Annotated in this window: 39 protein-coding genes (1 of these 39 cut by a window edge); 23 read left to right on the top strand and 16 right to left on the bottom strand. The window is 67.6% G+C overall.

The features are described 5' to 3' along the window. Positions 1 to 262 precede the first annotated feature (262 nt). The 10 genes from AB4Y68_RS08110 (at position 263) to AB4Y68_RS08065 (ending at position 14,461) form a co-directional block, all read left to right on the top strand. On the top strand, positions 263 to 901 hold the full coding sequence (locus tag AB4Y68_RS08110; RefSeq protein WP_441455004.1) for an RNA polymerase sigma factor: 639 nt from the start codon (positions 263 to 265) through the stop codon (positions 899 to 901). Beyond that, positions 873 to 1,829, top strand: coding sequence for a FecR family protein (locus tag AB4Y68_RS08105; RefSeq protein ID WP_441455003.1), 957 nt, complete (start codon positions 873 to 875; stop codon positions 1,827 to 1,829). The genes AB4Y68_RS08110 and AB4Y68_RS08105 overlap by 29 nt, the downstream gene beginning before the upstream one ends. A gap of 142 nt (positions 1,830 to 1,971) precedes the next feature. Then, positions 1,972 to 5,229 (top strand): TonB-dependent receptor, encoded by a 3,258-nt coding sequence (locus AB4Y68_RS08100; RefSeq protein WP_441455002.1) that lies wholly within the window; start codon positions 1,972 to 1,974, stop codon positions 5,227 to 5,229. 95 nt (positions 5,230 to 5,324) lie between these two features. Further along, positions 5,325 to 6,620 (top strand): dicarboxylate/amino acid:cation symporter, encoded by a 1,296-nt coding sequence (locus AB4Y68_RS08095; protein ID WP_441455001.1) that lies wholly within the window; start codon positions 5,325 to 5,327, stop codon positions 6,618 to 6,620. Positions 6,621 to 6,652: 32 nt separating this feature from the next. Further along, positions 6,653 to 8,392 (top strand): gamma-glutamyltransferase, encoded by a 1,740-nt coding sequence (ggt, locus tag AB4Y68_RS08090; protein ID WP_441455000.1) that lies wholly within the window; start codon positions 6,653 to 6,655, stop codon positions 8,390 to 8,392. Between the two features lie 17 nt (positions 8,393 to 8,409). Continuing rightward, on the top strand, positions 8,410 to 9,321 hold the full coding sequence (locus AB4Y68_RS08085; RefSeq protein WP_441454999.1) for a dienelactone hydrolase family protein: 912 nt from the start codon (positions 8,410 to 8,412) through the stop codon (positions 9,319 to 9,321). 19 nt (positions 9,322 to 9,340) lie between these two features. Beyond that, positions 9,341 to 10,963: an N-acyl-D-amino-acid deacylase family protein gene (locus AB4Y68_RS08080; RefSeq protein ID WP_441454998.1), complete on the top strand. Its 1,623-nt coding sequence runs from the start codon at positions 9,341 to 9,343 to the stop codon at positions 10,961 to 10,963. Positions 10,964 to 11,105: 142 nt separating this feature from the next. After that, positions 11,106 to 12,629, top strand: coding sequence for an FAD-dependent oxidoreductase (locus tag AB4Y68_RS08075; protein WP_441454997.1), 1,524 nt, complete (start codon positions 11,106 to 11,108; stop codon positions 12,627 to 12,629). A 93-nt stretch (positions 12,630 to 12,722) separates the two neighbouring features. After that, entirely contained in the window at positions 12,723 to 14,333 is a 1,611-nt protein-coding gene (locus AB4Y68_RS08070) for a SulP family inorganic anion transporter (protein ID WP_441454996.1), read from the top strand. Next, entirely contained in the window at positions 14,330 to 14,461 is a 132-nt protein-coding gene (locus AB4Y68_RS08065; RefSeq protein ID WP_441454995.1) for a hypothetical protein, read from the top strand. Before AB4Y68_RS08070 ends, AB4Y68_RS08065 begins: the two co-directional genes overlap by 4 nt. Before the next feature lie 108 nt (positions 14,462 to 14,569). Here the strand turns inward: AB4Y68_RS08065 and AB4Y68_RS08060 are convergent, their stop codons facing one another. Further along, positions 14,570 to 16,174, bottom strand: a complete 1,605-nt coding sequence (locus tag AB4Y68_RS08060) for a M20/M25/M40 family metallo-hydrolase (protein ID WP_441454994.1) — start codon at positions 16,172 to 16,174, stop codon at positions 14,570 to 14,572. Positions 16,175 to 16,315: 141 nt separating this feature from the next. Here AB4Y68_RS08060 and AB4Y68_RS08055 point away from each other — a divergent pair, with 141 nt between their 5' ends. Then, positions 16,316 to 16,534, top strand: coding sequence for a hypothetical protein (locus AB4Y68_RS08055; RefSeq protein ID WP_441454993.1), 219 nt, complete (start codon positions 16,316 to 16,318; stop codon positions 16,532 to 16,534). A gap of 14 nt (positions 16,535 to 16,548) precedes the next feature. Here AB4Y68_RS08055 and AB4Y68_RS08050 read toward each other — a convergent pair whose 3' ends face one another. From AB4Y68_RS08050 to AB4Y68_RS08020, 7 genes are all read right to left on the bottom strand, one after another. Beyond that, entirely contained in the window at positions 16,549 to 17,739 is a 1,191-nt protein-coding gene (locus AB4Y68_RS08050) for a DUF1501 domain-containing protein (RefSeq protein ID WP_441454992.1), read from the bottom strand. Beyond that, complete coding sequence (locus AB4Y68_RS08045) at positions 17,736 to 19,244, bottom strand: DUF1800 domain-containing protein (protein ID WP_441454991.1); 1,509 nt, start codon at positions 19,242 to 19,244, stop codon at positions 17,736 to 17,738. Before AB4Y68_RS08045 ends, AB4Y68_RS08050 begins: the two co-directional genes overlap by 4 nt. Before the next feature lie 108 nt (positions 19,245 to 19,352). Then, complete coding sequence (locus tag AB4Y68_RS08040) at positions 19,353 to 20,489, bottom strand: ABC transporter permease (RefSeq protein WP_441454990.1); 1,137 nt, start codon at positions 20,487 to 20,489, stop codon at positions 19,353 to 19,355. Then, positions 20,486 to 21,409, bottom strand: coding sequence for an ABC transporter ATP-binding protein (locus AB4Y68_RS08035; RefSeq protein ID WP_441454989.1), 924 nt, complete (start codon positions 21,407 to 21,409; stop codon positions 20,486 to 20,488). The genes AB4Y68_RS08040 and AB4Y68_RS08035 overlap by 4 nt, the downstream gene beginning before the upstream one ends. After that, positions 21,406 to 22,407, bottom strand: coding sequence for an HlyD family secretion protein (locus tag AB4Y68_RS08030; protein WP_441454988.1), 1,002 nt, complete (start codon positions 22,405 to 22,407; stop codon positions 21,406 to 21,408). The genes AB4Y68_RS08035 and AB4Y68_RS08030 overlap by 4 nt, the downstream gene beginning before the upstream one ends. After that, on the bottom strand, positions 22,408 to 23,826 hold the full coding sequence (locus AB4Y68_RS08025; protein ID WP_441454987.1) for an efflux transporter outer membrane subunit: 1,419 nt from the start codon (positions 23,824 to 23,826) through the stop codon (positions 22,408 to 22,410). Between the two features lie 252 nt (positions 23,827 to 24,078). After that, on the bottom strand, positions 24,079 to 26,937 hold the full coding sequence (locus AB4Y68_RS08020) for a TonB-dependent receptor (RefSeq protein WP_441454986.1): 2,859 nt from the start codon (positions 26,935 to 26,937) through the stop codon (positions 24,079 to 24,081). 343 nt (positions 26,938 to 27,280) lie between these two features. Between AB4Y68_RS08020 and uxaC the strand changes: the two genes are divergently transcribed. The 3 genes from uxaC to AB4Y68_RS08005 are packed head-to-tail and all read left to right on the top strand — an operon-like array spanning position 27,281 to position 31,680. Beyond that, positions 27,281 to 28,696, top strand: coding sequence for a glucuronate isomerase (gene uxaC, locus AB4Y68_RS08015; protein WP_441454985.1), 1,416 nt, complete (start codon positions 27,281 to 27,283; stop codon positions 28,694 to 28,696). Beyond that, entirely contained in the window at positions 28,693 to 30,177 is a 1,485-nt protein-coding gene (locus tag AB4Y68_RS08010) for a mannitol dehydrogenase family protein (RefSeq protein ID WP_441454984.1), read from the top strand. Before uxaC ends, AB4Y68_RS08010 begins: the two co-directional genes overlap by 4 nt. Before the next feature lie 3 nt (positions 30,178 to 30,180). Beyond that, complete coding sequence (locus AB4Y68_RS08005) at positions 30,181 to 31,680, top strand: UxaA family hydrolase (RefSeq protein WP_441454983.1); 1,500 nt, start codon at positions 30,181 to 30,183, stop codon at positions 31,678 to 31,680. Positions 31,681 to 32,267: 587 nt separating this feature from the next. Here the strand turns inward: AB4Y68_RS08005 and AB4Y68_RS08000 are convergent. The 3 genes from AB4Y68_RS08000 to kduD form a co-directional block, all read right to left on the bottom strand. After that, complete coding sequence (locus tag AB4Y68_RS08000; protein ID WP_441454982.1) at positions 32,268 to 33,923, bottom strand: pectate lyase; 1,656 nt, start codon at positions 33,921 to 33,923, stop codon at positions 32,268 to 32,270. A gap of 130 nt (positions 33,924 to 34,053) precedes the next feature. Further along, complete coding sequence (locus AB4Y68_RS07995; RefSeq protein WP_441454981.1) at positions 34,054 to 35,154, bottom strand: PfkB family carbohydrate kinase; 1,101 nt, start codon at positions 35,152 to 35,154, stop codon at positions 34,054 to 34,056. A gap of 21 nt (positions 35,155 to 35,175) precedes the next feature. After that, a complete protein-coding gene (gene kduD / locus AB4Y68_RS07990) occupies positions 35,176 to 35,934 on the bottom strand; it encodes a 2-dehydro-3-deoxy-D-gluconate 5-dehydrogenase KduD (RefSeq protein ID WP_441454980.1) in 759 nt (252 codons plus the stop codon). 205 nt (positions 35,935 to 36,139) lie between these two features. Between kduD and AB4Y68_RS07985 the strand changes: the two genes are divergently transcribed. Continuing rightward, entirely contained in the window at positions 36,140 to 36,781 is a 642-nt protein-coding gene (locus tag AB4Y68_RS07985; RefSeq protein WP_441454979.1) for an RpiB/LacA/LacB family sugar-phosphate isomerase, read from the top strand. 82 nt (positions 36,782 to 36,863) lie between these two features. Here AB4Y68_RS07985 and AB4Y68_RS07980 read toward each other — a convergent pair whose 3' ends face one another. After that, positions 36,864 to 37,955 carry a LacI family DNA-binding transcriptional regulator gene (locus AB4Y68_RS07980; RefSeq protein ID WP_441454978.1) on the bottom strand — a complete coding sequence of 364 codons (1,092 nt, stop codon included), beginning with the start codon at positions 37,953 to 37,955 and terminating at the stop codon, positions 36,864 to 36,866. Between the two features lie 134 nt (positions 37,956 to 38,089). Between AB4Y68_RS07980 and AB4Y68_RS07975 the strand changes: the two genes are divergently transcribed. The 3 genes from AB4Y68_RS07975 to AB4Y68_RS07965 all read left to right on the top strand — a co-directional run bounded on the left by AB4Y68_RS07975 (position 38,090) and on the right by AB4Y68_RS07965 (position 41,364). After that, on the top strand, positions 38,090 to 38,917 hold the full coding sequence (locus tag AB4Y68_RS07975) for a 2-keto-4-pentenoate hydratase (protein ID WP_441454977.1): 828 nt from the start codon (positions 38,090 to 38,092) through the stop codon (positions 38,915 to 38,917). A gap of 174 nt (positions 38,918 to 39,091) precedes the next feature. Then, positions 39,092 to 40,306: an MFS transporter gene (locus AB4Y68_RS07970; RefSeq protein ID WP_441455013.1), complete on the top strand. Its 1,215-nt coding sequence runs from the start codon at positions 39,092 to 39,094 to the stop codon at positions 40,304 to 40,306. Positions 40,307 to 40,377: 71 nt separating this feature from the next. Then, the gene (locus tag AB4Y68_RS07965; RefSeq protein WP_441454976.1) at positions 40,378 to 41,364 is read left to right on the top strand and encodes an alpha/beta hydrolase; all 987 of its coding nucleotides are present in this window, start codon (positions 40,378 to 40,380) and stop codon (positions 41,362 to 41,364) included. On the opposite strand, the gene AB4Y68_RS07960 is transcribed toward AB4Y68_RS07965, so the two are convergent. The 4 genes from AB4Y68_RS07960 to AB4Y68_RS07945 form a co-directional block, all read right to left on the bottom strand. Then, the gene (locus tag AB4Y68_RS07960) at positions 41,361 to 42,917 is read right to left on the bottom strand and encodes a carboxylesterase/lipase family protein (protein WP_441454975.1); all 1,557 of its coding nucleotides are present in this window, start codon (positions 42,915 to 42,917) and stop codon (positions 41,361 to 41,363) included. The two genes, AB4Y68_RS07965 and AB4Y68_RS07960, sit on opposite strands and share 4 nt — an antisense overlap. A 40-nt stretch (positions 42,918 to 42,957) precedes the next feature. Next, positions 42,958 to 43,689, bottom strand: coding sequence for a LamG-like jellyroll fold domain-containing protein (locus AB4Y68_RS07955; protein WP_441454974.1), 732 nt, complete (start codon positions 43,687 to 43,689; stop codon positions 42,958 to 42,960). 173 nt (positions 43,690 to 43,862) lie between these two features. Continuing rightward, positions 43,863 to 45,023 (bottom strand): glycosyltransferase family 4 protein, encoded by a 1,161-nt coding sequence (locus tag AB4Y68_RS07950; protein WP_441454973.1) that lies wholly within the window; start codon positions 45,021 to 45,023, stop codon positions 43,863 to 43,865. 2 nt (positions 45,024 to 45,025) lie between these two features. Further along, positions 45,026 to 45,964, bottom strand: coding sequence for a glucosamine inositolphosphorylceramide transferase family protein (locus tag AB4Y68_RS07945; RefSeq protein WP_441454972.1), 939 nt, complete (start codon positions 45,962 to 45,964; stop codon positions 45,026 to 45,028). Positions 45,965 to 46,078: 114 nt separating this feature from the next. Here AB4Y68_RS07945 and AB4Y68_RS07940 point away from each other — a divergent pair, with 114 nt between their 5' ends. The 5 genes from AB4Y68_RS07940 to AB4Y68_RS07920 all read left to right on the top strand — a co-directional run. Continuing rightward, a complete protein-coding gene (locus AB4Y68_RS07940; RefSeq protein ID WP_441454971.1) occupies positions 46,079 to 46,648 on the top strand; it encodes an RNA polymerase sigma factor in 570 nt (189 codons plus the stop codon). Between the two features lie 109 nt (positions 46,649 to 46,757). Continuing rightward, positions 46,758 to 47,729, top strand: coding sequence for a FecR family protein (locus AB4Y68_RS07935; RefSeq protein ID WP_441454970.1), 972 nt, complete (start codon positions 46,758 to 46,760; stop codon positions 47,727 to 47,729). Further along, the gene (locus AB4Y68_RS07930) at positions 47,716 to 50,178 is read left to right on the top strand and encodes a TonB-dependent receptor domain-containing protein (RefSeq protein ID WP_441454969.1); all 2,463 of its coding nucleotides are present in this window, start codon (positions 47,716 to 47,718) and stop codon (positions 50,176 to 50,178) included. The genes AB4Y68_RS07935 and AB4Y68_RS07930 overlap by 14 nt, the downstream gene beginning before the upstream one ends. A 174-nt stretch (positions 50,179 to 50,352) precedes the next feature. After that, positions 50,353 to 51,246 carry an ABC transporter ATP-binding protein gene (locus AB4Y68_RS07925; RefSeq protein ID WP_441454968.1) on the top strand — a complete coding sequence of 298 codons (894 nt, stop codon included), beginning with the start codon at positions 50,353 to 50,355 and terminating at the stop codon, positions 51,244 to 51,246. A gap of 10 nt (positions 51,247 to 51,256) precedes the next feature. Beyond that, positions 51,257 to 53,265 carry the 5' portion of an ABC transporter permease/M1 family aminopeptidase gene (locus tag AB4Y68_RS07920; protein ID WP_441454967.1) on the top strand. It continues 1,567 nt past the right edge of the window, so 2,009 of the gene's 3,576 nt are visible here — the first part of the coding sequence; the start codon lies at positions 51,257 to 51,259; its stop codon lies off the right edge, out of view.

The raw sequence follows: 53,265 nt of genomic DNA, 5'->3' as shown, positions 1-53,265 counted from the left end.
CCGCCAGCAAGGCTCGACCCGACGGCGTCAGCCGGGCATTCTTGTGCACGTTCATCCGGGGAGCTCTTCGGTTGAGGTTGGTGCTTTGCAACCCCAGCTTCTCAGCCCAACCCCGGGTGAACAACCTTCATAGCTTCGACACCTAGGCGACCGTGGGTGCCGCCGTGATCGTGATCGTGACCGTTAGCGCAGAAAAGGCGACGGCCGGTTGAAGGGGCTCCCCTAGCGCAGGTCTGAATATCGTTACTTTATTGCTGCAATCTTGTCACGTTTCGCCCTTTGCTGCATGGTTCCGCATATGGGGGTTTCTGATAAAACGGCGCTTTGGCTGGCGACGCATGTGATGCCGCATGAGCCTGTGGTGCGTGGCTGGCTGCGGCGTGGTCGTTACCTGCACGCCGACATCGACGACATCATTCAGGAATCCTACGCCAAGCTGGCCTGCGTGTCGGATGTTGGTCATATCCAGAACGTGCGAGCCTACTTTTTTCGCACCGCTTATTCGGTGGTGGCGGATCGGCTTCGACGTAAGAACGTCGTGCCTATGACGTCGCTCGCCGAGGTTGAGCATCTGCAGACCGGAATCGACGAGATAACGCCCGAGGACAGTCTTTCGGGACGCAACGAACTGCAGTTGCTCGCCGACATGCTTGCGCGCCTGCCGGACAAGACACGCAGGGTGTTTGTCCTGAGCCGCGTCTCGGGCCTGACACAGAAAGAGGTGTCGCGCCGCACCGGCATACCGGAAAGCACGGTCGAAAAGCATATTGCAAAAGCGTTGCGTTTATTGATAGCGGCCTATGCCGATGGCGGACATGATGCGGTGCTCGCGTCTAGGATAGAGAGAGCGGACAAAGGGTGGCGAAGGGCTGATGGCCGGGGAGACCAGTCGGGAGATTGACCAAGCGGCGGCCCAGTGGGCCGCGCGGCTTGATCGCGCTCCGCTGTCGCCTGGCGATCAGGCGGCGCTGGACGCGTGGCTACAGGGCGACATCCGTAGATTGGGCGCCTATGCCAAGGCGCGGGCGGTGGCGGTGCATAGTCTGCGCGCCGCGGCCCTGACGGGTGGCGATCTGGAGCGTGCCGCACTGCAGGACATTCCGCAACTGGATCGACGCGTCCTTCTCGCGGCGTCGATTGGGGCGGGCATGGTCGGTGGAGCGGGCTTGATGGCCGCCTGTTGGCGCAAGGCGCAATCTTTCGAGACCCGTAAGGGAGAGGTCCGCACCATCGCGCTGGACGACGGTTCGTCCATGATGCTGAACACCCTGTCGCGGGCCAGCGTCCGCTACGGTCGCGACACGCGTGAGATCGTACTGACCTTCGGGGAGGCCTTGTTCACAGTCGTACGCGACAGTCGGCCCTTCGTCGTTCAGGCGGCGGGAACGGCCATTATCGCGGGTTCGGGGCGGTTCGTGGTCAGGCGGCTCGAACAAGCGCCGCTGAGTGTTCTGGCGCTTGATTCAGCAGTGCAATTGCGGCCGCGCGGGGCGTCTCTGCTGCGCGTGGAGCCCAGCCGCGCCGTCGCGCTTGAGGAGGGTGTGATCCAGGAAGTCGCCGTGGACGCGGCGGCTGTGGATCGAGCGCTGGCCTGGCGCGACCGGCGTCTCGCCTTCCAGAACGGCACGCTTCGCGACGCCGTCGCCGAATTTGCCAGGTTCAGCGACACCCGGATCGAGATCGCTGATCCCGCGGTGGCGGACCTGCGCATCACCGGGCTGTTTCGGGCTGACGATCCGGTCGCCTTTGTGCGAGCGGTCACGATCAGTTTGAACCTTCACGCCACTGTCGGCCCGGATGTAATTCGCCTTCGGCGCGGAACGATCTGAAGCGACAATTGGAGGAATAGTCTCCGACCCCGCGTCTTAGAAATGTCCGTCTCAGACGGAGGTTTCAATTGTGGGTAAGGGTCGGGGGATTCCTATGGATTCGTGGAAACGATGTTTGACGGCGGGCGCTGCGAGCGCAGCCTTGCTATTTGCCGCGACGGGCGGGCAGGCGCAGGACCGTAGTTTCAATGTGCCGGCCCAGCCGTTCAGCCAGGCGATCCTGGAACTGGCGCGCCAGGGGGGAGTGCAGATCTCGGCGCCGACCGCGCATTTGGGGAATGCGCGGACGCCGTCGGTGACGGGGACGATGGATGTCGAACAGGCGATCGCCCAACTGGTCGCCGGCACCGATCTCGAGATTGCAGCCCGCCAGGGTTCGCTGATCACCCTGCGTCAGCGTTTCCGGACGCCGGACGCGGCGCAGGTCGCCGACGTCGTCGTCGTCGGCAGCCGGATCGGCGGGACGCGCATCAACGAAGCCCTGCCCATCACGGTCATTGACGCCGACGACATCGACGCTATCGGCGCCACGGACAGCGATGATCTGTTCCGCGCCATCGCCCAGAACGGCGACGTCAATTTCAATGACGCCGACACCGACAACGGCGGCATCAACAACGCCCGTGGCGATGTCGCCTCGATCGACCTGCGCGCGATCGGCACAGGCAACACCCTGGCGCTGCTGAACGGGCGGCGGCTGGTGCTGCACCCTGGCACCCAGGTCGAGAACTTCGTGCCGGTCACCACGGTCAACACCAACGCCATCCCGACCATGGGCATCCGTCGGGTCGAGGTTCTGGCCGATGGCGCGGCGGCCCTTTACGGGACCGACGCCGTCGCGGGCGTGGTCAACACTGTGTTGCGCAGCAATTTCAAAGGCTTCACCGTCGAAGCCGGCATGGGCCGCGACGAAGGCGGAATGGAGGAATATTCCTTCAACTTCCAGGCGGGCAAGGATTTCAATCGCGGCAAGACCAACGTCTCGGTCATGGGCGATTATCTGACCCGCGACCCGCTCTACATCTGGGAGCGGGACTACGCCACGGTGGTCGGGCGAGTCGCCCGCTTCAACGGTCGGGCCGAAGGACTGGATTACGGTACCTACAGCACCATCACCGCATGGGCCGAAGGCATTCGCCTGAATCCGACCACCTATCAGCCGGCCGGTGCGACGACCAAGGTCGACGGTCAGACCCTGACCGCGGCCTCGGGCACCTTCCACATCCAGCCGAGCACCAATCCGGGCTGTCTGGCCAACGGTTTCATCGCCGGCACCTGTTTCGACAACTCGACGCTGGCGACCACGAGCGAAGACAACAACCTCCGCTACGACCTGGACACGATGCGGACGATCACCTCGGCGGTGGATCGCGCCAACCTGTTCACCTTCATCAATCATGAGTTCGATAACGGCGTCGAGTTCTTCGGCGAGCTTGGATACTACTGGGCCAACACCTGGTCTCAGCGTCAGCAGGATACGCCGCTGGCGGTCCAGCGCGTGCTGATGTCGCCTACCGCTTACTGGAACCCGTTGGGCGCCGTGGGCGTCACGGCGCGGTTGCCTGGGCTGGTGACGGGAACCGGCACGACCGCCTTCCCGACCGGCGGAGCGGCGGTCGAAATCCAGGACTTCCGTTTCTCGGACCTGGGTTATCGCAGCGTGGACGTTGAAAACGAGACGACGCGCTACCTGGGCGGCTTGCGTGGCCGCCATCGCGGTTTCGACTGGGAAACCGGCCTGCTGTATTCGAAGGCGAGCGTCGCCGACGTCATGGACGGCATCAGCATGACGAACCTCCAGACCGCCATCAACATGACCACGCCGGCGGCCTACAATCCGTTCGTCGGCGGCAATCTGAACAGTCCCAAGGATGGCGCTTTCGACGTGAATGACGCCGAGACGCTCAAGAGCATCCTGGTGCGGGTGAAGCGGGTCTCCGAAACCGAGCTGATGCTGTGGGACTTCAAGATCTCGAATCCCGAGATCTATCAGTTGCCGGGCGGTCCTGTGGGCTTCGCGACCGGCGTCGAGGCCCGCCGTGAGACCTTCGCCGAGGATCGCGACGACCGCCTGGACGGCAAGATCACCTTCACCGACCTGGCCGGCGGGAAGTCGCAGAGCGACGTCATGGGCGTCAGCTTCACGCCGGACAGCAGCGGCGCGCGCAACGTCATATCCGCCTTCGCCGAACTGGCGATCCCGGTCGTTTCGCCCGAGATGAACATTCCTTGGGTCAAGTCGATCGACCTGCAACTCGCCGGACGCGTCGAGAACTATTCGCTGTTCGGCACGGTCGGAGCGCCCAAGGTCGCCATGGCCTACCGGCCCACCGATTGGCTGATGTTCCGGTCGTCCTGGTCCAAGGGTTTCCGGGCGCCGAACCTGCTGCAACTGCATCAGCCTGATTTTGAGCGTTCGAACAGCCGCCGCGACTATGCCGCCTGCGCGGTCCAGTTGGCCATTAAAGCGATCCCGACGCTGACCAGCACCAACGATTACTGCACGTCCGAGTCGCGTGTCGAGCAACGTGCGGGCAATCCGAACCTGAAGCCCGAGCATTCGGACAACTTCAGCGCAGGCGTGGTGTTCGAGCCGAAAATGTGGCCGCGCCGGTACGGCGACCTGACCTTCACGGTTGATTACTGGCAGATCGAACAGACGGATCTGGTCGGCATCCTGGGCGGCACGAACCAACTGATAATGGATTACTATCTGCGTCAGGTCGGCAGCTCGAGTTCGAACGTCATCCGCGCGGCGCCGAACGAGCAGCAAATCATCGATGGTCAGGCGGCGGGCCTGGCCCCGGTCGGCACCCTGTTGTCCATCAAGGACGACTACATGAACCTGCAGCCCCGCAGTTCGGCGGGCATCGACTACCGCCTGTATTACAACCTGCGGAACACGCCGATCGGCAACTTCCGCTGGTCGCTGAACGTCAGCCAGCGCACCAAGCTGTTCCAGGAAGCAAGCGAGGATCACCAGATCCTGCTGGACGCTGTGGCCAACGGCACGATCTCCGGCGTGACTGTGGGCGGCGTGGAGGATCTGTTGCGCCGAAACGGACGTCCGACTTGGAAAGCGTCGTCGACCGTCACCTGGAGCGACGGCCCCTGGTCGGTGGGGCTGTTCAGCAGCTATGTCAGCGACTTCTTCGACACCACGGCGACGATTACCGGCACCAACGACTATTGGGTGATCGACGAGTGGCTGACGCACAATCTGTACGTCCAATACACCTTCGACAAGGACGGCTGGGCAGGGGGCGCGCGGGTTCGTGTGGGCGCCCGGAACATCGAAGACAAGGATCCGCCGCTGGCGGACGACCGCTTCGGCTACAACGGCAGCGTTCACTCGAACCGCGGTCGCTGGTGGTACGCCACGATCCGCAAGAGCTTCTAAGCGCGTGAGGGGAACGTCGCCGAATTCGGCGACGTTCCCGCTGGCGGCCAGGGTCGCCGGATACTTGTAATTTTCGACGTCCAGGGAGTTTCCCGATGTCTATTCTTTCCCCGTCGACAGGCGCGGGACGTCGACCGCTCGCGCGTGTTGCGCGCCTTTGGTTCGGCGTCCCGCTGTGGCGGCGTATTCTGCTGGGACTGGTGCTGGGGGCGGTCGCCGGACTGCTGCTCGGCGAGGCGGCGGTCGATCTGAAATGGATCGGCGACGTCTTCGTGCGCCTGATCCGCATGCTCGTCGTTCCTCTGGTGTTCGTCACCGTTGTGGCGGGCGTGGCGGCCATGTCCGACCCCGGCCGCCTGGGGTCTGTCGGGGTCAAGACGATTTTCCTCTATTTCACCCTGATGCTGACCGCCTCGGCCGTGGGGCTGGCGGTCGGCGCCCTGATCCGGCCGGGAGACGGCGTCGACCTGAGCGGGGTGGCGCCTCAGCCGGTGGCCGAGGCCCAGAGTTTCAGCGACACCCTGATGAACATCATCCCGCTGAATCCCGTGGCGGCCCTGGCCAGCGGTGATGTGCTGGCGGTGATCTTCTTCGCGGTGCTGTTCGGTGTCGGCCTGTTGGTCGTCGGCGACGAGGGAAGGCCGGTGAAAGCCGCCTTCGATTCCGCGGCGGCGGTGATGCTGCGTATCGTCTATTTCGTCATGGAGTTGGCGCCCTTTGGCGTGTTCGCCCTGATCGCCTGGGTGATGGGCACCAGCGGGCCGGCCGCTTTCGTCAGCGTGTTCAAGCTGGGGGTTTGCGTCCTGCTTGGCTCTCTGATCCAGACCCTGCTGATCCATGGCGGGCTGTTGCGGTTCCTGGCCCGCGTCCCGGTCCTGCCCTTCTTCCGCGACATCGCCGATGCGGTGGTGGTGGCTTTCTCCACCTCGTCGAGCTCGGCGACCCTGCCGGTCGCCATGCGCGTGGCGCAGAGGAATCTGGGGGTCAGTCCGGCGATCGCTTCCGCGGTCCTGCCGATCGGCGTGACGCTGAGCATGGATGGAACGGCGCTCTACGTCGGCCTGCTGGCGACATTTTCGGCCCAGGTGTTCGGCATCGACCTAGCCCTGACCGACTATCTGGCGATCATGGCGGTGACGACCCTGGTGGCGATGGGGACGGCGCCCGTGCCTTCGGCCTCGCTGTTCCTGCTCGCAGCCGTCCTGTCGGTGATCGGTCTGGGCGCCGAACAGACTGCCCTGATCGTCGGCTTTATCCTGCCGTTCGACCGGCCGCTGGACATGATCCGCACGGTGCCGAACTGCACCAGCGACCTGTCCGTGGCGGTGACTGTCGCCCGTTGGGAAGACGAACTGGATATGGCGTCCTACCTCGCCAGGCCCGTCGAATGATGCGGTGTTCCACGGAGGGTGCGATCAAGCGCATGAAGGACGGGCCAGCCGCCGTTATGGCGCTTCTGGCGATGGGGCTGACGCTGCTCGCACCGGTGGAAGCCGGCGCGCAGACCGCCGCGGCCGAGCCGCGCGACCTGTTGAACTACGCCTCCATCCATCATCCGGTGATCGGTGAAAGGGGCATGGTGGTCAGCCAGAACGCCATCGCCAGCCGGGTGGGCGCTGACATCCTGTCTCAGGGCGGCAACGCCGTGGACGCAGCGGTGGCGGTGGGCTTCGCTCTCGCGGTCACCCTGCCGCGGGCCGGCAATCTGGGCGGCGACGGCTTCATGCTGGTGCATGTGGCGGGTGAAAACCGAACCTACGCCATCGACTATCGCTCGACGGCGCCCCAGGCCGCGCGGGCGGCGCTTTACCTCGCCGAGGAGGGAGGCGATCCGCAAGACGCGCGCTACGGCTACCGCGCGTCCGGCGTGCCCGGCACGGTCGCCGGCCTGGCTCACGCGCATGAGCGATGGGGGCGGCTGTCCTGGGCGCAGGTCGTCGAGCCGGCGCGGCGGCTGGCCGCCGACGGCGTAACGCTGAGCCGCGACGAGGCCTTCGCCGCCGCCTGGGCCGAGCGGATGGTGGGGCGCTGGGAGGCGGGACGGGACGTCTTCCGCAAGCCTGATGGTTCGCGCTACGTCGCCGGCGACCTATGGCGACAGCCGGATCTGGCCTGGACGCTGGAACAGATCGAACGAGGCGGTGCAGGGGCCTTTTACACCGGCGCCGTGGCGGATCGCATCGTGGCCTCGATGCGCAAGCACGGCGGCCTGATCACCCATGCCGATCTCGGGGCGTATCGTCCGCTGGAGCGCACGCCGCTGGAGACGGAGTATCGCGGCCACCGCGTCGTGACCATGCCGCCGCCCAGCGCCGGCGGGGTCATGCTGCTGGAGATGCTGAACATCGCCGAGAATTTCGACCTGAAGGCCTCGGGCTCGAATACGGCGGCGACCCTGCATCTGATGGCCGAAACCATGAAACTGGCCCAGCTGGACCGCACCCGCTACATCGGTGATCCTGATTTCAGCCGACTGCCCACCCTCCAGTTGACCGCTCAGGCCTACGCCGATGGGCGGGCCGCGCTGATTGATCCTGTGCGCCTGTTGCCGCGCACCCGATTGACGCCGGGGGACCCCTGGGAGGTCGAAGGCATAGACACCACCCATTTCTCGGTCGTCGATGCGGAAGGCAATGCCGTCGCCAACACCTATACGCTGGGGTCGTCCTACGGCTCGGGCGCGGTGATCGATGGGGCGGGCTTCCTGCTCAACGACCAGATGAAGACCTTCAATCGCAGGATGGACGCTCAGGGGCGGCCGCTGACCGCCAACGGCATGGAGCCGGGCAAGCGAATGATCTCGACCATGGCCCCGACCATCGTGTTTCGCGATGGTCAGCCCTGGTTGGTGACGGGGACGCCGGGGGGATCGACCATTCCGAACACCCTGTTCCAACTGATCGTCAACGCCATCGACCACGGGATGAACATCGCCGAGGCCACCCAGACCCCTCGTGTCCATCAGGATGGGGCCACGGGCGCGCTGCTGGTCGAGCCGGGGATCAGCGCCGACACCATTCGCCTACTGCAGGGGCTAGGTCACAGGGTCGTGGTCGATGAGACCATCGGCAGCAGTCAGTCTATCGCCATCCAGGACGGCCAGCGCCTGGGCGCCGCCGACACGCGCCGCCCGGACGCCGAGGCGGTCATCGCCGACGAATAGTGAAGAGAGGCAACAAGATGAAAACTCTGAGCATCGCGGCGGGACTGGGCGTCCTGCTGTTGGCCGCAGCCGCTCCGGTCCTGGCGCAGGAGGCGGAGGACGCAGCGCCGACGCTTGAGGCGTCGGCCAAGGCGCGCGGCGAGCGCGTCGTCTTCCGAAGCCTGGACGAGCAGCGCACTGAACTGGTCGGCTATCTGTTCCGCCCCAGCACCCCGGTCGAGGGCGGGGCGCCGGCGGTCGTCCTGATGCACGGACGGGCAGGGGCCTATTCGTCGCTGGCGAACGGGATCTATGACGCGAGCACCCTGACCCTGCGCCATCGCTTCTGGGCCGAGTATTGGGCCGCGCGCGGCTACTACGCCCTGATCGTCGACAGCTTCGGCGCGCGGGGCCACCCGGCGGGATTCGCGGCCGGGACCTATGCCAGCCGCCCGGCGGACATCAACGAGGTGACGATCCGTCCTCTTGATGCCTATGGTGCCCTGCGCTTCCTGCGAAACCTCGACGGCGTCGATGACGATCGCATCGGCTTGATGGGTTGGTCGAACGGAGCCAGCACCGTTCTCGCGGCCCTGGCCGACGACAAGCCTGGCGACATGCGCCGCATCGGCTTTCGCGCCGGCATCGCCATGTATCCCGGCTGCGGTCTTCAGGGGCGGTTCCGGCGTCAGGGCTACAAGACCTATGCGCCGATCGAGGTGCACATAGGGACGGCGGACGAAGAGGTGTCGCATGACAGTTGCCGCGATCTGACGGCGGCCTCACGTGCGGCGGGGTCGGAGATCACTTTCCGTTCCTACCCCGGCGCCAACCACAGCTTCGACGATCCGGGCCGTCGTCGGCAGTCCGTCCGGGCCAATGCCGAGGCGACGCGGGCGGTGCGTGAACGCGCCGGGGTCTTCTTCGCCGACGCCCTGGCGCCGCGCTGATCATGAGGGGGGCATCGGAATGAAACGCTTCACGCTCGGCGCCGCCGCGCTTGTCGCCGCCCTGGCGGTGAGCCCGGTTTCAAGAGCCCAGGCGCAGGAACCGTTCGATCTGTTGATCCGCGGTGGCCTGGTCTTTGACGGCGGGCGGAGCGAGCCTGTTCTGGCCGATGTCGGGGTGCTCGGGGATCGCATCGTGCTGGTTGGCGCAGCGCCTGCTGACAGCCGTGCGCGGGAGGTGATTGATGCGCGCGGCCTGTGGGTCACGCCGGGCTTCATTGATCCCCACACCCACTACCTGGCGGACCTGATGTCGGCTGACGCCGGACGACGCAGCCTGCCGGCCGCCCTGCTGCAAGGCGTGACGACGGTTTTTGTCGGTAATGACGGCACGTCGTCAAACAACGGCGTCGGCGCGATGTTTGAATGGGCTGGGACGAATGGCATCGGGCCGAACCTGGTCAGCTACGTCGGCTTCGGGACCGTACGGCGGCAGGTGATGGGAGAGACCGACAGGCCGCCCACCGCCGACGAACAGTCGCGTATGGCCGCCCTTGTGGCGACGGCGATGTGTGAAGGCGCGATGGGGCTGTCGACAGGGCTGTTCTACGCGCCCCAGAACTACGCAGCGACCGACGAGGTCACGGCTCTGGCCCGGGAGGCGGCGCGACGGGGCGGGATCTATGACACCCATCTGCGCGACGAGTCCTCTTACGGCGCCGGCCTCGAGGCGGCGGTGCAGGAGGCGATCGATATCGGGCGCGGCGCGAACATTCCTGTCCATATCGCCCATATCAAGGCTCTGGGCGTGGATGTTCATGGTCAGGCGCCGGCGATCATCGACCGGATCGAGGCGGCGCAGCGCGACGGGCTGACGGTCCATGCGGATCAGTATCCATGGGATGCGTCCGGCACCGCATTGGCGGCGGCGCTACTGCCGCGATGGGCGCAGGCCGACGGCGAGGCGGCGCTTATGCAGCGCCTTGACGATCTCGAGCAGTCCGTCCGGATTCGACAGGAAATGGCCGACAACCTGCGGCGTCGCGGCGGGGCGGAGTCCCTGCTTCTGACGGCGGGCGCGCCGCGCGAGGTGCGCGGCCTCACCCTCGGCCAGGCGGCTTTGCTGTGGACGACGGACCCCGTCGAAGCGGCGATCCGGGTGTTGCGCGCCGGCGGTTCTTCAGTCGCCTCCTTCAACCAGACGGAAGCCGACATCCGGGCCTTCATGCAGCGGCCCTGGGTCATGACGTCCTCGGACGCTTCCGCCGGTCACCCGCGTCGCTACGCCAGTTTCGCGCGTCTTTACGACCTCTATGTGCGTCGCGAAGGGGTTCTGTCTCCGCAGGCGTTTGTCCATCGCAGCACGGGGCTGACGGCAGAGACGTTCGGGCTGGCGGGGCGGGGCAGGCTGCAGCCCGGCGCCTATGCCGACATCGCTGTATTTGATGCGGAGCGGTTCTCGCCGCAGGCCACCTATCTGGAACCCGAGCGGCCGGCAGAGGGCATGGTGCATGTGGTCGTCAACGGTCGCCGCGCGGTGGCGGATGGGAGAATGACCGATATTCTGTCGGGACGTTCCTTGCCGCGCGACCCTGGCGAAACCTGCCGCGTTGCCAACCAGGTCATGGGTGCAGCGCCGCGCTGATCGGTCAGCACCAGCGGTCCTCATCTCTGTTCACCCCTGTCGGAGGGGCCACGAACGGCAAGGTTCTCGGGAACCTTCGGCCAGGTTGCGCATCGAACATCTGCGGCGCGCCGGATCGTGCGCGCCAAGGAGCAGGCAGACCATGGACGCGTCGCAGACCGCCGCCTCGGGCCCCGATTTCAGCCGCGGCTTTCCCCTGGCCCAGATCTCCCTGGAAGGCGTGCTGGCGGGCCATGTGGGCGACGAGCCGATTCTGCTGGCGCGTCGCGCGGACGGCCTCTGGGCGGTGAGCGCCGCCTGCACTCACTACGGCGGCCCGCTGGCCGAAGGCCTGGTGGTCGGCGACACGGTGCGCTGCCCCTGGCACCACGCCTGTTTCGACCTGCGCAGCGGCGAGGCGCTGGCGGCGCCGGCCATGACCAGGCTGGATTGCTGGACCGTCGAGGTCGAAGGCGAGCAGGTCTTCGTGCGGGCCAAGGCGCCGCCGCCGCAGCCGACGCCGCGCGGGGGCTCAGGTCATCCGAAGCGCATCGTCATCGTCGGCGGCGGGGCGGCCGGTTTCGCCGCCGTCGAGATGCTGCGGAGACGCGGCTATCAGGGGACGCTGACGCTGCTAAGCGTGGACTCAGACCCGCCTTGCGACCGGCCCAATCTGTCGAAGGACTATCTGGCCGGGACCGCGCCCGAGGACTGGATTCCATTGAAGCCAGCCGAATTCTACGCCGAACAGGCCATCGACCTGCGCCTGGGGTTCGAGGTCGTGCAACTGGATGTCGAGGCGGCCGAGGTGGTCGGGCGCGGTGGGGAAAGGATTGGCTATGACGCCCTGCTGCTGGCCACGGGGGCTGAGCCCGTCAGGCCGCCGACGCCCGGTTTCGACCGGGCGAACGTGCATCTCCTGCGCTCTCTGGCCGACGCGCGGGCGATCATCGCGGCGGCGGAGCAGGGGCGGAAGGTCGTCATCGTGGGCGCCAGTTTTATCGGACTCGAAGCCGCCGCCGCCCTGAGGACGCGCGGGCTGGAGGTCCACGTCGTCGCGCCCGGAGGCGCGCCGCTGGAGCGGGTCATGGGACGTCAGATCGGTCAGTTCGTGCGGGATCTGCATGAAAGCCGGGGCGTGCAATTCCATATGGGGCTCACGGCTGAATCCTTCGATGGCCAGACGGTGGTCTTGTCCGACCATTCAAGACTGGCCGCCGATTTCGTGGTTCTGGGCGTGGGCGTGCGGCCCAGGCTCCAACTGGCCATCGACGCCGGGTTGATGGTGGACGACGGGGTGGTCGTGGACCGGAGGATGCGCACTAGCCGGCCGGGGGTCTTCGCCGCCGGCGACATCGCCCGCTATCCGAGCCGGATCTTCGAGGCGTCCCTGCGCGTCGAACACTGGGTCGTGGCCGAGCGCCAGGGCCAGGTCGCGGCGATGAACATGTTGGGCGAGGCCGTGGAACTGACCGAGGCACCCTTCTTCTGGAGCCGTCACTACGACCAGTCGATCCACTACGTCGGTCATGCCCCGATCTGGGATGCGCTGCAGATCGACGGTTCGGTAATGGGCGGCGACGCCACGGTGCGTTTCGAGCAGGGGGGACGCCTCCTGGCCGCCGCCACCCTGGGCCGTGATCTGGAGAGCCTGCGGTTTGCGGCGGAACTGGGCTGTCAGGTCTAGGCGGGGACGGGGCAGCGGCCGGGACCAGGGTCCCGGGGGCACGACCTCCACGGCGCTTGAAAAATCAAAGATATGCGCCGCTAGATTGGCGGGATGCGCAGAAACGATCTGATCGCTGGATTGTCGGTCGCCGGCCTGATGCTGCCGGAGGCCGTCGCCTATGCCGGGATCGCGGGCCTGGAACTCCAGCACGGGGTCTTCGCCGCCGTCGCCGGATGCCTCGGCTATGCCGTGGCGGGACGAAGCCGGTTTGCGATCGTGTCGCCGACCTCGTCTTCGGCGGCGATCCTGGCGGCCACCCTGGCGGTGATGCCGGGCGACGCGGGGGACAAGGCGGCCCTGGCGGCGCTGGTCGTCGCCATGGTTGGTGGGCTGTTCCTGTTGGCCTCGGCGGCACGGCTGGGCGGGTTCGCCGGCTTCATCTCCCGGCCCGTGCTGCGCGGTTTCGCCTTTGGCCTGGCGATCACCATCATTGTCCGCCAGGCGCCTATCCTGGTCGGGACTTCGGTTCAGGCTCCGGACATTTTCCGACTGCTGGGCGGGCTGGTGCTCGCAGCGCCCTCATGGAACTGGATCAGCCTGGCTGTCGGCGCCGTCGCCCTGGCGGTGCTGCTGACACTCAAGCGCTGGCCCTTTCTTCCAGGCGCCTTTCTGGTTCTCGTCGCCGGGGTGGGTCTGTCCTGCGTCCTTGGCTTGGCCGAGCGCGGCGTGCCGGTCGTCGGCGTGATCCAGATCGCGCCAGGGTGGCCGAAATGGCCGAGCCTGGATTGGGCCGATTATTCTCGTCTGGTTCAATTGACCCTGCCGCTGGTGCTCATCCTGTTCGCCGAGTCCTGGGGGACGATCCGGGCCATGAGCCTGCGTCATGGCGATGGGGTCGAGGCCAACCGCGAACTGGGCGCGCTGGGCGTCGCCAATCTGGCCAGCGCTCTGGCGCAGGGCATGCCTGTGGGGGCGGGCTTCTCGGCGGGCTCCGCCAGCGAGGCCGCCGGCGCCGCCACGCGCGCGACCGCCGTCGTCGCCGCCATCGGCCTGGCGGTCCTGATCGCCTGGGGCGCGCCCCTGGTCGCCTATCTGCCGCAGACGGTGCTGGCGGCCGTGGTGATCGCGGCGCTCTCGTCGTCGCTCAATCCCGCGCCTCTCCTGCGTCTGTGGCGGCTGGACCGGGATCAGTATGTCGCTCTGGGCGCGGCGGTCGCCGTGCTGGCGCTGGGCGTTCTGAACGGGATGCTGGTGGCGATCGGCCTGTCGTTGCTGGCTCTAGTCAGCCGCCTCGCCACGCCGCGCGTCGCTCGACTGGGTCGCCTCGGCTGCAGTCACGACTATGTCGACGTCGCCCGCCACCCCGAAGCCGTCCTGCCCCGGCGCATCGCTATCTGGCGACCCGCCCAGCCGCTGTTCTTCGCCAACGCCGAGCGCGTCCTGGCGATCATCGCCGCCCGTGTGCGTGACGAACCGGCGATCCGCGCGGTCGTCCTCAGCCTTGAGGAAAGTATGGACCTGGACAGCACCGCGCTGGACGCCCTGATCGAGTTCGACGCCTTGATGCGGACCCAGAGCGTCAGGGTGCGGTTCGCCCGCCTGCACGACCGGGCGCGGGACCTGATGGCGGCGTCGGGCGTTACCGGACTTCAGGCGCGCAGCAGCTACAGCGTCGATGATGCGATCGTCGCCTTGGAGAACGAGTCGGAGCGGACCCCGTGATCAAGAACCTGGAGCCGCTGCCTCATCCGGTGGCGATCGAACAACTGCGGCCGACCCAGATGACGGTGGGGCGAGGCGAAATCGCGCGACGCCATGCCGCCGTGACGGCCGAGGTGTCCTTCACGTGACGGCTTGAGGGGGAGCAGACGACGCGAGACGATCTGCTGGCCACCCCGCCTGCGCGGAGTGGCCAGCTTTTCCTTGATCATGGCTTCGCCGCGCCGACCGGTCTGAGGTCAGTCGGCTGCGGGATACTCAAACGGATCGCTGGGCGCGGGCTGGGTCGGCAGGGGCATGCGCGGCAGGGGCGCGTCGCGGTTGGCTGCGTTCAGCAGGAAGCTGGCCAGGATCACCGCCGCCTGACGCAGGTCTTCGGGCTTCAGGTGGTCATAGCTGTCGAGGCTGGTGTGATGGATGCGGCTGTTATAGTCGAGCGGGTCCTGGATGAACTGATACCCAGGAACGCCGACCGTCTGCATATAGACGTGGTCGGTGCCGCCCGAGGGCCGAAGTGAGACGGTGGTCGCGCCCATGCTGGCGAAGGGGGCCAGCCATTCCTGGAAGACGGGGGCGGCGGCGACATTGCCCTCGGCGTTGATGCCGCGAATTTTGCCCGAGCCGTTGTCCAGATTGAAGTAGGCGACCAGGTTGCGATAGCCGGGGCGCGGTTCGACCGGCCAACGGTTCCGCCAGGTCCGGTTGTTGGGCAGGGCGGCCAGCGCCGGGTCCGACGACGGCGCACGCGTGGCCAGATAGCGGTCCACATAGGCCAGCGAGCCCAGGATGCCCTGTTCCTCGCCGTTCCACAGGGCGAAACGGATGGTGCGCTTGGGCTTCACGCCCAGCTGCGTCAGGATGCGGGCGGCCTCCATGACGACCGCGCTGCCGGCGGCGTTGTCCTGGGCGCCGTCGGAGGCGACCCAGCTGTCGAGGTGGGCGCCGGCCATGACATATTCGCCGGAGCGGTCCGTGCCGGGAATGTCAGCCAGGATGTTGTAGGCGTTGACGTCGTCGTCGTGGAACTGGACCTCGCTGAGCAGTTCCAGCATCGGCGGGGTGTCGGTCAGGGCCAGGCGGGCGAGGCGGCGATAGTCCTCGGCGGCGATCTCCATGCCCGGCAGCTTGGGCGTGGCGCCGACCTGATAGGTGTAGCCCGTGCCATGCAGCAGGCCGCCGTCGCGCTGGGACATCTTCACCCAGGCCAGGGCTCCTTGCTCGACCAAGAAGGCGTCGAGTTGGGCGGTGAAATCGGCCGTCTTCAACTGACGTTCGATTGCGGCGGGGGAATACTGCGGCTGGACGTAGGTGTTGCGGTCGCGCAGTTCTGCGTCGGTCCAGCGACGGAAGGCCGGCTCGGAGGGCTCCGATCCGGTATCCGGTCGGGACAGCATGATGATCTTGCCCGTCAGCTTGCCGCGCCATTTGTCGAAGTCCTCGACCTTGCTGATCGGGGCGACGACGACGCCGGCGTTGATGGTCCCGTTGGTCGAGGGCGTCCAGGCCACTGGAATGGCGCGCAGTTCGATGGCGCGCGGGGCGGTCATGCGGGCGCTGGAGCGGACGATCGACCAGCCGCGTCCGAACTCGAACCCTTCGGCGCGGACGTTCGACAGACCCCAGTCGCGGAAGCGCTGCTGGCTCCATTGCTCGGCTTGGCGCATCTGCGGCGAGTTGGTCATCCGCCCGCCGATCCGGTCGGTCAGATAGGCGGCGGTCTGCATCACCTCGCTGTGGTTCAGCCCCTGATCGATGATGCCGTTGATCGCGACGCGATCCACCGGCTGAGCGAGCGCCGGCGTGGCGATGCAAAGGGCCGACAGGCCGACGAGCAGACGTTTCATATTAAAAGCCCCCAGTGATTCAACTGGGCGGCATTTGACGTGATCCGGGCGCACTCTGCAAACCGCCTGCACAGATCCACGCCCCAGTGGAGCCAGGCGTCGGTTCGACCGTTTCAAATGGGCATCCAGAGAGGACCCATTATGAAACCGGCCTTCCGACTGAGCTCCCTGAAGCTTGACCCTCTGGAATGGCGTGTAAGCGCCGAGTTCACGGACGAAGCGACCGTGATATCGGCTCATTTTCCGTTCCGTCCCGAATACGACATGCCGTTCGGGCGGGTGCGGGAACTGGCAGAACAGCGCGCGCTGGAACTCTTCACCTTCGCTCCGACGGAAGTCTCGGGCCGCGACGCTTCCTGAGCGCCGTACGGGGCTCAGGCCAGACCAGCCAGCGTCGGGGCCTCGGCGGCGCTGCCGGGGAAGACCTTTTCGTCCAGCGCCGCCCGGTCCACGCCCAGGTGATCGCGCAGCACGCCCTTGAACACCGAGCGCACGTCTAGGGTCGGGGCTAGGTCGCGGTTCTCGAACAGACGGTTCTCGGCCAGGGTCGGCCAGTCGCCGATCAGACCGCCCGCCTTCACCGCGCCGCCGGCCAGCAACAGGGACGAGGCCGTGCCGTGATCGGTGCCCTGGGTGCCGTTGGCGCGGGCGGTGCGCCCAAACTCGGTGGCGACGATCAGGATGGTGCGGTTCCATTCGCCGCCCAGACCCGTCTTCAGTCCGCCGATCAGGGCGTCGAGCCCCTCGAGCCGAGGCTGAAGCTGGCCCAGCTGACGCGCGTGGGTGTCCCAGCCGTCGACCGACAGGGCCACGACGTCTGCCCCCTGATCGCCGGTCATCAGCCGCGCCGCCGCCAGACCCAGTCCCGCGACGTTGTTGCGGCGCAGCGGGGCGGTCCCGTCGCCCATGGCGCCTGCCAGGGCCTCGGTCTCCAGGCCGCGCGCCAGATTGTGGCCGAGCATCGGATCCTCGACGTAGAGGTCCTGCAGCAGGCTGGAGATCCGGTCCTCGCCCTTGATCTGACCGCCGGGGGCCCAACTCGAAGTCTCGGCGGCGCCGCGCAGGATCAGGGGCGTCTGGGCGCCGATCGACAGACCTTTCAGGCCGCCCGCGCCGCCGGCCGCGACCAAGGCGCGGTTCAGCCAGCCGTCGGACTGCGACCGCTGCGTCTCGCCGCCGTTTTCCAGCACGTCCTGGGCGTCGAAGTGCGAACGCACCCGCACCGGAAGCGCCACGGCAGGGGCGAAGCGCATCTGGCCGGCGCCGTAGAGGTCATGCAGGGTCTTGAGCGAGGGATGCAGGCCGAAGCCGTCGCTCAGCGCCAGGGCGCCGTTCGCCTGACCCGGCTCGGGGATCGCCAGGGCGCCGCGCAGTTCGCGGTAGCGGGCGTCGCCATAGGGGACCGTCACCGACAGGCCGTCCATGGCCCCCCGCGCGATGATCATGACCAGCTTGGGCCGTCCTGCGGAGGGCTGTGCGGCGGCGCGACCGGCATAGGCAAGGCCGATGCCGGCGCCGAGGCCTCCCAGCAGCAGGCGGCGGTCGATGCGGAGGGCGTCGGTCATCGGCGTTGGAACTCCGGCGACATGAGGAGGAGGGTGAGGGCTTCGGCGCGGCTTTCGGCGCGCGCCACCGCCAGGCGGCTGCGTTCGCCGAGGCGCGGACCGAGGGCGGCGGCGGCCACGATGTTCGGGTCTGCGATCTGGGCGGCGTCGCCGACGCCCTTGGCCCAGTTCAACCGCTTGACCAGGGCGTCCGGCCCAGCCCAGTCGTCCGCCGTATCCGGCCAGCCTTCGGGCGAGGGGGCCTGGAAGGCGGGCTGGCCCATCTGCTGGAGCGCCTGCTGCAGGGGCTGTGGGCGCTGCGGCCGCGTGCCGAGGGCGCGGTGGGTCGAGACGACGAATTCGTACGGAGTTTTGATCTTCTCCGGTCGCGGCGCCCAGGCCTCGGGCGCCTCGATTAGGGCCTTGGCCACCTGGGCCAGATCGCCGCGCGAGCCCATCCAGGCGGTCTCCAGCCGTCCGACCAGGGCGGGCGGCGGATCGTCGGCGACGAAATGGCGAGCGATGTTGCGGGCCAGACGTCGCGCCGTCTCCGGCCGGTTGGCCAGATCGCGCAGGACGGCCTTGCCCTGTTCGGCGTCGCCCTCGGCGTAGCGCTTGCCCATCACCGTGCGGGCGCCGGGCTCATGGACGATCGGTCGAAAGACGAAGCCCTTCTCGCCGGCTTCTCCGGCCAGAGCCGCCTGGCGTCGGGCGCCCTGGCCCCGTCTCATGCCGGCCCTCATGACCTCGCCGCCGTCCCGGCCGTTGGCGATCGACCAGCCGGTCAGGGACCGGGCGAACTCGGTCACGTCGCCCTGAGAATAGCCGCCGTCGGCGCCGACGGTGTGCAGTTCCATGATCTCGCGCGCCAGATTTTCGTTCAGACCGGCCTGGCGCCGCTCGCCCGCCGGGCTGTTGGGGCCGATCGACTGGGCCTGATCGAGATAGAGCAGCATCGCCGGATGGGTTTCGGCGGCGACCGCCAGGTCCTCGAAACGGCCGAAGACGTGCGGCCGGATGGCCTCGCGCTCATACTGGCCCATGAAGACGGCGGCCTGAAACTTGGTCGAGGAAACAGTGAAGGCATTGGCCCAGAACAGGGCCCAGCGTTCGGCGAAGCCCGCCTTCGTCGTTGCGCCCAGTTGGGATCGAGCCAGGAACTCCCTTGCCGTATCCATGGCCAGTTCGCGCCGGCCCTGGCCCTGTGCGGCAAAGGCGGCCTGGGCGGCGGGCGTCTCCTGTTCGCCGCCTGCGGCCCTGGTCGGTTGGGGGGCTTCGGCCTGGTTCGCCCGGCGGACCTGACGCGCGCCTTGGGCGGCGCGCTGATAGGCGAGGAAGGTCTGAACCCGATCGGTGGAGGCTTGGAACTCGCCCGCCGGATTCGGTGCGCCCTCGGTGCGAATCTGACCGGTCAGCCAACCGCGCGGATCGCTCGCGACGGCGTCGATCTCGCCCGGTCCGGCGCCCAGGCCAAAGCGGGTCAGGGCGATGGCGGCGGCCATGCGCGCGTCGGACGATGAAGGCATGGGCGAACACCTGTCTGGTCGATCTTTGGGTTGAACGGCTCAGTCATTGAAAGCCGTCGCGAGCGGCCTCGATCTTTCTATGCGCGATAGTTTGATCGGTTCGGGCCGTCAGTCCAGGGTGGTGCGGGATCGCGCCAGGGCCAGGCCGGAAATGATCATGACGAACAGGCCCAGGGCCAGCAGGTTGGGGCCCATGTCCGCCAGGGTCTGTTGTTTGAGCAGGGCGCCGCGCACGATCCTCAGGAAATGGGTGACGGGCAGAACCTCGCCGATGTGCTGGGCCCATTGCGGCAAGCCGTAGAAGGGAAAGGCGAAGCCGGACAGGAAGATCGACGGCATCATGTAGAAGAAGGACATCTGCATGGCCTGAAGCTGGCTCTTGGCCAGGGTCGAGATCAGATAGCCGAGCGCCAGATTGCCGAGGATGAACAGCGCCACCCCGCAGGTCAGGGCGAACCAGCCCGCCAGGGTCTGGGCCATCGGAACGTGGAACAGGAAGCGCGCCACCGACAGGATGACGGTCGTCTGCAGCACGCCGACCAGCACATAGGGCGTCAGCTTGCCGATCATGATCTCGATGGGCGTGGCGGGGGTCGACAGCAGAGCCTCCATCGTGCCGCGCTCGCGCTCACGGGTCACGGCCATGGCGGTCATCATCACCAAAGTCATGGACAGGATGGTGCCGAGGAGGCCGGGGACGATATTGTAGGCGGTGATGTTGTCGGGGTTGTAGAGGCGGTGGATCACCACTTCGAAGGGCGGCGAAGGCGACGGCTTGGCCGCAGCGCCGACCAGTTGCCGGTCCAGGGCATTGGCGGGCAGGGCGGCCACGGCGCCGAGCGCGCCGGCGGCCGATACGGGGTCAGAGGCGTCCACCTCGGCCAGGACCTGGGCCTTGTCGCCCTTCAGCACGCGTTCGGTGAAGTCGGGCGGGATGGTCAGGCCCAGCATGACCTGGCCGCGCCGCAGCAGGTCGTCCATCTCGCTTTCCGAGTGGGGCAGATAGCGGACGTCGACATAGCTGGTGCGCTCCATGGCCGCGACGACGGCGTTTGCGGTTGAGCTGTGGTCGGTGGAGAAGACCGCCGCCGGCAGGTGCCGCGGGTCCGTATTGATGGCGTATCCGAACAGCAGAAGTTGCACGAGCGGCATCATCAGGATCATGGCGTAGGTGATCCGGTCCCGGCTGAGCTGGGTGAACTCCTTGGACAGGACGGCGTAGATTCTGAGCAAGGCGCCGGTCATGCAGCATACCGATCGTCGTGCTGATCGCCCATCAGCTGGATGAAGACGTCTTCCAGCGACGGCTTGACCTCGGTCCAATGATAGGGCGGCTTGCGATAGGGGGCGAGGGCCTGCTCCAGCGCGGCGCGATCGACGCCGCTGACATGGACCGCGGCGCCGAAGGCCGAGGCGCTCAGCACCCCTTCCTGGGCGGCGAGTTGGTGCGCCAGATGGTCGATGTCGGGGCCTTCGCCGTTGAAGGTGATCAGGTGCGACCGGTTGACGATCTCCTGGCCCGTGCCGCGCGCGATCAACTCGCCGTGCAGGATGTAGCCGATGTCATGACAGCGCTCGGCCTCGTCCATGTAGTGGGTGGAGACCAGAACGGTCAGGCCGCCCGCAGCCAGTTCGTGAATCTCGTCCCAGAACTCGCGTCGGGCCTTGGGATCGACCCCGGCGGTCGGTTCGTCCAGCAGCAGCAGGCGGGGATCGTGCAGGGTCGCCGCCGCCAGGGCCAGGCGCTGCTTCCAGCCGCCCGACAAGGCGCCCGCCAACTGGGTGCGGCGATCCGCCAGGCCCAGTCGTTCCAACGCGCGATCCACACGACCGGCGCGGTCGTCCAGCCCATAGACCCGGGCCACGAAGATCAGGTTCTCGCTGATCGTCATGTCGTCATAGAGCGAGAACCGCTGGGTCATATAGCCGGTCTGTCGCTTGATCCCGGCGCTCTGGGTGCGGAAGTTCAGCCCCAGCACCTCGCCCTCGCCGCTGTCAGGGGTCAGCAGGCCGCACAGCAGGCGCAGGGTGGTGGTCTTGCCCGAGCCGTTGGGACCCAGGAAGCCGGTGATCCGTCCCTCGTCCACGGCGATGGAGACGTCGCGCACCACACGCTTGTCGCCGAACGACTTGTTCAGCCCCCGGACGTCGATGGCGCGCGTCATCGCTTTTCGCGTCCCGGCGTGCTCGCGGGCCTGACGTCGATGGGCTGGCCGGGCGTCAGGCTACGCGGCGCGGACGGGACCGCCTCGACCAGGAAGACCAGCTTGTCGCGGGTGGCCAGGCTGTAGATGATCGGCGGCGTGTATTCGGGGCGGTTGGCGACATAGTCGACGCGCGCGGTCATCCCGGTTGGGCAGCCGTCGCAGCCGACGGCGACCGCAGCGCCGGGACGATAGGCGTTCACCATTGCCTCGGGCACGTAGAAGCGCACCTTGACCTGGCCATCGGGGACCAGACTGACGATGGGGGCGTTGGCTTCGACCCATTCGCCGACCTGATACATGACGTCCTCGACCCGCGCGGCGACAGGGGCTGTGGGGGACAGTTGGCTGAGCTGGCGACGGGCGTCGACCACGCCGGCGCGACCGCCCAGAATCTGGGCGCGGCTGGCGGCGATACGGGCCGTGGCGGCGGAGACATCGGTGGCCGCGGCGTCGCGGTGTCGCTGAGCGGTGACGGCCGCCGTGCGGGCCTGATCGATCTGCTGGGCGGCGACCGATCCAGCTTTCTCGCGTTCGGCGGCGAGATAGCGGTTGAGGTCCGACACGGTGCGATCGAACTCGACCTGGGCGGCGGCCAGGTCGGCGCGGGCCTTATCCAGCGCGGCGGCGTCGGCGGCCAGCGAGGCCTCGCTCTGGTTGACCTGGGCGGCGGCCTGATCGGCGCGGGCGCCCAGAGAGGTCGGGTCGATGCGAAACAGGGGCGCCCCGGCCTCCACCCGATGACCGCGCTCCACGCTCAGGGCGACGATGGTTCCGGCCGTCGGCGCGGCCATATAGAGGTTGCGGGCGACCACATAGCCGGTGAAGACGGGCGGACCGCGATGCTGGCGGCTGATCACCCCCCAGGCTATCAAGGCGCAGACCGCCCCGCCGACGATCAGGGCGATGACAAGCGTCCGGCGGGGAAGGTTGTGAGCGCGTTCGAGAGTTTTGGCCACCTAGCGTCCTCCTGGGTCTTCGATGCGGCGGTCGTCCCAGCCGCCGCCCAGCGCCTTGTAGAGCGCCACCACGTCCCGCTCCGTCGCCGCCTGCGCCTGCGCCAGATCGTCGGCGGCGCTCAGCAGCGAGGCCTGGGCCGTGAGAAGATCCAGCCCCGTCGCCAGACCGGCGTTGCGCTGCGCTTGGGTCGTGGCCACGGCGTCGCGAGCGGCGTCTTCCGCCGCGCGGAACTGACCCTCGCGGCTGCGGTCGGCCGACAGCCGGGTCAGGGCGTCCTCCACGTCCTTCAGGGCGGTCAGCACCGCGCCCCGATAGGCCAGCAGGGCCTCCTGCGCCTGGGTCCGCTTCAGGGCCAGCGTCGCGCGCCGTCGTCCGCCGTCCAGCAGGGGCAGGGCCAGGCCGGCGGCCGCCGTGGTCTGAAGGCTGTCGCCTGAGAGGAGCCTGCGGAGCGATCCCGAGACCAGATCGACCGCGCCGGTCAGGCTGATCGACGGATAGAGGTCGGCGGCGGCGACGCCGATGTCGGCCGTGGCGGCGGCCAGATCGCGTTCCGCCGCGCGCAGGTCCGGTCGCCGCAACAGCAACTCGGACGGCAGGCCGACCGGGATGTCGCGCGGCGCGCTCGTTTCGCCCGACGCGGCTTTCAGTTCGGCGGTCAGTCCCAGCGGCGGGCGGCCCAGCAGGACGGCCAGGGCGTGGGCCTGACCGGTCCTCTGGGCGATCAGATCCTGACGCGCGGCGCCGGCGGCGGCGGTGTCGCGTTCGGCGCGGCGCTCGTCGAGGGTGGTGGTCAGACCGTTGCGGCGGCGGACCTGATTGAAGTCCAGCGCCTCGGCACGGGCGGCCAGCAGTTGATCGGCGATGGCGATCCGCCGGTCCAGCGCCCGATAGTCCAGATAGCCGCGCGCGACCTCGGCGGTCAGGACGACTTGGGCGTCACGCAGGCTCCAGGCTGCTGCCCCGGTGCGGGCCTCCGCCGCCTCGACCGCGCGCCGGTTTGCGCCGAACAGGTCGAGCTCCCACGAGGCGTCGAATCCGACCTGATAGGTGTCGAACGTCGTCCCTGGCGCGCCGATTGGTCCTGATCCGGGCGTAGCCGAACCGCCCAGCAGGGCGGCGAAAGACGTGGTCTTGCTGAGGCGAGTGTAGCTGTCCTGCGCCATGGCCGACACGGTCGGCTGACCGGCGGCCCCGACGATCCGGGCCTGATGACGGGCCTCTTCGACCCGAAGCGCGGCCTGACGCAGGTCCAGATTGGCGGCCAGGGCTTCGGTGATCAGCCGGTCCAGCAAGGGGTCGCCGAAACCGCGCCACCACAGTCCTTGCGGTTCGCCTGACGGCGCGGTCTGCGAAAACTCGGCGGGAACGGCGACGGCGGGCGAACGATAGTCCGGTCCCGCGACGCAGGCGGCGAGCAAGCTCGGCAGGACGAGCGCGAAAGTCTGCGCTGCTGCTGATCGCCGCCTGTTCCGCCCGTCCGCCATCGTCGCTCCGCCCTCAGGGGATGGCCCGCGATCCTGCCAAGGTCGGCGGCCAAACGCCATAACGTCGTTCATCGTCTGATGGTCGCATTCCGGGCGCGTCGGACCTGTCCTGGCCCCAAAAAAAAGGCGCCGGCGATCAGATCGCCGGCGCCCAGTTCACCGCTCAGGAGTGCGGTGGAAGCTTGGTCAGAACTTGTAGCGAGCGCCCACGAACACCTGGCGGCCCGTGTGGTGATAGACGTAGGTGCTGTCGCGCACGCCATCGAGTTCGCTGTGGTTCTGGCGGTTCGGCTCGTCGGTCAGATTGATGCCTTCGACCGACAGCGACAGTTGGTCGGTGACGCTGAACGAAGCCGAAGCGTCGATGCTGAGCGTCTCGGTCTTGCCGGTGACGGCGATGCCGCGCGTGCCGCCGTTGGCCGCCGGGACCTGCTGATAATAGGTGTCGCGATAGGCGGCCGAGACGCGGGCGTTGAAGCGACCGTCGTCGTAGTACAGCGTGGCGTTCCAAGCGTCCGGCGACAGGTTCACCAGGTTCGCCGTGACAAAGACGGTGCAAGCCGCCGTCGTGCAGTAATTGATCTCCGACTCGACGTGCGTGAAGTTGGCCTGCACGCCCAGGTTCGAGAAGGCGCCTGGCAGGAAGGTGAAGGGCTGCTGATAGCTGATCTCGAAGCCTTTCAGCGGGCCGCCCGGCGTATTGGTCGGCGTGCTGAAAACGTACTGATCCGAAGGCGGCCGGTCGGCGGCGGCGGGGAAGGCCGCCGGGTTCATGGCCGTCAGTTCTGCGTAGGTCAGCGTTTGCTGGGTGGTCTGAACATAGGTGGAGATGTCCTTGTAGAACAGCGCCAGCGACAGCAGGGATTCCGGTGCGAAGTACCACTCCAGCGACAGGTCGAAGGTGTCTGCGCGGTAGGGATCCAGGTTGACGTTGCCCAGCGACGCCGTGCGGTTGGCAGCGTTCGCAGCGCTCAGCGCGAACACCGGCACCAAGCTGGTGACCGGCGGACGCGCCATGACGCGAGCGGCACCGAAGCGGACTATGACGTCTTCGATCGGTTCGATCGAGACGTTCAGCGACGGCAGGATGTCATCATAGTTGTTGGAGTCGGTGACGCGGGTGGTCACGCCGCTGAGGGCGGAATAGCCGGCGGCCTCGATCTCGGTGTTGACCCAGCGCGCGCCGAAGTTGCCGCGGACAGGCATGCTGGCCCACTCGGTGTTCCAGTCCAACTGGGCCCACAGACCGGTGTCCTTCTCCGTCACGTCGCGCCAGTTGCCCAGCGCCGTGGACCCGTTCTCGAGGCCCAGCAGGCGGAAGTCGCCGCCCGGCACGTTGGTGTTGCACAGGCAATCGGCCCCATAGGCCTTCATGATCGCGTCGAGGTTGGGCGAGATCCAGGCCGTCGCCGAGCCCGCAGGCAGGTCCAGATTCTTGCCGAAACCGTCGAGCAGATAGGTGAGGCTGCCGATCGAGGTCCCGGCCGGCATGGCGGGGGCGGTGTTGGTGGCGCGGGCGTACCCCGAACCTTCGGACTGATATTCCTTATAGCTGGCGCCGACCTTGAGGGTCAGGCGATCATCCATGTCGAACTCGAACCCGCCCTCGAAGGTGGTGTAGGTGTTGGATTGAGAGCTGGACAGGATGCGCAGTTCGGACAGCGGCTGCGCGCCCGCCGGACCCGTGATGGTCCACTGGTTCGGGTCGGTGACGTCGAAGCCATAGACGATCTTGGGCAGGTTGCGGTTTTCACGGAAATCGATCGACCAGCCAGCGCCGTTCTGGTGGTCGATGATGGCGTTGACCTGCAGAGGGTTGCCGAACTCGGACTTGGAGCGGCCGGCCACGCCCTTGAAGCGCACGCTGTCCGAGAAGTCGTGTGCGACTTCCAGGGTGTATTGCGAGAACTCGCTCTTCAGGATGTCGAAGCGTTCCTCGGTGCGCATGTCCATGTCGTCGAGACGTAGAAAGACCAGTTCGCCGGTTTTCGGATCGGCGATGGCTTCGACGATGTCGACCTGCGGCTTGCCGCCCTGGCTGGCGTTGCGGCTCAGCGACCAGGCTTCGAGGAAGTTTTCCTTCCGGGTCGAGTCGAGCTTGGAGTAGAGACCGTCCAGGCTGACGGTGGTGGCGTCCGACGGGCGCCATTGCAGCGACAGGGTCGCGCCCAGGCGTTCCTGCTCATGGCTCAGGCGGCCGTAACGCGGGATGCGGGGGTGGAACAAGCCGCCGGCTGCCGCCGAACCGCCGGGCAGGGCGGCGGGGTTCTGGAAGCCGTTGTCGCCATTGGCGGGACCCCAGCGCACCGAGCTGAAGCCTTCTTCGATGGAGCTCTTGTCGCTGTAGGCGAGCGACAGCAGCGCGCCGAACTTGCCGTCCATCCAGGTGTTGGAGATCAGGCCGGCGAAGCGGGGGCTCCATTGCTCGGACAGGTCGTTGTAGCCGCCTTGCGCCGAAGCGACGGCGGTGAAGCCCGGATAGTCGAACGGGCGCGCCGTGCGCAGGTCGACGGTGGCGCCCAGAGAGCCTTCCTCGACCTCGGCCGAGGCGGTCTTGCGGACCGTGATGTTGTTGAAGAGCTCGGAGGCGAAGACGTTGAAGTCGAAGCCGCGTCCGCGGTTCACGCCGCCGGAGGAGTCGGTCGCGCCGGTCGTCGCCTGGGCCTCGATGCCGTTGATGCGCGTGCGGGTGAACTCGGAGCTCAGGCCGCGCACGGTGATCGAGCGGCCTTCGCCGGCGTCACGGTCGATTGACACGCCGGGGATGCGCTGGATGGACTCGGCCAGGTTGGTGTCGGGGAAGTCGGCGATATCCTCGGCCGAGATGGCGTCGACGACGCCCGCTTCGCGACGCTTGATGTTCAGGGCGTTCTGCAGGCTGGCGCGGAAACCGGTGACGACGATCTCGTCGACGGTCGTGGCGTCCTTTTCCGCGGCCGGACCAGCGGCCTGCGCCTGAGCGGTTCCGGCCAGCGCCAGTGTCAGGGCGCCCAGCGAGGCGCCGAGGGTCAGCGCATAGCGCGCACGGGTAGCGTGGTGGGTCATCAATGTCCTCCTCCCAGTTGTGCCTTTCGAGGATCGTGCGCCCCCGTTCCAGCTCCGCGATCGCGGGAACCGGTGTCATTTGGCGTTTGTCAGCCTGTGCCACCGGTGTCATATAAAGCTACGCACAGTTTCTGACGTGTGGCAAGACGACGACGAACGTCGGTCGTGCCATTGCTGCAACACGAGACTGCGCCTGAAGAAAATCCAACCGACCGGTCCGCCCGTGGGCGGCGAACGGGGAGGCGACCATGCCGACGCTCGCAGTCGCGCCTGAACCGGGGCGAGAATCGACCCGCTCCCGATCGACCCCTCGTCCGTCTGTATTCCAGATTCGAGTTTGCGCATGATCCAGCCGCTTCGCCTCAATCCTGACCGTCTGTTCCCGGCCGACGCCGACACGCGCGCCGTCGCGCGCCGTCTCTACACCGAGGTGAAGGGGCTGCCGATCATCAGTCCGCACGGCCATACGGACCCCAGCTGGTTCGCGGGCAACGAGAACTTCGCCAACCCGGCGGAACTGCTGATCACACCCGACCACTATGTCTTCCGCATGCTGCACAGCCAGGGGATGGCAATGGAGGATCTCGGCGTCCCCCGCGTCGACGGGGGGGCGGTCGAGACCGATCCGCGCACCATCTGGCGCCGCTTCGCCGAGAACTATCACCTGTTCCGGGGGACGCCGTCGCGGATGTGGCATGACTGGGTCTATGCCGAGGCCTTCGGCATCGACGTGCGCCTGTCGGCCGAGACGGCGGACCACTACTATGACGTCATCGACGCGGCGCTGAAGACCGAGGCCTTCAAGCCGCGCGCCCTGTTCGACCGTTTCAACATCGAGGTGCTGACCACGACGGAAAGCCCGCTCGACACGCTGGAGCACCACAAGGCCATCAAGGCCTCGGGCTGGAAGGGGCGGGTGCTGACCGCCTATCGCCCAGACCCGGTGCTGGACCCCGACTACGAGGGCTTCCGCGATAATCTGACGGTTCTGGCTGAACAGACCGGTCGCGATACGCTGTCGTGGGAAGGCTACCTGCAGGCCCTGCGCGACCGCCGAGCCTTCTTCATCGAGATGGGCGCCACCTCGACCGACCACGGCCACCCGACAGCCTTCACCGCCGACCTGTCGAAGGCGGAGGCCGAGGCCCTGTTCAAACGGGTCTCGACCGCCCCCGCCAGCGCCGCCGACGCCGAGCTGTTCCGCGGTCAGATGCTGACCGAGATGGCCGCCATGTCGGTCGAGGACGGCCTGGTGATGCAGCTTCACCCCGGCAGTTTCCGCAACCATTCGGCCACAGTCTTCAACCGCTTCGGGCGCGACAAGGGCTGCGATATTCCGACCCGCACCGACTACGTACGGGCGCTGAAGCCGCTGCTGGATCGGTTCGGTTCGGACACGCGCCTGACCCTGATCCTGTTTACGCTGGACGAGACCAGCTACAGCCGCGAACTGGCTCCGCTGGCCGGCCACTATCCGGCGTTGAAGCTGGGCCCGAGCTGGTGGTTCCACGACAGCCCCGAGGGGATGCGTCGCTTCCGCGAACAGGCGACCGAGACGGCGGGCTTCTACAACACGGTCGGCTTCAACGACGACACGCGGGCCTTCCTGTCGATCCCGGCGCGCCACGACGTGGCCCGGCGGATGGACTGCGGCTTCCTGGCCAAGCTGGTGGTCGAGCATCGGATGGAAGAGGACGAGGCCCACGAACTGGCCCACGCCCTGACCTATGGCCTGGTCAAGGCGGCCTACAAGCTGTGACCCGTCTGAATGACGCGGTCCTGGCGGGCCTGCCCGGAGAGGTCGCGCGCCCGGTCTATGACCGCAGCCAGGTCAAGACCGGCGTGGTCCATCTGGGCATCGGCGCCTTCCACCGGGCGCATCAGGCGGTGGTCTTTGACGACGCCCTGGCCAGCGGCGACCTGCGCTGGGGCGTGCTGGGGGCCTCGCTGCGGTCGCCGGGGGTGCGGGACCAACTGAAGCCGCAGGACGGGCTCTACACCCTGGTCGTGCGCGACGGGGCGGAGGAGCATCTGCGGGTGATCGGGGCCGGGCGTGGGGTTCTGGTGGGGCCGGAAGACCCCGCCGCCCTGGTCGCGGCCATGGCCGAAGCCGAGGTCCACATCGTCACCCTGACGGTGACGGAGAAGGGCTATCGGCTCGATCCGGCGACGGGAGACCTGCTGCTGGATGATCCGGATGTGGCGGCCGATCTGGCGGGCATTGAAGCCCCGCGCACCGCCCCGGGCTTCATCGTCGCGGCGCTGCGGGCGCGCAAGGCGAAGGGGCTGAGGCCCTTTACCGTCATCAGCTGCGACAACCTTCCGCACAACGGCAAGCGTATCCGGGCCGGGGTCATCGCCATGGCCCGGCGGATCGACCCGGCTCTGGCCGACTGGATCGAGGCCGAGGGGGCCTTCCCCCAGACCATGATCGACCGGATCGTGCCGGCGACCACGCCCGACGATGTGGCCCGCCTGACGGCCCGCCTCGGCGTCGAGGACCAGGGCATGGTCAAGGCCGAGCCCTTTACCCAGTGGGTGATCGAGGACTGGTTCGCGGGCGAGCGGCCTGACTTTGCGGCCTTCGGTGTGCAACTGACGGACGCGGTCGAGCCGTGGGAGGACGCCAAGCTGCGCCTGCTGAACGGCTCCCATTCGGCCATCGCCTACCTCGGCGCTCTGTCGGGCTATGAGCATGTGCATGAGGCCGTGGCGGTCCCGGCTTTCCGCGCCTTCATTGAGGCCCTGTGGGACGAGGCGCAGACGACGCTGAACCCGCCGCCGGGGCTGGACGTGGCGGCCTATCGCGACGAGCTGATGGCTAGGTTCTCCAACTCGGCCCTGATGCACCGGACGCGCCAGATCGCCATGGATGGGTCGCAGAAGCTGCCTCAGCGGCTTCTGGCGGGGGCCGCTGAACGGTTGGCGGCCGGGCCAGATTCTAAAGGAATGGGCATCGAGGCCATGGCGCTGGGCGTCGCGGCCTGGATGCGCTGGCAGGAGGGCGTGACCGAGAGCGGCGAGGCTGTGGTGGTCGACGACCCGCTGGCGGCCCGCACCGCCGAACTGATCGCGGCGTCGGAGAACGACGAGGCCGAGGTCCGCGCCCTGCTGACCCTGTCGGCGGTCTTCCCCGAGGCCCTGGCGACCGATCGGCGCTTTGTCGAGGCGGTGACGGGCGCCTTCCTGTCGTTGAGAGAGCACGGCGCGGTCGAGGCCGCTCGCCGGGTGACGGAGTAGATCATGAGCCGCGTCCTGATCCTGAACCCCGCTGACGATGTCGCCATCGCGCTGGACGATATTGCGACCGGCGATGTGCCCGAGGGGCTGGATGCGCCGGCTGGCGCTGACATCGCCACCGGGCACAAGATCGCCCGGCGCGCGGTGGAGGCGGGCGGGCTGGTCCGTCGCTATGGTCAGGTGATCGGGCGAGCCAAGGCGGCGATCGCGGTCGGGGATCATGTCCACGTCCACAACCTGGCCATGGCCGAGGACGGGCGTGAGGCCGAGGTCGGGGCGGATGTACGGACACCGGAGCCTCTGACGGGCGCCACCTTCAACGGCATTGTTCGAGCGGACGGTCGGGTGGGGACGCGCAACTATATTGGCGTCCTGACCAGCGTGAACTGCTCGGCCACGGTGGCGCGGCGGATCGCCGACGCCTTCCCGGACGCCAGCCTGCCCAAGGGCGTGGACGGGGTGGTGGCCTTCACCCATCAGGGCGGGTGCGGGGGCTCTTCGCTGTCGAGCGACACGACCCTGCTGCAGCGGACGCTGGCGGGCTATGCCCGGCACCCGAACTTCCATTCCATCCTGATCGTCGGTCTGGGCTGCGAGGCCAACCAGATCCCGGCCTGGCTGGCCAACGAGGGGCTGGAGGCGGGACCGCGCCTTCGCGCCCTGACCATTCAGGAGGCCGGCGGCACGGCCCGCGCCATCGAGGCGGGGATCGAGGTGGTCCGCGAGCTGGTCGCCGAGGCCGCCAAGGTCGAGCGCCAGCCGGTGTCAGCCTCGCACCTGACGGTCGGTCTGCAATGCGGCGGGTCGGACGGCTGGTCCGGCGTGACGGCCAATCCGGCGCTGGGGGCGGCGGTCGACCTGCTGGTCGCGCACGGCGGCTCGGCTATGCTGTCGGAGACGCCCGAGATCTGGGGCGCGGAGCACCTGCTGCTGCGCCGTGCGGCGTCGCAAGGCGTGGCGGACAAGCTGAACGCGCGTCTGGAATGGTGGCGCGCCTATGCCGACAAGCACGGCATGGAACTGAACAACAACCCGTCGCCCGGCAATCTGAAGGGCGGCCTGACCACCATTCTGGAGAAGTCGCTGGGCGCGGTCGCCAAGTCGGGTTCGACCCCGCTGAACGATGTGATCGGCTATGCTGAGCCGCTGACGGCCAAGGGCCTCAGCTTCATGGACAGCCCCGGCTATGATCCCTGCTCGGCGACCGGGCAGATCGCTTCGGGCGCCAATCTGATTGTCTTCACCACGGGGCGGGGGTCGGTCTTCGGCGCCAAGCCCGCGCCATCGATCAAGGTCGCCTCCAACGCCAAGCTGGCGAACTGGATGGACGAGGACATGGACATCGACGCCTCGCCGGTTTTGACGGGCACGGCGATGGAGGCGGTGGGTCAGGCCATCTTCGAGAGGATGCTGGCCGTGGCCTCGGGCGAGCCGTCGAAGTCGGAGGCGCTGGGTATCGGCGACAACGAGTTCGTGCCCTGGCAGGTTGGGGCGTATCTGTAGGGGGCTCTCAGATTCTATGCGTCATTCTCGGCCCTGTGCCGAGAATCCAGAACCGCGACGTTCGGGACTGGAACGCGCCGTGGACCCTTGTTGAGGTCGAGTCTCTGGATCCCCGGCACAAGGCCGGGGATGACGGGAGAAGGGGGGGTGAGGTCTCAAGCTGGAGGTGTTTCCGGGGGCGGATTGCACGGTGCGGCGAAAAAAACAGTGCAATTGGTGCAATCGGGGGCGGGACGGCGGAGGGGCCTTGGCGATCCGGGAGGGGGAGCCGGGGTCCTGGCGGGGCGGACGATGGCGGGCGGCGATGTCAAAGAACGCGCATAGTCTGCCAGCCCTGGGCGCCAGGGCGGGCAAATGGCGTCGAAAATGACGTGATCGGTTTGATTTCAAGGGGTTGCGGCGCGCAGCTAGGATGGCTGGCCGTGAATGGCGTGCAGTCGCCTCTCTGCCGTCATCCCGGACGAAGGCTCGCTGGCGAGCCGTAGATCCGGGACCCAGGCGGCGGGGTTCAGCGGGGGCGATGACGGGCAAGAGCTGACGCCTGGGTCCCGGATAGCCCTGCGGGCTTCCGGGATGACGGAAGGGGCTTACCCCGCCAGGGTCTCGATCAGTTCGCCCATGTTTTTGATGAAGACCTGGGTCGAGACGCATTCGACCGGATAGTCGGTGTTGTAAGGCGAGGTGTCCCACAGGTCGCCGACGCGGGTGGTCTGATACTCGCCGCCCGTCACCGCCGCCGGGGCCTCGCCGATATAGGGGTTGGAGGTCGTGGTCAGGGGCGACGGCCAGTAGCCGCGCGCGTTCAGACCCGCGACCAGTTCGGCGGCGCGGCCGGGGGCAGGGCGGGCGAGGCGGCGCGCGTCCGAGGACATATCCCAGACGTCCACGTCCTGAAGCGTGAAGTATTTCGGCAGGTGCAGCGTGCCGGGGCGGGCCTTCAGCGGCGAGTGGCGGCTGACGTCCTCGGGCGTTTTCGCGGCCAGTTCCTCGTACTCGCGGCGCAGGGCGGCGGTGTCGACGTTGCGGAACGAGCCGTAGTGGACGATCAGATTGTTCGGGTTCTCGTCGGCGTAATACTGGCCGTTGGTGATGTTGGATCCGCGCCGGTGGATATAGACCGGGGTGTTCGCGCCCTCGAGGATGAAGGTCGGATGGGTGCGGCCCGGCGCGATCAGGTTTTGCGGCGTCTTCACCTGATCCAGCCAGTCCAGCGCCTCGGGCAGGCGGGCGATGTATTTGCGGTCGCCGGTCAGGCGATAGAAGCCCAGCATCGACTTGATGTTGGCGCCGGTGGTGTGGGTGGCGAAGGCCTGGGGCTCGATGGTGCGGGCGCCGGCGAGCTTCAGGGTGTCGGGGAAGTGCTGCAGCCCCCAGGCCGGTTGCGGCATCGGCTGCTGGGTCTTCACATAGATGTCCATGCCGCGATGGATGGCGTCCAGCAGGCGCGGATCGCCGCGACCGTTCACCGCCAGGCCGTGATAGGCGTAGAGCAGGAACTCTAGGTTCTCGCCCGCCACGTCGTCGTTGAAGGTGATGTAGGGGGTGTAGTCCGGCTTGCCGTGAAGGCCGCCGCCCTCGACGAAGGGATAGCGCTGGGGCCAGCCGCCGTTCGGGTACTGGGCGTCGAGGACGAACTGGATCGCCTTGTCCAGCGGGGCGCGATACTTGCGCTCGCGTTTCTCCAGATAGACCCGCAGCAGCAACTGCGAGGCCTCGGCCGTGCCGGCGTCGTCGAAGGTGGCGTTGCCGTAGTAGCGGTGGAATTCCTCCATCCGCCAGGCGTTCTTGCCATAGGTGGCGTACCAGCGCTTCAGCGATTCCTCGCCTGCCGTGTCGATGACGTAGTTCCAGCCGCCGGCTGGATGCTGGCCGCGCACCAGGGCGTCGGCGGCGGACTTGGCGGCCTCATAGAACTGCTCGTCGCCGGTGGCGTGATAGGCGTCGAGGTAGAGATGGCCCACGGTCGCCGTGCCGGGGGGCTGGACCCAGATGATGGTCGGCGAGGCTTCCAGTTCGCCCCAACGGCGCGAGAAGTCGGGCAGGACGTTCCAGACATAGCCGCCCTCGACGGCGGCCTCGTCGGTCATGAACCGGGCGGCGCGCTTCATCGTGGCCAGGACGGCGGCGCGGTCGGGCGCGGCCTGCATAACGGTTTTCGCCAGAGCGGGGGCGGAGGCGGCCGTGAAGGTCGCGGCGGCGCCGGCGGCCAGCAGGGCGCGGCGGTTCATGGTCTGTGCAGACATGGGGGTATCTTCCTCGGATGCGTCGCCTCGCAGCTCTGACGGCTGCTTGCAGTGGCGAAGCTAATCACGAATGACACCGGTTTCCTAGTGCGGAAGCGCGGCTGAAATCGTCTTGGATTTCACGAAACCGTCAGCGGCGAATGTCGAAGCCGCCGTCGCCCATGGCCGCGCGCACCTCGGCGGCGGTGAACAGATTGAAGTCGCCGGGCACCGAGTGCTTCAGGCCCGCCGCCGCCAGGCCGAAGTCCAGCGCTTCCTGATCCGACCAGCCGCTCCACAGGCCGAACAGCACGCCCGAGGCGAAGGCGTCGCCGCCGCCGACCCGGTCCACGACGCCGGTCATATGCAGGGCGTCGGCGCAGGTTTCGATCACGTCGCCGTCGGGGCCGCGCGTCAGCATGACGGCGGACAGGGCCTGATCCGCGACGCTTTCCTGAACCCGCAGGGTGCAGGCGATGCGTTGCAGGCGGGGGAAGGCTTTGAACGCTGCGGCGGCGGCCAGGCGGCGGCGCGCATGGGGATCGGTGTCGTCGAAGTTTGTCTTCAGCACCAGGGCGAAGTCGCGGTCGTCGGCGAAGGCGATCTCGGCCCCGGCCAGCATCTTGCCGAGGGTGGCGGGCGGATCACCGGCCCATTGCTCCCACAGCTTGCCGCGGAAATTGCCGTCGTAGCTGACGCGGACGCCGTTGCGGACAGCGGCCTCGACCAGTTCGACCGCCGCGCGCGAGCCGTTCGGTCCGGTGGCGGGGGTCACGCCGGAAACGTGCAGCCACTCATAGCCGTCCAGCAGGGCGTCCCAGTCGAAGGCGTCGGCGACGCGCTCGACAAAGGCCGAACCGGCGCGGTCGTAGAGGACTTCTGACGGACGGCGAACGGCGCCGGGCGTCAGGAAATAGAGGCCCATGCGGCCGGGGGTGAAGACGATGGGCGTGGTGTCCACGCCGTAGCGCCGGACCTCGTCGCGCGCAGCCTGACCCAGGGCGTTGTCGGGCAGGACGGTCGCCATCGCCGCCGGCGCGCCGAAGCGGGCCAAGGCGACGGCGACATTGGCCTCGGCCCCGCCCGGACGCGCGGTCAGGGCAGGGGACTGCAGCAACAACTCGTTCTGGTTCGGGCTGAACCGCAGCAGCATCTCGCCGAAGCAGAGGATACGACCATTCCTGGAGCCAATGCTCGCGACGCGGTCGCTCGCGGCTTGAGGCCCGTTCGCTGCTTGCTGATCTTGGCTCATGGTCTGGACGCTAGCGCGGGATCAGCGCGCCAGCCAGCCGCCATCGACCGGCAGGGTGATGCCCTGCACATAGTCGCTGGCGCGGCTGGCCAGGAAGACGGCGGCGCCGCCGATGTCGGAGGGATCGCCCCAGCGCCCAGCCGGGATGCGGCCCAGGATTTCCTTGGAGCGCACCGGGTCGTCCTGCAGCGCCTGGGTGTTGTCCGTGGCGAAGTAGCCCGGCGCGATGGCGTTGGCGTTGATGCCGTGCCTGGCCCACTCGTTGGCCATCAGCTTGGTCAGGCCCGCCACGCCGGATTTCGACGCGGTGTAGGACGGCACGCGGATGCCGCCCTGATAGGACAGCATGGAGGCGGTGTTGATGATCTTGCCGCCGCGTTGGTCGGCGATCATTCGCTTGGCCGTGGCCTGGCTCAGGAAGAACAGGACCTTGAGGTTGACGTTCATGACGTCGTCCCAGTCCTGCTCGGTGAAGTCCACGGCGTCATTGCGGCGGATGATGCCGGCGTTGTTCACCAGGATGTCGACGGGGCCGAGGGCGGCGGTCGCCTCGTCCAGAATCCGCTCGACCGGTTCGATCGAGGTCAGGTCAGCCTGGATGGAGACGGCCTTGCGGCCCTTGGCCAGCGCCTTGCCGACCGTGTCGTCCGACGCGCGACGGGCGACCGACGCGACGTCGGCGCCCGCAGCAGCCAGGGCCAGGGCGATGCCTTGACCCAGACCCGTGTTGCCGCCGGTGACCAGCGCGACCTTGCCGGTCAGATCGAACGGATTGCTCATGGCGTGGACATTTCCTCTAGATGTCATTCGGCGCCGAGATTGGACCCGGCTTGTCTGTGTAGGAAACCGGTGTCATATACCGGCGTAGATGGCTAGGCCATAGCTGAAAACATCTCTGGACCGCTCACGCTGCCTCGTCGCATCTGGGGCGTCCGAAATTCGCCGACAGTCGGCAGCAGACTGTCTTCTCCCGAGAGGAAACCCAATGAAAATCGCGCTCATCATCGAAAACAGCCAGGCTGCGAAGAGCGAGGCGGTGCACGCCGCCCTGACCGCCGTCGCAGAACCCCTGGGCCATCAAGTCTTCCACTATGGAATGTATGCGCCAGAGGACAAGGCTTCGCTGACCTACGTCATGAACGGGCTTCTGGCGGGCATCCTGCTGAACTCGGGCGCCGCCGATTTCGTCGTCACGGGCTGCGGCACCGGCATGGGCTCCATGCTGGCCTCCAACTCCATGCCCGGCGTCTTCTGCGGCCTGGTCATCGATCCCACCGACGCCTTCCTATTCGGCCAGATCAACGACGGCAACGCCATCTCCATGCCCTACGCCAAGGGCTTCGGCTGGGCGGCCGAGTTGAACCTTCAGGACGTCTATCGCAAGCTGTTCGATGGCGAGCGGGGTCTGGGCTATCCGCGTGAACGCGCCGAGATCATGCGCAAGAACCGCGGCATCTTGAAGGATCTGAAGGCCGTCACCTGCAACGACATGCTGACCGTCCTGAAGTCCATCGACCAGGATCTGCTCAAGGCGACCGTGGCCGGCGAAAAGTTCCAGGAATACTTCTTCGCCAACGCCACCGACGAGGGCATTCGCGAGTATCTGAAGGGCGTCGTCAGCGCGTAATCCGCGCTCGAAACGGCTTAAGAAACAGGCGGTCGGCGCGCAGGATCATGAGCGCCGACCGCCCTTGTCGTTGCAAACCGGATCAATATCCCAAGGGCACGGCCGAGTTGCGCACCACCAGGGCCGGGCGGACCTCGGGCTGTTCCAGCTTGGCGGGATCGACGCCGCGCATGGGGGCCAGCAGCTTCTCGGCCGCCATCCGACCCATCTCGCGGATGGGCAGGCGGACGGATGTCAGATTGGGCCAGACCCGCGCGGCCATGGGCAGGTCGTCGAAGCCGACCACCGACAGGTCGCGGGGCAACTCCATGCCGCGTTCGCGCGCCGCCTGCATCACGCCCAGCGCCATGTCGTCGTTCAGGGTGAAGATCGCGGTCGGCGGTTCGGGCAGGGACAGCAGGGCGTGGCCGGCCTCGACGCCCGATTCGAACGTATAGGCGCCTTGCCGATCATAGGCGGGCGGCAGGACGATGCCGCGTTCTGCCAGGGCGTCGATAAAGCCCTGACCGCGCACGGCGGACGACCGGAAGGAGGCCAGGCCGCGCACCAGGGCGATGCGGCGATGGCCGAGGTCGGCGAGATGCCGTGCGGCTTCCGCGGCGCCGATCCAGTCGTTGGTCACGACCATGTTCTGCGGTTCGTCCAGCGCCAGCGAGGCGATCCGGACATAGGGACAGTCCAGTTCTCGCAGCAGTTCGATCACCGTTTCGTCCTCGGACACCGACGGCGGCATGATGACGCCGAACAGGCGCTGGCGTTCGACGAAGCCGCGGATGTCCTTGAGCAGGGTGGGGGAGTTGCGGCTGCAGGGGTGGACCACCAGTTCAAGGCCCGAGCCCTTTAGCGAGTCCAGCACGCCCTGCTGCATGTTGACGATATAGGTCGGGCTGGGCTGGTCGTAGATCAGGCCGACCAGGAAGGAGCGTCGGAAGGCCAGGCCGCGCGCCTGCGGATCCGGAATGAAGCCCAGTTCGTCGATCGCCGCCTGGACGCGCTCACGCGTATCCTCGCGCACGAAGGGCGATTGGTTGATGACGCGCGAAACGGTCTTCTTGGAGACCTCCGCCACCCGGGCGACGTCGTTGATGGTGGCGCGCTTGCCCGATTTCGCCGGCCGCGAATCGTCTTCCGACAAAGGCGTTCCCTCTCGTGCTCGTGTTGGACCATAAGGCATAGCCCCGCCGGGCGCCGCGCGCCATGGGGTGTTTTCAAGGCGGATTGACACCGGTTTCCTAAGCCCCCCATTATCCGGCGTTTTCCAATGGGGCGTCATTTGACCGACCTGACCATTCCTTCGGAGCGCCGCGCATGACGACGGCTCCTGACCACACGCTGAGCGCGGATCGGGCCGTCGCCGAGGCCTTCGTGAGGGCGCGCCTCGCCGCGCGCGCCGTGCCTGATTATCCGGGCGACCTTCCCCAGCAATTGGCCCGCGCCTACGCCATTCAGGACGCGGCGATCGCCCTCTACCCGGACCGGGTCGTCGGCTGGAAAGTGGGCGGCGTGCCGCCGGCGCAGCAGCCGGCCCTGGGCATCCACCGTCTGGCCGGCGCCATCTTCGCCGGCAATGTCTGGTCCACGGATGAGGCGCCGACGCCGCTGCCCGCCATCGAGGGCGGCTTCGCGGCGGTCGAGGCCGAGTTCATCGCTCGCATCGGCGCCGACACGGATCCCGCCAAGACCGACTGGACCATTGAAGAGGCGGCCGATCAGATCGACGCCGTCTTCATCGGCGTGGAACTGGCGGGCAGCCCGTTGTCGGCCATCAACGAATTGGGTTCGGCCGTGGTGGCCTCGGATTTCGGCAATAACGGCGGCCTGGTGATCGGGCCGGAGTTGACCGACTGGCGCGACCGGCTGGACGCGATTCAGGTCGAGACCGTCATCGACGGGGTCAGCGTCGGTCGGGGCGGCTCGACCTCCTTGGCCGGCGGCGCGCTGGAATCGGTGCGCTTCCTGCTGGAGCACTGCGCCCGCTGGGGCCGTCCGCTGACGGCGGGGACCCTGGTGTCGACCGGCGCCGTGACCGGCGTTCATCGCGTCTATGCCGGCAGCCAATCGACGTGCGTTTTCGAAGGCGTGGGAGAAATCCGCTGCACGGTGGTGAAGGCTGCGCCGCAGCAATCGCCGGGCTAGTCATCAATACAGCGCGAACCCGTCCGCCGTTCAGAGCGGCCAAGAAGACGGGGCGCGCCGAGGAAATCAAGGGAATGGGTTCGCATCATGAGAGACGCTTCGACCGCCGCACCTGACGAGAGGGCGCCGATCACCGTATTGGCCCCCCCGCAAGGCAAATACCGCTGGCTGATCATGTGGCTGCTGTTCGCGGCCATGGTCATCAACTACGTCGATCGGCAGATGATCGGCGTGCTGAAGCCGACCCTGTCGGCGGAGTTCGGCTGGTCCGAGACGGACTATGCCGACATCGTCTTCTGGTTCCAGGCCTCCTACGCCGTGGCCTATCTGTGCTTCGGCCGGATCATGGACAAGGTCGGCGCGCGCTGGGGCTTCGGCGCCGCCTTCTTCATCTGGCAGATCGGCCACATGATGCACGGCGCGGCGCGCGACCTGTCGCACTTCATCATGGCGCGCGTGGTTCTGGGCGTCGGCGAGGCCGGCGGCTTCCCCGGCGGCATCAAGGCCGTGGCCGAGTGGTTCCCCAAGAAGGAACGCGCCCTGGCGACCGGCCTGTTCAACGCCGGCACCAATATCGGCGCCATCGTCACCCCGTTGCTGGTGCCCTTCCTGGTGCTGACCTTCGGCTGGCAGATGACCTTCGTCATCACCGGCCTGATGGGTCTGGTCTGGCTGCCGATCTGGCTGCTGGTCTATCGCCGTCCGCGTGAGCAGAAGAAGGTCACGGCGGCCGAACTGGCCTGGATCGAGCAGGACCCGGCCGATCCGGCCGAGAAGATCGGCTGGAAGAAGCTGCTGACGGTCAAGGAGACCTGGGCCTATGCGGGCGGCAAGTTCCTGATCGATCCGATCTGGTGGATGTTCCTGTTCTGGCTGCCCGACTTCCTGGGCAAACGTTACGGCCTGGACCTCAAGACCTTCGGCCCGCCGCTGGTGGCCATCTATCTGATGTCGGATGTCGGTTCGGTCGGCGGCGGCTGGCTGTCGTCGCGGCTGATGCACCGGGGCATGAGCCTGAACCGGGCCCGCAAGACCACCATGCTGATCTGCGCCCTGTGCGCCATGCCGGTGGCTTTCGCCGCCTTCGCCTCCAACGTCTGGCTGGCGGTGCTGATCATCGGCCTGGCCACGGCGGCCCACCAGGGCTTCTCGGCCAACCTCTACGCCTTCCCCGGCGACGTCTTCCCGCGTTCGGCGGTGGGCTCGGTCGTCGGCATCGGCGGCATGCTGGGCGGCATCGGCGGCATGATCATGGCCAAGTACGCCGGCTTCGTGCTGGACAAGATCGGCACCTACACCCCGATCTTCGTGGTCGCGGGTTCGGCCTATCTGGTGGCCCTGTTGGTCATCCACCTGATCTCGCCGAGATACGAGTTGGCCAAGGTCTGATGACCTGAGGCCGCGAAGGGCGCTCGTCCGAGGGGGCGGGCGCCCTTCTTCAATTCCAGCAGGAGGCGGGAATGGACGTGAACCGACGCGGTTTGCTGATCATGGGGGCGGCGGCCCCGGCTCTGGCGGCGGGTCTGCCCGCAGCATCGGCGGTGCGGGTGCAGACCGTGGCGCCGCCCGATCCGACCGAGATGGTCCGGCTGTGGCCGAACGGCGCGCCGGGCGGCGAGGGGGTGACGGTGGTTCCCATCGTGCCCGAGCGGTCGACCGATCCCGCCTATCGCGATCGTTACGCCCAATACACGACCGATCCGATCATGACGGTGATGCGGCCCGAGCGCCCGAACGGCTCGGCCATGCTGCTGATCCCCGGCGGCGGCTATCGCTGGTCGGTGCTGGACAAGGAGGGCTTCGACGTGGCGCGGGTCTTCGCCGCCAGCGGCACGACTTGTTTCGTCCTGCGCTATCGCCTGCCGGCTGACGGATGGGCGGCGGGGCCGGACGCGCCCTTGCAGGACGCGCAGAGGGCGATCCGCCTGATCCGCAGCCGGGCGGCCGAGTTCGGCGTCCGGCCCGACCGGATCGCGGTGCTGGGCGCTTCGGCGGGCGGGCATCTGGCCGGGCTGGCCAGCGCGCGGACGGACGGGGCCTATGCGCCGGTCGATGCGGCGGACGAGGTGTCGCTGCGGCCCGATCTGACGGTGTTGATGTATCCGGTGGCGACCATGGCCGATCCCCATGCGCACGCCGGTTCGCGCGACCACCTGCTGGGGGCTTCGCCCTCGGTCGAGCAGGTCGCCGCCTATTCGCTGGAGCGGATGAACTGGACCGGGGCGGCGCCGGTCTTCCTGCTGCACGCGATGGACGACGCCTCGGTCCCGGTCGAGAACAGCCTGCAACTGCTCACCACGCTGAAGGCGGCGTCGGTAAAGGTCGAGGCCCATCTGTTCCAGGAGGGCGGGCACGGCTTCGGCGTGCGTCTGATCCAGGGGCGGCCGGCTCAGGTCTGGCCCGAACTGGCGCGCGCCTGGGCCGCCCGTCTGGACTTCCCCCTCTAGGTCCCCGGCTGGATGTAGGGGATGGCCGAGAAGAAGGCCCGCTCGTCGCCGCGCGGGTCGTGGGCCATCCTTGGGTTCACGTCGAACAGCAGGGTCTGGCGCATCGGCAGCTCATAGCGATCCCAGCGCGGCAGGCCCGCATGGTTGGGATCGCCGTGGCGGGCAAGGGCGATGAAGGCGTCGCTCATCCGGTCGGCGACGGCTTGCGCGCCCGGCCCGTTGGTGCGCGATCCGGCGGCGTTCACGTTATCGAACACCAGGGGAATGTCGGCGGTGTGGAAGGCTCCCTGGCGGCCTGACGCGGTCGTGCCGGGGAAGTCCAGTTGATAGACCCAGGCGGGGGCGTCCGCCTTGGCCCTTTCCTCGGCCTCGATCACCGCGCCGCGCCAGGATCGTCCGGCGGTGGTGGCGGCGATCAGGACCTGATCCGGCGACCAGTCGGGGTGCATCCGGCGATAGCCGTCGATGACGGCTTCCGGCGTGATGTCGATGCGCATGACGCCGGGCGTCAGGCGCGTGGCCAGCGTCTCCCACGTCAGGCCGAGGTTGCGCGGATCGTCGCCCATGAAGCCCAGGGTTTCCTCGCGCGCATTGCCGATGATCATCGGAATGCTCAGGCTCTGCGGCGCCGCGTCGGGATAGAAGGGGTGGCGGGGCAGGCTGCGGAAATCCAGCACCGGCCCGAAATAGAGCCCGCCATAGCCGAGGATCGGGTCCTCGACCGTCTGCGCTTCCAGCAGCCGTTCGACGGGCAGGGTTACGGCTTCGGCGGCGCGATCCGGCGTCAGGCCCATCGCCTTCAGCCAGGCGGTCGCCCGCGTCGTGGCGTTGACGGGGCCGGAGGCCGTGACCTGCTGGCCGCTCATGGTGGCGGCGCGGTGGAACAGGCCTTTCGCGGCGGGCATGGCCATCAGGGTGGCGGTCTTGGCCCCGCCGCCCGACTGGCCGAACAGCATGACGCGGTCGGGATCGCCGCCGAAGGCCGCGATATTGTCGCGCACCCAGCGCAGGGCCAGGATCAGATCCAACTGGCCGACGTTGCCCGAGTCCTCGAACCCCGGCGTCAGCCGCGCCAGATAGGCGTAGCCCAGGGCGTTCAGCCGGTGGTTCAGCGTCACCACCACCACGTCGCCGCGCGTGGACAGACGTGTCCCGTCATAGAGGGGATCAGACCCCGATCCCGACGAATAGGCGCCGCCGTGGATATAGACCATGACCGGGCGACGTCCCGCGTCGAGGCCCGGCGTCCAGACGTTGAGGAAGAGGCAGTCTTCGCTCTGGTTCGGTTCATCGCCCCGCTGGGGGCTGGCGGCGCCATAGTCGAAGGCGGGGGCCGGATCGCGCCACGGCGTCGGCGGCTCGGGCGGCTGGAAGCGCTGCGTCGGCGCGCCGTAGCGGACGCCCTTGAAGACGCTGATCCCGTCTTGGCGCCGACCGACAACCGGGCCGGCGGTCGTCGTCACGCGCGGGGCCGAGGCTGGACGCGTCAGGCCCGGCTTAGGGATGGCGGCGGCGACCAGGCCCGCGAGGACGGCGGATCGGCGTGTCAGCATGAGAGTCTCGTGGTTGGCGCAAAACCGAAAGAAACCGGTGTCATGACTTCAACAACGAAAACGACCGGGGTTCCAGCGCCTGATGCGAGAAGGCCGCCGCGCGCACGGCGCCGTTGAAATAGTTCAGGCGATTGAAGCGGCATCCGATCGACGATGCCCCCGGGCCCTGGGGCTGGAACGCCAGCGGGGCCTCGCCCTGCAGCACGCCGTCGACGTAGCTGCGATACATATGTCCGTCGTAGGTCTGGGCGACATGGGCCCACTCGCCGACGGGGTGGAGCTTGTCCGGGAAAATCAGGGTGACGTTGTAGCCCGGCCCCTTGGTGAAGGCGTCCAGGCACCATTGGCGACCATAGACCCGGATCTCGAACAGGAACCGGGTGCCGGGCCATTGTTCGGCGCCGGTCGCGGGCGGCGCTTCCTGAAGGTGGAACCAGCGTTGCTCATGCGCCCCGCCGTCGGGGCGGAACAGGGCTTCGAACGTGAAGCGTTCGGCGCCGGCCAGAGGGTGGTTGTCGATGAACAGGGCGTCGTCGACGCCGTCGAACTGGACGGCGCGGCCGAAGGGCGAATCCGTCAGTTGCGGAGCGCCTTCCACCGTGGTGGCGTGGCCGCCTATGGCCGACAGCCGGTCGAAGGTCCAGACGTCCGCCCGGGACGCCGTCGCGCCGCCTCGGGGCAGGGAACTGCAACCGGCGGTCGCCAGCGCCAGACCGCCGGCCAGGGCCGCGCGCCGGTCCATCATCCCCGTCTCGTTGAAGGCGTTCGACATTGACCTGATCCCCTGACAGCGGCGGTTGAGAGGACGGCCCCCCGTCGAGACGCCCCGCGCCCCCGCGATCGCTATGCTGAGAAGCAATCGTGGGCGCCGTCAAGCCGCAGGCGCGACCGCTCTGATCCAAGAGCGAAAGGAAATGCGGTTCCTCCGCGCCGGGCGGGCGACTATTACCCCCCTACGGAGGCGCGCCGAGCCCAGACCATGCCGGAGTTTCGCGGTTTGGCGGATCGACCGGTCAGAGCGCGTTCCTGCCTGGCGGCGACCGTCAGGTCGTCCCGCAAGTCGTCGAGTTGCCTTGCGCGGATCTCGGGCGCGTGGACCCTCGCGACGAAATCCTGTCCGGCGCGGGCCATCGCCACACGACGCTCGGGGTCGTCGATCAAGGCCGACATGGCGGCGGCCAGGGCCGGACCGCGGGGCGGGTCGACATAGACGGCGTGCGGTCCGCTGGCTTCGCGCAGCCCGCCTCGACCGGATGAAATCAGCGCGGCGCCCGCCGCATGGGCTTCCAGGGCGGTCAGGCCCATCGCCTCCGCGACCAGGGAGGGCGTCACCGCGATCGCGGCCCGTTTCGTCATCGCCATGACCTCGGGGAGCGAGGCCGAGCGATGAATCTCCACCCGGTCGCCGAAGCGCGCCAGGGTCTCGATGTGGGGTCGGGCCCAGGTTTCGTGGCGCTCCCAGTCGCCGAGCATCAGAGCGCCGCGCCAATCGGGCCGCTGGTCCAGAACGGACGCCAGCGCTTCGCAGAAATGAGCCAGGCCCTTCTCCTGCATGGCTCGGCCCGAAAACAGGATCAGCTTTTCGCGCTGGCCGGGGTCCGCGCGCCAGGTCTCGACGTCGATCGGATTGCACACCACCGAGACGCGATCGGAGAAGGCGGGATAGTCGACCGCGAATTCGGCATGGGCGGCCTGACTGACGAAGACCAGCCGATTGAACCGCCGCAGCCGCGCGGCGTAGCGCAGGCGGTTGATCAGGCCGCGCGACGGCTTCATCCGGGTGTGTCGATACAGGACGTGGGTCTTGCCGGGAAACCGGCGGGCCAGGCTCGCTGAGGATTCGAGTTGCTGATGATATTCGACATAGTCCGGATCATAGTCCCGCAGGATCGCCGCCACCGCGTCGGCGCGCGCGGTCTTGCTCAGGCCGGCCGGCACGGTGAGCAGATCGAAGGCGGCGGGAACCTCGGCGCCCGCGTCGCAGATGATCTTGATCGCGCCCTGGAGGCGACTCGACTCGGACAGGGTCCGCACGACCGTCTCCATGGAGTTGGCCTTGTCACGGCACATCACGCAGCCGCGGGGCATGACGACGGCGATACGCATGGTCAAGCGACCTCCAGGACGGCGGGGGATGTTTGCGGCGCGCGCGGCCCGTTCAGGCCCAGCAGACGGCGAACCTTGAACTGGGTCCGTATCCAGCCTTCAGCGGGCGAGCGGCGGATGCCCTTCACGTCGATGAAGGTCACGTCGCCGGCGCCGGAAAAGGTATGCAGTCCGTCGCCGTGGTCCGGCAGCAGTCCTTCGGGAGCCAGACGGGCCGCCCGGCTGGCGCTGAACCGCTGCGGCGTCAGTTCGTCGATGCGCAGCACCTCGACGGCCGCGCCGTAGGTGGCGGAGCAATCCTGCACGGGCAGATGCAGCGCCCCGTCATGTTCGAAGGCCGTTCCGCCCGGGCGCGACGTTTCGAAGCCGTTCAGCACCGGCGATGACGGGTGCGGCGTCCAGGGGCCCTTCAGGGCGTCGGCCCAGGCGACGTGCAGTTCGCGCATGGCGCGGTCGTCGGGGCCGGGCAGGGCGTAGAACATCCACCACCGTCCGCCGTGCTGAACCACGGTCGCGTCGATCGCCGGCGCGTCGAGCAACCGTTCGACCGGCTCCCACTGGTCCGGGAAGCGGACGCAGCGATAGAGCGTCAGGGCCCCGCTCTTGTAGCCCTCGGGCAGCATGTAGAGCTCGCCGTCGTCCTCGATCAGGCTGGGATAGGAGAGGTGGAACGGCTCCGCCAGGGCCACGCCCCGGTCCACCAGACGGTCGTCGAGATCGTACTGGTAGTAGTGAATTTCGCCGCGCCGGACGCGGTAGTCGAACGCCTCGACGAAGATCGTCAGAAGGCCGTCGCGCTGGATGCCGAACGGATCGGCGATGAACTGAAAGGTCGACTCGCAGGGCGGAAGCCAGGTCGCCTCGCCGGGCGTCACGCCGCCGCGGTCCAGCACGCTGGCCTGCGAACGCCGAACGAAACCGACCCGCCAAATATCGTACATTGCGACGCCCCACCGGCCGCATGACACCGGCCTCATGGGGAAGACGGCGCCGTTACCGTCTTGCCTCAGGGAAAATGTGCGGCATTAGTCATTTCTGTGGTGAATCCTCGGCACATGATTTCAGGCGGCGGCCATGCCGATCCTTGCGCCAGCGGCGCTCCGGCCTGTCCGACAGGGCATCGGCTGGTCGTGACCTATTTTGAGCAGAAAGAGGCGTTGGCGCGGCTTTTCCGCGCCCGGCTGGGCCCCTCGGGCGAGATCGAGGATCTGATGCAGGACCTGTATCTCAAGGTGGCCGGACTGGATTCGGCGATGGAGGTACGCGACTGCCGCGCCTTCCTGTATCGCCTGGCTTCCAATCTCATGATGGATCGCTGGCGTTCCGGCCGGTCGTCGGCGGCGCGAGACGGGGCCTGGCGTCTGGCCAACCATGCGACCGGCGGCGGCGAGGATATGGCCGACGCCCCATCCGCCGAGGCCGTGGTCGCGGGACGAGAGCGGCTGGCGGCGCTGATGGCCGCCCTGACCCATCTTCCGCCGAAGACCCAGACGGTCTTTCGCCTGCACAAGTTCGACGGCCTCAGCTACGCGGAGGTCGCCGCCCGCCTGGAGATCTCGCGCAGCTCCGTGGAGAAGCACATGATGGACGCCTTGCGGGTCCTGTCGGCGAGGGTTCAGCGATGAGCGGTCGTTATCACGCGCCTTGGAACGATGGTCGTGGAGGTGAACGGCCTTCGGCGCCGTCTAGACATCTGAGGCCGGGCCGTCCGGCGGGGGTCGGGGTTCCGAACGCATGACTCTGCTGCCCTCCACGCATGATCAGGCGCTCCATTGGTTCGCCCGCCTCAGAGACGACGACGCCCTCGAGTCTGACTGGCTTGCATTTCAGGACTGGCTCGAGGGCGATGACGCGCATCGCCACGCCTATGACGCGCTGGAGCGGATGTGGGTCGATCTGGAACCGGGCGTCGGCGCGGACGCCGCCAATGACGACGCGCCCGTTCCGCTTGATGCGGCGCAACCGGTCCAACGGCGTTTCGCCCGGCGTCCATGGCTGTTTCCGTCGGTCGCGGCGGCGGCTGTCGTCGTCCTGACGGTCGGTCTGTGGCCGCTGCTGGACCAGACGCCCGCGGCCCAGGTCTATCGCACAGAGACGGCGCCCCGGACCCTGACGCTCGCGGACGGCTCCGTCATTCACATGAACCGGCGTTCGGAACTGAGCGTCCGCATGGCCCGCAACGAACGGTCGGTGACCCTGGCCGACGGCGAGGCCGCGTTTGACGTCGCCCACGACCCGGCCCGCCCCTTTGTGATCTCGGCGGGGCATCACGACGTCCGCGTCCTGGGCACCGCCTTCAACGTGCTGAACCACGACGATCGGTTCGCGGTCAGCGTGGACCGGGGCGTGGTCGCCGTCTCCTCGACGACGGATCGGAAAGCCGTACGGCTGACCGCCGGTCAGAAAATCGATCAGATCGGGGCGGCTGACCCGGTCCGGTCCCGCGTCGATCCCGGCGATGCCTCGACCTGGCGTCAGGGGATTCTGATCTATCGCGACGCCGCGCTGACGACCGTCGCGGACGACCTGTCGCGCTATTTCGACAAGCCGGTCACCGTGGCGCCGTCGGCTCGATCCCTGCATTTCACCGGCGCCCTGCAAGTCGGCGATGAGGCCGGGATGCTCGGCCAGTTGCAGGACTTCGTCCCGATAGCCGTAGCCCGAACGCCGAACGAAGTGCGTATGGCCGCGCGTGAAGCGAGCTGACTTTCGCCGCCGCCGTCAGAGGGATGTCCGCCCGGCCTTCGGGCCGTTTCTGATCATCGCCCTGGCGTCCCTGGCCTCTCCGCCTAAGGCAGAGGCGGGGCAGGCGCGCGCCTATGACCTCCACATTCCTCGCCAAAGGGTCGAGGCCGCGCTTCTGGACCTGGCCCTGCAGACGCGGACTTCGCTCGGCGGCGATATCACGGCCTGTCGGGGAAGCGCGCCCGCCCTGGACGGCCGTATGGAGCTCGATGCGGCCTTGACCCGGCTGCTGGCCGGATCGGGCTGCCGTCATGTGATCCGCAGGGACGGCGCCGTGCTGATCCGCCGCCTCCCGCCGGCGACGCCCGCCGCAACTCCGCCCGCGCCGCACCGCGTAGCCGAGGCGCCTGCGCCGGAGGCCGTGCAGGTGAGCGACGTCATCGTGACCGCGGGGCGCCGTCCTGAAGCACCCCAACGCGCGCCGACGGCCGTCACGGCGATCTCGGCCAGCCAGATCAGCGGCGGCAGCGTCCAGGACCTGAACGATATCAAGTATCTGGTGGCCGGGATGACCGTGACCAACCTGGGCTCGGGTCGCAACAAGATCCTGCTGCGCGGGATGTCTGACGGCGCCTTCACCGGTCTGACCCAGTCGACGGTGGCGCTGTATCTGGACTTCGTCCCCATCACCTACAATGCGCCCGACCCGGACCTGAAACTGATCGACGTCGACCGCGTCGAAATCCTGCGGGGGCCCCAGGGCACGCTCTACGGGACCGGTCCGATCGGCGGCGTGGTCCGCACCATCACCCACCGCCCCGACCTGGACCGGTACGCTCTGGACCTGTCGTTGACCCAGTCGCACACCCGCTCCGGCGGCGATAACAGCGATTACGCCGTCACCGGCAACCTGCCTCTTTTCGGCGGCCGGGCGGGGGTCAGGGGATCGCTCTACCAGGAGACCTACAGCGGCTATATCAACGACGTCAGCCTGAACCTGCACCGGGTGAACGACGGCTCGCGGCGGGGCGGTCGTCTCGCGGCGACGGCCCGGTTGAGCGACGACTGGTCCCTGACCGCCGGCGTAGTTCATCAGTCGATCGACACCGAAGACACCCACTATGTCTACCGCGTGCTGGGCGGGCTGCGTCGGGCCAACCTGGTGCGCGAGCCCCACGCCAACGATTTCAGCGAAGCCTATGCGACCCTCTCCGGCGAAGGCGACTGGGGGCGGCTGGACGCGTCGATCGCAGCGGTGAGCCACAGGTTCCAAAGCCGCTATGACGCCTCGTCCGCGCTTCGCGCCTTCGGCTCGGGGGCGCGGGTCGGGGCGCTGGACGAGGGCCGGGACATCGGACTGGTCGTGGGCGAGGCGACCCTGTCGTCGCCGGATACCGAGCGGCTGCGCTGGCTGGCCGGCGGCTTCTTCTCCGTAAACTCGACGGTGTCGAACACGACCATGTCGGCGCTGCGGCCGGTTCGCGCGGTAGTCTACGCCGAGGACCGCGACGACCAGATGAACGAGGTCGCCGTGTTCGGCGAGGCGTCGCTGGAGCTCACGCCGGATCTGACCCTGGTGGGCGGCGCCCGCTACCATCGCTCGCGCCGCGAAACCGTTTCCGACGTGGTCCAGCAGGAGGAAAGCCGTTTCTTCCGGGGGGCGGCCGATGCGTCGGGCCTGTCGCCCAAGCTGGCCCTAGCCTATCGTGTCGACGACGCGCTGAACATGTATGTCCAGGTCAGCCAGGGCCACCGGACCGGCGGCTTCAACACGGCGGGGCCGCTTTCACAGACCTTCTCCGGGGCGGTCGGCGTTCCGGCGCGCGAATACCGCGCCGACACCCTGTGGAACTACGAAGCCGGGGCCAAGGCGACGCTGTGGGAGGGCCGTCTCCACACGCGGGTTGCGATCTACATGGCGCGTTGGCGCGACATGCAAAGCGACCAGTTCCTGCCCAGCGGTCTGGCCTATGTCGTCAATGTTGGCGACGGGGCCAACAGGGGACTGGAATTCGAAACGGCCTGGCGTCCTACGGAAGGGCTGGAGATCCGCGCCAATGCGCTGTTCGCGAATCCGGAAATCACCCGTCCGAGCGCCAGTTTCAACTCGCGGGGCGACGCTGGTCTGCCGGGCGTGCCCAAGACGTCCGCCAACCTCACGGCCGTCTATCGTCGCCCGATCTGGCGCGACATCGGCGTCTTCGCCGAGGGGCATCTGGCCTATGTCGGCCCCTCGCGTCTGACCTTCGACGCGGAGAAACGCAACCGCATGGGCGACTATGTGACGGGGCGCGTGTCCGCCGGATTTGAAGCCGAGCGCTGGGCCGTCACGGCCTTCGTCGACAACCCGTTCGACACCGAGGCGAACACCTTTTCGTTCGGCGATCCGTTCCGATTGCCCGAGGCCCTGGCCAGTACGCCGCTGCGGCCGCTGACGGCTGGAATCACGTTGAAATGGTTCGCCGAATAGGCGTCTGCAGGCCGGGCCTCATGGTCGGAAGGGACGGAAGACTGGGGGAGGGCGGCTCGCCTTCACGGCGGGTCGTCCGATATCGTCGTTCGGCGTTTCTGTCTGATCTTTAACTTGAAGCGCGGACGATGAATCCTTCAATGTGAAGTCTCTTTGACACTGTGGGGGCGCTTCATGCTGACGATCAACAATCTCGTGCACGTCTATGGCAACGGCACACGGGCGCTGGACGACGTCAGCCTGACGATCCCGACCGGGATGTTCGGCCTGCTGGGTCCGAACGGGGCGGGCAAGTCGACGCTGATGCGGACGATCGCCACCCTGCAAAGCCCGACCTCGGGCGAGATCCGCTTCGGCGACATCGACGTGATCCGCCAGCCGGAACTGCTGCGCCGCACGCTGGGGTACCTGCCCCAGGACTTCGGGGTCTATCCGCGCGTCTCGGCCTACGACATGCTGGACCATATGGCGGTGCTGAAAGGGATCGCCGGGGCCAAGGAGCGCAAGCAGACGGTCGAGGCCCTGCTAAACCAGGTCAATCTGTGGACCGTCCGCAAGAAGGCGCTGGCCGGGTTCTCGGGCGGGATGCGCCAGCGTTTCGGCATCGCCCAGGCCCTGATCGGCAACCCCCGTCTGATCATCGTCGACGAGCCGACGGCGGGTCTGGACCCGGAGGAGCGCAACCGCTTCCTCAACCTGCTGGCCGAGATAGGCGAGAACGTGGTGGTCATCCTGTCGACCCACATCGTCGAGGACGTGGCCGACCTCTGCCCGCGCATGGCGGTGCTGGCGGGCGGCAGGATTCAGCTGGAAGGCGCGCCGCTGGAGCTGATGAAGCAACTGGCCGGTCGCGTCTGGAAGAAGTCGATCGCCAAGGAGGCGCTGCCCGAGCATCGCGCCCGGTTCGAGGTCATCTCGACGCGCCTGTTCGCCGGGCAGACCGTGATCCACGTCCTGGCCGACGCCAAGCCGGGCGAAGGCTTCGAGCCGGCCTCGGGCGGTCTGGAGGACGTCTATTTCTCGACGCTGGCCGCCTCGCGCCGTCCCGCCGCCGCTCAAGCCGCCTGAGGCCCGCAGCATGTTTGGGAAAGTCGCGGCCTTCGAGTTCCGCTATCAGCTTCGCCAGCCCGCCTTCTGGGTCATCTCCATCCTGTTCTTCCTGCTGAGTTTCGGCCTGGTCGCCAGTCCGAACGTCAGCCTGGGCACGGGCGGCAACGTCCTGAAGAACGCGCCCTTTGCGATCGCTCAGGCGCATCTGATCTTCAATCTGTTCTTCATGCTGGCGACGACCGCCATCGTCGCCAATGTCGTGGTGCGTGACGCCACGACGGGCTTCGGTCCCATGATCCAGTCCAGCCGGTTGTCGAAGTTCGACTATCTCTACGGCCGCTTCCTCGGCGCCTTCGGCGTCGTGGCCCTGGCCTTCCTGAGCGTGGCGCTGGGCATCCTGATTGGCACGCTGATGCCGTGGGTGGACAAGGAGACGGTCGGCCCCTTCCGTCCGCTGGACTACCTCTACAGCTTTGTGGTCATGGGCTTGCCGGGACTGCTGTTCAGTTCGGCCGTCTTCTTTACGTTGGCCACGGTAACGCGTTCGATGATGGCGACCTATGTCGGCGTCGTCGGGCTCTTCATCCTCTACATGACCACGACCACGGTGTTCGGCTCCAAGCCTGAGCTGGAGACGCTGGTCGCCTGGCTGGAGCCCTTCGGCGCCGGCGCCTACGACCTGACGACCCGGTACTGGACGGCGGCCGAGCGGAACACGATCAATGCGCCGCTGACCGGCATCCTGCTGGGCAACAAGCTGCTGTGGCTGGGGATCAGCCTGACCTTCCTGGCCGCCGCCTTCCCCCTGTATCGCCCGTCGCCGCGCGGGTCCAAGTTGCGCAAGCAAGAGAAGCTGAAGGCGCTGGCCGAAGCCTCCGTCGAGACCGCGGCCCCCGTCGCGCCTCTGGCGTCGCCGTCCTACGGCTTCAAGGCGGGGCTGGCGCAACTGGTCTCGCGCACCGGCTTCGAGATGAAGGCGGTGTTCAAGAGCCCGGCCTATTTCGTCATGCTGGTCCTGGGGTTCGCCTTCAGCATCGCCACCCTGCTGTTCGCCGGCGAGATCTACGGCGCGCCGGTGCTCCTGGTGACGCGGGTGGTGATCGAGACCCTGGGCGGCTCGTTCGGCCTGATCGCCATGATTATTGCCATCTACTATTCCGGCGAACTGGTGTGGCGCGACCGCGAGCGGCGCACGCATGAGATCATCGACGCCACTGCGACCCCTGACTGGACCTTCCTGCTGCCCAAGACGCTGGCCCTGAGCCTAGTGCTTGTCTCGACCCTGCTGGCTGCGACCGTGGCCGGCATGATCGTCCAGACCATCAAGGGTTATACGACCTACGAGATCGGCAAATACCTGGCCTGGTACGTCGCGCCCGTGGCGATCGGCTTCTCGCTGACGGCGGTGCTGGCCCTCTTCGTGCAGTCGCTGTCGCCCAACAAGTTCGTCGGTTGGGCCGTCATGGTGGTCTTTCTGATCTCGACCATCGTCCTGTCCAATCTGGGCTTCGATCACGTCCTCTACCGCTATGGCGCGGGGACGGGGATGGCGCTGTCGGACATGAACGGCCTGGGCAAGTTCGTGGTCCGCGCCGCCTGGATGCAGGCCTATTGGTCGGCCTTCGCCATCGTCCTGCTGGTCATCGCCTATGGTCTGTGGCGTCGGGGTGCGGAGACGCGCTTCATGCCGCGTCTGAAGCGATTGCCGCGTCGCCTGATGGGACCAGCCGGCGTGATCGGCGGCGTCGCCCTGACCGCCTTCGTCGGCCTCGGGATTTACGCCTACATCAACACCAACGTCTGGAACGAGTACCGCACCCGCGACCAGCGCGAACAACTGACGGCCGACTATGAGAAGACCCTGCTGAAGTACGAAAAGCAGGCCCAGCCGTCGATCACCGACGTCAAGCTGGCGCTGGACCTCTATCCGCATCAGCCGCGCCTGCTGACCCAGGGGACCTATGTCATCGAGAACCGCACGGCGGCGCCGCTGACCGAGGTCCACCTGCGCTGGAACGACGATCTGAAGATCGAGAA

The organism is Brevundimonas sp. 2YAF1, from assembly GCF_052114745.1.
GTDB lineage: Bacteria > Pseudomonadota > Alphaproteobacteria > Caulobacterales > Caulobacteraceae > Brevundimonas.
The sequence above is the reverse complement of the archived record's forward strand: the minus strand, read 5'-3'. Positions and strand labels throughout refer to the sequence as shown.

Coding starts and splice junctions, on each gene's coding strand:
- AB4Y68_RS08045 (WP_441454991.1), bottom strand. CDS start 19,244: ATGCCTTCATCGTCCGACGCGCGCATGGCCGCCGCCATCGCCCTGACC.
- AB4Y68_RS08055 (WP_441454993.1), top strand. CDS start 16,316: ATGAAACCGGCCTTCCGACTGAGCTCCCTGAAGCTTGACCCTCTGGAA.
- AB4Y68_RS08040 (WP_441454990.1), bottom strand. CDS start 20,489: ATGACCGGCGCCTTGCTCAGAATCTACGCCGTCCTGTCCAAGGAGTTC.
- uxaC (WP_441454985.1), top strand. CDS start 27,281: ATGATCCAGCCGCTTCGCCTCAATCCTGACCGTCTGTTCCCGGCCGAC.
- AB4Y68_RS08080 (WP_441454998.1), top strand. CDS start 9,341: ATGAAACGCTTCACGCTCGGCGCCGCCGCGCTTGTCGCCGCCCTGGCG.
- AB4Y68_RS07960 (WP_441454975.1), bottom strand. CDS start 42,917: ATGCTGACACGCCGATCCGCCGTCCTCGCGGGCCTGGTCGCCGCCGCC.
- AB4Y68_RS07970 (WP_441455013.1), top strand. CDS start 39,092: ATGTGGCTGCTGTTCGCGGCCATGGTCATCAACTACGTCGATCGGCAG.
- AB4Y68_RS08105 (WP_441455003.1), top strand. CDS start 873: ATGGCCGGGGAGACCAGTCGGGAGATTGACCAAGCGGCGGCCCAGTGG.
- AB4Y68_RS08050 (WP_441454992.1), bottom strand. CDS start 17,739: ATGACCGACGCCCTCCGCATCGACCGCCGCCTGCTGCTGGGAGGCCTC.
- AB4Y68_RS07940 (WP_441454971.1), top strand. CDS start 46,079: ATGATTTCAGGCGGCGGCCATGCCGATCCTTGCGCCAGCGGCGCTCCG.
- AB4Y68_RS07935 (WP_441454970.1), top strand. CDS start 46,758: ATGACTCTGCTGCCCTCCACGCATGATCAGGCGCTCCATTGGTTCGCC.
- AB4Y68_RS07955 (WP_441454974.1), bottom strand. CDS start 43,689: ATGTCGAACGCCTTCAACGAGACGGGGATGATGGACCGGCGCGCGGCC.
- AB4Y68_RS07965 (WP_441454976.1), top strand. CDS start 40,378: ATGGACGTGAACCGACGCGGTTTGCTGATCATGGGGGCGGCGGCCCCG.
- AB4Y68_RS07980 (WP_441454978.1), bottom strand. CDS start 37,955: ATGCCTTATGGTCCAACACGAGCACGAGAGGGAACGCCTTTGTCGGAA.
- AB4Y68_RS08085 (WP_441454999.1), top strand. CDS start 8,410: ATGAAAACTCTGAGCATCGCGGCGGGACTGGGCGTCCTGCTGTTGGCC.
- AB4Y68_RS08060 (WP_441454994.1), bottom strand. CDS start 16,174: ATGAAACGTCTGCTCGTCGGCCTGTCGGCCCTTTGCATCGCCACGCCG.
- AB4Y68_RS08070 (WP_441454996.1), top strand. CDS start 12,723: ATGCGCAGAAACGATCTGATCGCTGGATTGTCGGTCGCCGGCCTGATG.
- AB4Y68_RS07985 (WP_441454979.1), top strand. CDS start 36,140: ATGAAAATCGCGCTCATCATCGAAAACAGCCAGGCTGCGAAGAGCGAG.
- AB4Y68_RS07975 (WP_441454977.1), top strand. CDS start 38,090: ATGACGACGGCTCCTGACCACACGCTGAGCGCGGATCGGGCCGTCGCC.
- AB4Y68_RS07945 (WP_441454972.1), bottom strand. CDS start 45,964: ATGTACGATATTTGGCGGGTCGGTTTCGTTCGGCGTTCGCAGGCCAGC.
- AB4Y68_RS08020 (WP_441454986.1), bottom strand. CDS start 26,937: ATGACCCACCACGCTACCCGTGCGCGCTATGCGCTGACCCTCGGCGCC.
- AB4Y68_RS07995 (WP_441454981.1), bottom strand. CDS start 35,154: ATGAGCCAAGATCAGCAAGCAGCGAACGGGCCTCAAGCCGCGAGCGAC.
- AB4Y68_RS08095 (WP_441455001.1), top strand. CDS start 5,325: ATGTCTATTCTTTCCCCGTCGACAGGCGCGGGACGTCGACCGCTCGCG.
- AB4Y68_RS08000 (WP_441454982.1), bottom strand. CDS start 33,923: ATGTCTGCACAGACCATGAACCGCCGCGCCCTGCTGGCCGCCGGCGCC.
- AB4Y68_RS08005 (WP_441454983.1), top strand. CDS start 30,181: ATGAGCCGCGTCCTGATCCTGAACCCCGCTGACGATGTCGCCATCGCG.
- AB4Y68_RS07950 (WP_441454973.1), bottom strand. CDS start 45,023: ATGCGTATCGCCGTCGTCATGCCCCGCGGCTGCGTGATGTGCCGTGAC.
- AB4Y68_RS08035 (WP_441454989.1), bottom strand. CDS start 21,409: ATGACGCGCGCCATCGACGTCCGGGGGCTGAACAAGTCGTTCGGCGAC.
- AB4Y68_RS07925 (WP_441454968.1), top strand. CDS start 50,353: ATGCTGACGATCAACAATCTCGTGCACGTCTATGGCAACGGCACACGG.
- ggt (WP_441455000.1), top strand. CDS start 6,653: ATGAAGGACGGGCCAGCCGCCGTTATGGCGCTTCTGGCGATGGGGCTG.
- AB4Y68_RS08075 (WP_441454997.1), top strand. CDS start 11,106: ATGGACGCGTCGCAGACCGCCGCCTCGGGCCCCGATTTCAGCCGCGGC.
- kduD (WP_441454980.1), bottom strand. CDS start 35,934: ATGAGCAATCCGTTCGATCTGACCGGCAAGGTCGCGCTGGTCACCGGC.